Origin of the sequence: Methylophilus sp. Leaf414 (assembly GCF_001425425.1) — a bacterium.
GTDB lineage: Bacteria > Pseudomonadota > Gammaproteobacteria > Burkholderiales > Methylophilaceae > Methylophilus.
On record NZ_LMQQ01000003.1, the window covers coordinates 55556 to 112903 of the forward strand.

Here is a 57348-nt window from a genome sequence, read left to right on the forward strand (position 1 = left end):
TTTTTCTGGCTCAGCTTATAGCCTATATAGGCGGTGACAATGGCAGCAATCACCATCAATGTCGCCAATACACGCAAAAATGTACTGTTCATGCTGCCTTCCTTTTCTTAGTATTTTTCTAAAGTTCGATCACTGCCTTACCTGCCAGATCAGCAGGTACTTTCGGAATCTGTCCTATGATGGGTAAGGTCAGCAACGGGATCAGTGGGTCTGCGGCATAACCGCTATACACCACACTGACTGTCAGCTGGTTGCCATTCATGCTCAGTTGCACATTACTATTGCCGGCACCCAGTACCTTACTTTTCGGTTTTGTGGGTAACCAGTTCAACGAATTGCCAACCACGCTGCGTACTTTTGGGTCTATACCGTTGCTTAAATAAGCCACGTTACTGACGAACGCCAGGCGGTCGACCGCAATGGCCGCGCGTGCGCCTTCTTCAGCCGCATGTACAAATGCTGATTGCATCAGCATTACCATGGCGTAATTGACCATTGCATAAAACAGCGCAAAAAAAAGCATGAATAGCATCATGAACTCGATAGCTACTGCACCTTTTTGAGGTCTGTTTAAATAACCATTTTTTTTCATAGTTACTATCAATTGGTTATCCCTATAGCACACAGCAAACCCACTCCTAAAGCAGCGCCAAATGGCAGCCACCTATTGCCTGTGAAGGGTCGGGAACGCAGCCAGGCAATCAACAGGTAAGCCATCCCCAACAGAGCTGCAAGCAAGGCTGCTATCACAAAGGAAAACAAGGTTAAGTCGCTGCCAGCAACCAAGGCAATTGCCAGCAATAACTTGGCATCCGCAGCACCCAGCAGGCGCGCAGCATATGCCGGTAGTGTTAACAACAGGCTGATGGCGGCGCCAATCGCAGTGGATTGCAGGGTGGCATTGAGCATGGAATGGCCGGTCAACAGCAACCAGCAAAACGCAATCCCACACATGCCCAGAGTCAGCATGTTGGGGATGCGTCTTGCGTGCAGATCTGACATGGCAACAACCAGGCACCAGGCAACTACAATCATTTCAGCAACAGTCATGCTATGCATTCTGTGATTGATCGCCAGTTGGAACTGGCGAGTGCATGGGATGCGTTACTTAAGTCAGCGCAGTCTGGATGCTGGTAAAAATGGTAGTGATAGCCGTATTGATAGGCTGTACGAATGTGACAAGTGCAATAGCAACCATGGCTGCAAGTAATGCATACTCAATGGCACTGGCACCTTCTTCGTCAGAGATGAAATTTACAAACACTGTTTTGATCAAATTGAACATATTAATTCCCCGGAATATTGATAAGCTAGGTACTTCTACCCACGTTACACACATTTAAAAATCAGCACTCTTAAAGGTACTTCAATCTTTTAGCGAAAGCTTGAGGTTAAAAGCCTTTCCATCTTTTAAGCCAAACATATTGCTCTAAATGTAATTAGCAACTTATGTGCCATCCTTGTTAATATTCGTGAAACAGGTAATAACTATTTGATTTAAATATGGTTTGAGTAAATATTATTGCACATACATAACAACAATAACTATCTCAGCTTCACATATTTTGTCTAAATCATGACAAATAATGACAATAGATGCGATTTTGGAGAGTTAGGGGAGGGGGTATGGGTTATGAGACGTTCAAATTGTCCAATATCTGCCATTCCGCCCGGTTACGTCCGTTTTCCTTTGCGCGATAAAGGCATTTATCGGCTTCTACAATCAGCTTTTGCATGTCATCGTGAGGGCTGGGTAGAATTGTGGTAATGCCCATTGAAATGGTGACGGTTTCATGTGTAGATTGTTCGTGCCTGATATTCAACTTGCGCACGGCATTCAGCATGTTTTGACTAATGTTCTGTGCTTCATTTAACGAGGTATGGAATAGCACTACAGCAAATTCTTCGCCACCATAGCGGGTCACGGAATCGCCAGCGCGGCGCGCGCAACCATCTAATGCCAGTGCCACTTGGCGCAGGCATTCATCCCCAGCCTGGTGACCGTAGCTATCATTGAATTTTTTGAAAAAATCAACATCCACCATCATGAGTGATAGCGGTACTTTGGAGCGGCAAGCCTGCGCCCAATAGTTAGCAAAATTGACATCAAAACTACGCCGGTTGCCAATGCCGGTCAGTTTGTCTTCCCACGAAGCCTGTTCCGATAGTACTTGTTTCAGCAGCACATCAATCAATATCTTGCGCACCTCGCTGGCCGATGCCCACATCGTTGCACCAACCGCAATTAGCATGACCATTGCCATATGGAGGGTTTCAAAATCCAGAAACGGGGTTGCCAATAACAGCGGTACATACACCCCGGCAGCAAAGGCAAAGAATATGGGCAGGAAAACCACCAGGCGTGGCAGCGCCATGATGACGCCAATCAGCATAATGATCAGGATAGCCGCTTTGCTAGGCCTGCTTACGAACGGCAATGAGAATGAAAGCGCGCCCCAGCCCAAACCGGCAATGGCTGCTGCCGTTACATGGCGGTTTATGCGTGCCAGTTCAATGCTGACGTTTGCCGAGAGAAAATCCAGGCGACCCAGCCACCAATGCCAGGCATGCGCTACCAGCAACCAGGCATACCATGTGCCAGCATAAATAATACCTATGTCCCAGGCCAGCATACCTGCCGCAACCAACCCGCTGAATAATACGATTAATTTGCTACTGTTTTTATTTCGGTAAACATGACGTAACTCTTCACAAGCAAGGTCATGTGGATCGAACTCGAGAGTCTTGATGGCGGTTTCTCTAGTTTTTTTAATCAAAATCCGATCCTGTTCTTATTGGTTTTTGAGGGAGAGCAAGTCTGCAGGAAAGTTAAATACTCTTAATTTTTCTGTCATTGTTAAAAGTATGAGTACAAATATTATTCTTAAATATACTTTTGTGCATTCATATTTTTAGCTCGTCTATCAGCATCTATATAATTAATTTTAAAACATGTTTTGGAAACTGATTTCGACATATGTTAGACACAAAGTTAAAATCGGTATCAAGAACCATCATCAGCAATTTGTCGGTAAATTGACGCCTCAAAGCCGTTTGGTAATGATGCTATGTTCGAATAGAATGAAGCTGTAGGCTGGATCATAGATAAAAATACTTAGCCAATAATAAGGTTGGATTGATTTTAGGGTTGGATAGCATGGCCGGTACTTAATGGCCTTATTTAGGAGGTAATCAATGGCATCAATATATTCACCAGAGCACCGCGCACTGCAGGAAGAGTTTGAAACTACCAAGCTTGCAGAACTATTAGACAACGGCTGGATTCATGAAGCGATTTCTGATGAAGAGAAAGCGTTTATCACTAGCCGTGACATGTTTTTTCTTTCTACCGTTGACCGGGATGGCATGCCCACAGTGTCATACAAGGGCGGCGGCGTGGGGTTTGTAAAAGTGCTGGATGAAAGCACGCTGGTTTTCCCAGGTTTTGATGGTAATGGCATGTTTTACTCGGTTGGCAATATCGATGGCCAAGGTAAAGTTGGCTTGCTGTTTATCGACTTTGAAACACCACACAGAATCAGGGTGCAAGGCACTGCCAAACTGGTACGTGAGCATGCACTGATGGCGGAATATACCGAAGCGAAGTACCTGATCTTTGTGACTGTGACCAAGATATGGGTAAATTGCCCGCGGTATATCCACAAATATAAAAAGATTGATCAATCCAAATATGTGCCGGAGCCATGTAAAGTGACGCCAATTCCAACCTGGAAAAGACTCGATATGGTGCAGGACGCCATTACACCCGAAGAAAAAGCGATTGCAGAATCAGAAGGTTTGGTGAATCTGGAGGAGTATGTAGATAAGGTAAAACGTGGCGAAGGCTAGTAAACCCCCGTTTGCATAGGTGTTAAATGTGTGCCCTTGGTTTAGTAACCAAGGGCACACTGCTTTAGTAGCTAGCAAGTATTCATCAGAGGCATTTTTACTGAAAATTATAGGTAAAAAATACCTAAATAAATTTTCTTACACTACAATCAGAAATGGGCTTATAACTTTTTTATCTAAATTGTCTTAACTTAACGATGGGATGTTATTTATTGAACAATTGACTGAAATTTAACTTTGGAAAATGCAAAGGAGATAATGATGGCTTTGAACATAGAGTTTAAAAGCAAGGAAGTGAGAATATGGGACAAAAATCTGCTGGACCCGGATCGCTCTGAACTGGCTGATGACTCAGAAGAGTCTGAAATCCCCGAGCCGGATACTTCGAGTCCTACCCCCATTGACACTGAAATTACCGAACGCGTGGAGAGAGACTTGTACGAAGATTTTTATCCGGATGATAATCCAGATGCTCCAGATCCAGGACTCTATCGAATTATCCCTCAAGTTAAGAGAAAGGATATTAGTAAACGTGCCAGTATCTAGAGTTAAGACAATCTGCTTCACATAAAGCCCGCTAAATCCAGCCGGCTTTTTTTATTTCTATAAGGCCCATATTAAGTAACCGTCCAGCCATCCTGATCATTTATATTCCAAGCCTTGTCATCCCCACTAAATCTTAAGTGATTCGACATCAGTCAGTGACTTCCTACAGCGAAATGAGCGGCGAACTGATAGAGCTGCATAACAAAACATTATTTAATGGCTTACGCTTATAAATAACTTATTTCATCACCGGCGCTTAGTCTTTAGCGCTAAATTTAAAGGATATAACAATGAAAAAAATAATGATCGCGATTTTATTCTCAACAGTTTCAATGTCCAATTATGCGGCTGAGAGCAAAGATGATGGTGCCAAATTGGGTACCTCTAATAGTCCTCAAGTGGAAAGACAGCAACGCTACACGGACAAGGGCCCTACAGATGTAAACCAGAACGGTGTGCCTAATGATGCCAGCAATCTGGGCAACTCGGATACTCCGCAATTGAAAGAGCAAAACAAACGCACCGACAAAGGCTCTGCTGACCGTCCTTTCAAAAGACAGAAAAACAAAGTATTGAATAATAAAGACGAAAAAGCAGGCACTACTAAAGGTAATCCGGTACAGCCAACGGATTATGAATCAGCACCTCCTGCCACTACGAATTAAGATTGAGGCACTTATGGCTGGCTTTGTAAAAAGAGCCAGTCATGCTCCTCATTTTTTATTTTAAAAGCCGATTCGAGAGGATTACACCATGTCATATCCGCAAGTAATCAATGAGGTTGCAGGTGCCATCAATGCAGTAATCAGTGTCATAGCCAGTTCAGTATTTAAGGTAATGCCTGTGCTTTTGGTGATGCTGATGGTGATGGCTGCAATTGATGTGTTTGTAGGGACATTATTTGAAGGTGAAATGCACACAGAAACGCCTTTTGTGTCTGGTAATCCTCCCGCTGAGATTCATCTAAGCTCAAATGTCGTCACTCAAAAGCAATGAACTAAAATTTGGGTGAGCAAATAGCTAGGAAACTCCTGACTGACATAGAAGTCTATTAAAAATAAGAAGTGTTGATGCTTTCACAGCATATAGGGACATTAAAAAATTAGGGATAAATAATGAAGGACCTTTATCAGTTTTTTGATGATGACTCCAGTACCTATACCTATGTACTGACAGATGCTGAAACTAAACAGGCTGTGATTATTGACCCCGTAGACCAACATTTGCAGCAATATATATCATTGCTGAGTGATGAAAGTTTAAGGCTTAGATATGTGCTGGAAACACATGCGCATGCTGATCACATAACATCAGCGGGTGCGCTCTGCTCATTGACCGGCGCCAGAGCGGCTACTCCTTTGCACTGTAAAATTACCGCTGCAGAAATCCAGCTTGATGATGGCCAGGAGTTGTCATTTGGTAAGCATCAGGTGATCAAAGCGATTCATACCCCAGGCCACACATCCGGTGCCATGTCATATTTCTGGAGTGGCAAATTATTCACTGGCGATAGCCTGTTGATTAATGGCTGTGGACGTACCGATTTCCAGAACGGTGATGCCGGTAAGCTTTACGACAGCATTACGCAGCGCCTTTTTAGCTACCCTGATGAAACCCTGGTTTACCCATGCCACGACTATGAGGGCAAGACACATTCTTCAATAGGCGAAGAGCGGCGTTCAAACGAAAGAATAGCCGGTAAAAGCCGGGAAGAATTTATCCGCATGATGGATAACCTGAATCTGCCACCGCCAAAAATGATCGATAAGGCAGTTCCAGCAAATTTAAAGCTAGGTTTAAACATCAGGCACGTGGCCGGTATTTAATAGGTGTTATGAGTAGCGCTTATTGTTCGGCACGCACGATTAAGTGAACTACAGTTCGGTTGTCCTATTCGTATTTAAGTAATTAAACAGTAAGGTGAAGTTATGGATTTAAACTATGAGGTAAAGAATTCCAATCAGTTTGATCGCGTCAGGAACTCGACAGATGAAGACGTCAATGAGCAAATTGACCGTGTGACCAATACCAATATCCAATACTACGCAACCCGGCCGGCCTGGGAAGTGAAACAACGCATCATTGCGCTGGAAAAAGAATGGGATACTGAACGTGTCCTGGAAGTGAATGCCTCTACGCTGGCACTTACCGGCTTAGTATTGGGATTAACCGTCAACAAGAAATGGTTCGCGCTGCCTGCGGTGGTATTACCGTTTTTATTGCAGCATGGCCTGCAAGGCTGGTGTCCTCCGCTGCCTATCCTGCGTCGTATGGGAATCCGTACACGAGATGAAATTGATAGGGAAAAGTATGCTTTGTTAGAGAGTTTGAAATCACGCAACGATTAAATTGTAATTAAGTAATTTAAAGAAGACCCAAAGTTAGTAGCTTGGGTCTTTTTGTACGATGATTCCTACGTAAAATTCAGCTGAAACTGTATACAGTGTTTTAAGCAAGTTCTGCATGATGGAGCCTCCAGTGAATGAGCTGTTGTGTTTTAGCACAGCATTCATTTTGAGATTTTTGGCTTAGGTTTTAGGAGAGGTTCATGCTGCATACAATTCTAATAGTAGTATTAATACTTGCTCTGATTGGAGCCTTACCCACATGGCCTCACAGCGCCAAATGGGGTTACTACCCAAGCGGTGGACTAGGCTTGGTACTTTTAATCCTGATTATCCTGGCTCTAACTGGTGGCGTTTAATCCTGCCAATAACCGCTTACGCTTCAACATTATTAAAAATTTTTAGTAAGTGAGGTCCTCAAGATGAACAGCATTGATACTTCAAGTAATTCAGATAGCGGCATATCTTTAGCTACCATGACTGCAGGCATTATTGCCGCGGTCATGTTCCTCCTGATTTCTTCATTCGTATCTAATGATGCTAACTGGCCTATGACTAGTGATCGCGTCTGGGCAACCAGGACTTTAACCGGTGACGAAATTGCACGTACCAAAGTCATGATGCCATCAAAAGTGGAAGCGAATATCCCTTCAAATGCAGAGCATCAAGATAAAGAAGGGCATTTCCTGGATGCGCTGTACCGCTCCGAGTTTATGAGCATATTTACTGAGCCTACATAGCGGTATGGCTATAATAAAAATAAAATCTGAATGATTACTCAGGTTTATAATCAATTTTTATTAAGGCTATGAGTGAGAATTTTATAATTTAAATTAAGGGAAAAATCATGAACAACAATCTTTGGAAAATTGCTGCACTTGCATTATTACTGTCAGCTTGTAATAGCACACCGATGAAACCGGCTCAGGTTGATCCTAGCGTGACACGTCCAATCAATACCCAGCAAGAAAATACCAGCGCTGAGGCTCCTGCCGCCCCAAACAAAATTACGATTAAAACGGTAGATGTCGATTCCAGCAAAGATCAAATGAGTGCATCTGAGTTGGCTAAACGCCAAATCTTTTTTGATTATGACAGTGATGCTATACGCGATGAATACAAAGGATTGATAGAAAATCACGCCAAATATTTAGCCGCACATCCGCAAACCAAAGTAGTACTGCAAGGCAATACCGATGAGCGTGGTACACATGAATATAATCTTGCTTTAGGTCAGCGTCGCGCTGCGGCAGTTAAAAATGCGCTAAATATTCAAGGTGTAAACGATCAGCAAATTGAGACTGTAAGCTACGGCGAAGAGCGCTCAAAGCAAAATTGCGGTGATGAGGATTGTTTCCAGCATGACCGTCGCGTGGATGTTGTATATTCAGGTCAGTAAGTACTAGCTTTATTTGGTTTAAAACTTTGAAGCCTCTAATGCTTGGCAGGCATTAGAGGTTTTGCTCATTATGTCATAGTGAGATCAGTCCTTATCAATCCGAATGCGATCACAAGTAACGTCAGAAAACTCCTACTTGCAAATCAGCATTTGCCTATATGTTAATTTCATTGCAAGTGCGATTATTACTACTAACAGAGTGGCTGGCTTAGAGTCATTTTGTTTCCCTGAGACACCCTAATTTATCTCCCCACCTCGGTGGGGATTTTTTTTAAAGCCGGATAATTTTAACTTTAGAGTGAGCATTTTCGATGCATTATCGGGTCACTATTACAACAAACTCAGCTGACACTGCCTGCTAAATTCGGGCAGAACCGGCATGCTAGCTATTTAGCCAAATTCATTAGCATAGACATAAAGGCTTAAATGCAAAAAAGGGATTTCACAAAAGAAATGTTGAACATGATGACTTCCTTGATTATCTCGGCAGGCATTGTGGTGACGTCTTTAATGATGATGTTTATTATATTTATTACTACCATCATGCTGATTGGGATTGTGTTTAACAATCATTCGATTAGCGGTAATAATGTGACCTACACCTCAAAAAGTAAGCACTGATTCAAGCCAGGAATATATCCAGCATTCTATTTCAACCTGATTCACAAATTGTATTTAAAGCCCGAGATTGATGGATTCAATTTTTTCATAATCCAGGGGCTTGGTTAAATGCAAATCGAAACCTGCATCCAGTGCATTTTTCTTGTCCGACGCTGTACCATAGCCAGTAAGGGCAATGAGATAGCATTTACTGAGTTTTTCTATCTGGCGAATGGCTTTTGCAACTTCATAGCCGGTCATATCAGGCAGGCCGATATCCAGAAATATGATGTTTGGTAAAAACTCCTCAGCTACTTTGAGGGCTTCTTTGCCTGAGTTAGCGCTCCTCACGTTATTACCAGCCAGCTCCAATAAATCGGAAAGCGTGCTGGCAGCATCCTCATTGTCATCGACTACCAATACTCTGGTATTTTCTTTTGATAAATCCTGAGGGACCTGTGCTGCAGCAACAGGTTTGATTTCATGCTGTGGTGCGGCTACCAGCTTTAATTCCAAAGTAAATGTACTGCCATTACTGATGCCCGGGCTGGTCACGCTGATTTCGCCGTCATGCAAATGTGTGAGGTTTTTTACCAACGAAAGCCCGATGCCCAAGCCTTCCTGTGCACGCTCTTCGGTATGCGCATGCTGTACAAACAGGTCAAAAATATTATGCAGATGCTCTTCATCCAGACCGATGCCGTTATCAGTCACTTTAATCAGTACGCACTGTTGATCTTTCGTCACATCAACAGTAATCAAGCCTCCGGCAGGTGTGAATTTGGCGGCATTATTAATCAGGTTGCTGATGATCTGGATCAAGCGCACTCTATCACCGGAAACCCAGAGTGGCTCAGGCCAGATTGTGATGGTGATCTGATGGCCGCGATCGGCAATTAAATTGCTGCTGCTTTCTGCCGCTGCCTCGACAAAGTCACGCACATTCAAGGTCTCGATATCTAGCGAAATTTTCCCCTGTGAAATCCGCGAAACATCCAGCAGGTCATCCACCAGTTTTACCATCTGGTCGGTCTGGCGCGAGATAATATCCAATAGCTCAAACTCTTTGGCATTGAGCTTGGTATTCAAGGTTTTCAGCAACTTGATAGAGTTTCGTATAGGGCCTAACGGGTTACGTAATTCATGCGCAAGGGTGGCCAGGAATATATCTTTTCTTCTATCAATTTCGCGCACATCCTGCTCGGCCAAGCTAAGTCTCAGTAACGCTTTAATATTGACGACTAACTCTTCAGGCTCTATGGGTTCAAACAGGTAATTATCAGCGCCGCATTCAATACCATTGATTTTATCTATCAAGGTAATGAACGAAGCAGACGTTTGAAGGATGGCAATGGAAGCGGTGGCCGGGGAAGACTTTAATCTTCTGCATACCTCGAAGCCGTTGATATCCGGTAATCTGGTATCCAGTAAAATAAGATTGGGATGCTCGCTGTTTGCCATTGAGATGGCATCGCCACCATTGGAAGCCTCTATGATGCTGAACCCGGCTTTGGTCAGAATCCTGGATTTTGCGTACCTGGCGGCATCAGTATCATCCACATTCAATATCAAAAAATCATGCAATGGATGATTTCTTATCATTTCAACCGCCTTTGGTTGAGTGTCTTTCATTACGGGTTATCCGATGGAATAGTTGTCGCATCTGACGTCGAATGTTTAGCGCTGGCTAGCGCTTCTAAAGAGTTTTCTCGCCCCACATTTAATAATTCTCTTAAGCTGGAAAGCAAATCGGCTTTAAGCAACGGTTTTTGGAAATAGGCATCTGCCCCCAAGGCAAGGCCTTTTCTTTCATCCTCTACGCTTGAAGCAATAATCACAGGTACATTGCGCTGTTCATCCTGTTTCAAATCCGCTAACCAGCGCCAGGAATCTTCGCCCTTGAGCAAAATATCCAGTAAGACAGCCACAGGTTTAACCTGGCTCCACATGGCATTTGCTTCACGCAGGGAACGAGCAGGAATTACCCTGAATTCACTATCATCCAGATAGCGTCTATATAGCAACTGTTCAAACTCCTCATCTTCGATAATCATCACAGGTAAGCGATTATCCTGGACGGTGATGGCCGGAATCGGATCTTCAATAGCACTGACCAGTTTGATTTTGGCGGGCAGCGATACCGCAAAAGTCGAACCCTGGCCGACTGTACTTTCAACTGAAACTTTCCCCTGCAGTAATGAGGCCAGATTTTTGCATAATGGCAAGCCTAAACCAGTCCCTTTGACGGCTTTTTGTAAGTGATTTTCTACCTGGGAAAACTCCTCAAAAATCAAATCAAGATGCTCTTTCGGAATGCCAAGGCCGGTATCTTTAACCGCGAAAGTCACACAATCGCGTTCGTCAACTGATACGCTGACTTCAATGCTGCCGACTTCGGTAAATTTCAGCGCATTTGAGATGAAGTTACGAAGAATCTGCGAAATTTTTGCTTCATCCTGAAACAGTTCTATATCTGCTTCAGGGAAGGTAAAGTTAAGTGCTAATTTATTGGATACCAGCAGCGGTTTCAGCATACCCCTTAAGGCGCTGAACATTTCACTGACATAAAAACTGGTCGGTTTTACTTCAGTTTTACCCGCCTCTATTTTTGCAATATCCAGCAGATCATTCACAAGGTCGCTTAAAGAAACTGCACCTTTCATAATGTATTGCACTTGCACCTCCTGCTCGGTGGTGAGGTCGCCATCCATTTTGTCTAGCAACAGTTTCGCCAATGCCCTGATTGAGTTGAGCGGCGTCCTGAACTCGTGACTCATATTGGAAAGAAAACGCGACTTCAATTCATCCGCCCGGCGTAAATGACTGGCTTTTTCGTCCAGCTCGGCATATAAGGCCAGTACACCGCGATTGGTATCTTCCAGTTCCTCGGTCAGGGAAATTAGCTCTTTTTGTCTGGCATTCAATTCATCCAGGATGCGTAGCAATTCACGGTTCTGGTGCTGGACTTCAGATAGAGAAATATTAGGGGCCAGTTCTGATAGTTGCGAGATAGAACTACCGACTTTGGCCGGCGTGAGCAAGGGTGCGCTTTTAGGTAAAAACTTGCGCAGGATAATCGACGTGCCACTACTATCCGTATTGATTTCAAACCGATCCATCAACCTTTTTGCCCCAATCACGCCCAGACCCATGCCGGTAGGTGATTGATAACTGCCAGACAACACTTCCTTGATATGCGGAATGCCCGGGCCTTTGTCTTCGATATGAATCGTCAATAATTGCGGAACCGTCGTTCCCTCAATTGAATATTCAATACGGCCTTTACCGGCGTAGTTGTACACATTTCTGGCAAGCTCTGAAACCGCCGTGGAAATGCGTGCCTGATCTTGCAAGGCAAAGCCACAGATGGCAGCGATATCCCTCGCACGCTGTCTGGCAGCGACGACATCCAGTTCGGTTTCGATACTTAGCGCGAGAAATCTAATCGACATTTGTGCCTAATGATTAATTTAAGATACGCTTGAAAACAACGATAGTAGCGTCATCCCTGCCACGTGTGAAATCGCGATGAATCACTGCCGCAATCACTGACGAATGGCATTTTTCAAGAGCTGGATAATTTTCCAGCGCCCATTTAGTACTGATGCCGTCGGAGTGCATGATGATCAGGGCATCTTCTTTCCAAGCATGCGTAAATTCCTGTGTTTTAAGCATATTGGTACCGACAATGCCATTGTGGCTAATCAGGTGCTGGCGTCCTTCAGCTGAAAATATGCAACCGGCGATATTACCGACGCCGCAATACCTGATCTCTTGTGCATTGACATCAATTCTGGCGATGGCGACTGCTGCGCCCCGACTGCCGCGCATCAGCGCATGACTGTTTTGCATGGCCCGTAACGGGAAAAAATCCGGATCAGTTTCCATCGCTTTCACGGCCAATAAAGAGGCATCTGCCGCGCCTTGCCCATGGCCGAGTCCATCAGCAACCAATACACTCAGTACAGTTCCCGAGCCAACCGCCGTCCAGGAATCACCACACACCTCTTCTGATGGAATCGGCACACATATAGTGCCAATTTCCCATGAGTCTTCGGAGACCATTACCGGGTCCGCCCACAGAATCATCCGCAGCACCGTACCTTTGCCATGCTCGGAGTAAATGTCCACATGGTGGGCCAGTCGTTTGATTGCGCCCAAGCCTGTGCCATAAGTGCCGGTGGAAGAATTACCGTCTTCAAAATTGAGCTCAATATTACCCATACCAGGGCCTGAATCGACGGCAAGCACTTCTACACCATGTTTTTCACCTGCTGAGATCGCCCGGATGTAAATTGTTCCCGAGCTGGCATGTTTATCAATATTGGTCCCCGCCTCGGTAATGATAATGGCCAACTCCCCGGCGCGCACTTCATCAAACCCTAACTTTCGGCTCAGCTCTACGCCAGCCCTGCGTGCAGATGAAACTTCGCCTATTTCACCTATATTATGGCTACTTTGTGTTCCTAAACGCATCATGCGAATTTCCACTTTCTGATGGTGACAGTCGTGCCTTCACCAAGCCGTGTTTCAAGATGAAACTCATCAGAAAGTTTTTTGGCACCGCTCAGGCCCAACCCTAAACCACCACCGCTGGTATAACCGTCAGTGAGTGCCAGAGCCGTATCTTCTATCCCGGGACCATCATCGGTAAATACTAATTCGACACCAATTTTGGGCGATTCATTCAATTTGCCTAAATGGCATTCGCCGCCTTTGCCATATTTCAAAGTGTTTCTGGCGAGCTCACTCGCCGCTGTAATCATTTTGGTCTGGTCAACAATCCCAAACCCCAAAGCAGCCAGTTCCTCGCGAACCAGTTTTCTTAAGCGAACCACATCCTCGTCACTATACAAGGGCATGACTACCGCACCTGACTCTGCTGTTTTCATTTAAGCACCATGTGTGGTTTTTTATACTCTGAAAAGCCGCTCATTCGCGTTGAGCTAACATGGCGATGCCACGTTCAACATTCAGCGCTGTACTCACACCTTCAAGTGCCAGGCCCAGTTCAACCAGCGTAATCGCCACAGCCGGCTGCATGCCAACCACTACAGTCTTGGCATCAAGTATCTTTGCCATGGCAGCGGTATTGCTGATCATGCGGCCAATAAATGAATCCACAATATCCAGCGCAGAGATATCAATCAGGACTCCTTTAGCGCGGTCTTTCACAATGCGGTCTGTCAAATCCTCCTGTAAAGTCATCGCCAGGCGGTCATGCATATCGACCTGGATAGTCACCAGCAATAATGAGCCCATCCTGAGGATTGGAATGCGTTCCATAATGCCCCCCTTACGCCGCTGAGTTAGTGATAGAAGCACCGGTTTTTTTCAATGCAATCACGAAAGCATCTGCCAGTGTTGCTTTGGTAATCACGTCTTCCAGGTTTACACCCAGATGGACAATGGTTTGCGCAATTTGTGGCCTGATGCCGCTGATAATGCAATCCGCACCCATTAAGCGCGCCGCAGCGATTGTTTTCAGCAAATGCTGGGCGACCAGGGTATCGACTGTCGGTACGCCAGTAATATCAATAATCGCAATCAGCGCGCCTGTTTCTACAATCTTTTGCAGCAGGTTTTCCATCACCACTTGCGTTCTGGCGCTGTCCAGCGTTCCGATCAGTGGCAACGCGAGAACGTTTTGCCATAATTGCACCACCGGGGTGGATAATTCGAGCAGTTCCTGTTGTTGACGTGAAATCACCAGCTCCCTGGCCTTTTGGAAAACATCAATGGTGTACAGTCCCAGATTGTCGAACAAGGCGGTAGTGGTTGCCAGCTCTTCTACCAGTTGTTGTGGTTGATCTGTCAGCGCGGCCCGCAAAAGTTTAAAAATCGGTTCTTTTAAAGAAAAAATGATGCTAGCAGTTTCAGCAGGGGTATATCCTTGTTTTACCCTGGCATGGGAAAACTCGGTCAGCAATTGTTTTGTTTCAGCCCAGATGGAATCATTCAGGTTGTGGATCGTTGTTTTCGGGATATTCAGTTCCAACAGCTTGAGCAACTGTGCTGTCTGTTGCCTAATCTCTGACTCTGATACCTTGTCAAAACGCATGAGTTTATTTCTCATCGCCGTGATTAATTCGTCGACCAAAGCTGCTTCATTCCCTTTGATAAGCCCTGCAAGTTGCAATGTTGAATCCTGACTCATTGTTATCTCCGCTGTTCGGTTATAGGTAATTTTGATTACCAGCTGTTCTAAAGAACGAAATCAATTGTTCTTTAATATCTAAAATCGTTGCCAAAACAACCAGTCTATATGGTTTTGAGGGTTTAGGGGAGCGCTTTAAAAGCAAGATTTATTGTGGCTTTTAATTTGGCAGAAGATAAATATAAAAATGCCTTAATTCTGTAAAGTTATTCCTACAAATCCCTATAAAAACGCTCTATTGGTGGTTTTTTCCATTGGTGATTCTTACACGAAGCTTAGTGTTTAATCGATTGTGTTTTGTAAATCGCCGCGCATCTTTCCTAATTCAATATCAAAAATCAAAATTCATGTTCAGGCGTATTCATCTCCGGATTGTGGCTTGCTGGGGACTAGTAGAATTGATGGCAATATCGTGGCTTTATTTATTGTATTGCCGATCTAACCATTTTCTAAGGCAGCTGCGTTGGGTGGGAATTATTCCCGAATATGATTGAAAGTCTAAAGAAATACTGATTATTAATCCCGAGGCGAGTATGCTAAAACTTGTCATTAAAGACATGATTATTTGCTAAATGGTAGCCTTTTCGCACCCGCTATTTCCGAATCTTGAATCAAGGGATGTAACACTCTCCGATCAGTTTACGGAAGGATACATATGATGAGCTTTGAAAATAAGACTACGGATGAATTACTGCGGATTGCTAAAGCCGGCTTGGGGTTCACGCTTATTGCTACTGGCAAAACCGCTGAAGATATTGACCAGCTAGCTAATGCGGGTGCAGAAAGCGGTGCTAAAATCACTTTTGTTTACAAGCCGATATCAAAGCAAACTCGCGACCAACAACCTAATTTAATTGTAAGGTCTGTTTAATAGCCGCTGATCAATCAGACGCTTCTGACAATACCTAAAGACTCAAGCTACGCTACCTTGAGTCTTTATTGTTTTGACTAGAATGTTGCGTCATTATTGCTGGCAAATGCGCTTACCTGAATGAAATTCTGACGCTGCAATCAGTCATCTGCGGATGAAAAAACAGATACATCCCCCCTATGATAACTACACATTGCTTCGCCTCATTCTAGTCTTCCAGATACCTGAGGCAGTGGGTTAATCATCTGGATGATAAATAGGAGAAAGTATCATGGCAGCAAATCAAGGTAACAAACAAGGTTCATCAAATACGCGTGGCAGTTCTAGTGACAAGGAATCCAAAGCGGCTAGTCCGAGTGAAAAAAATCAAAAGAGTGATCAAGACTCCTCAACTGGTCGTAGTTCTTCTGGAAGCAATGACAAGTCTGGCAAGCAGGGTGCAAAGAAAAGCTAATTCATGATGATGTCCGACGAGGTGTTTGTCGGGTCATTTTAGGATGTGTGCGAACACATCCTTTTTTTCGTGGTTAATAAACAATATGACTATATTTTGCCAGGATGCGCTCATGTCGGCGTGGTGCGATAATTCTTACATTGATATCAGCCCTTCATGACTAGAGGATTTTTATCCGTTATTCAATGATTACACAATTACTTGGATGATAATTACTTTCAAAAACAACACAGCTCCATTAATACTTATGGTTTTGACGCACTTAACGTATTTGGCTAAGGATTAACCTATATACTGTAAGTGAGTATTTGCATAATTAAGATCAAAAGCAATAAAAATGATCTTTCGAAAGAATATATGGCTGCTTTAACATGACTTTTTTATATCAACTTGCCGTGCTGGGTGCGCCAACAGAAGCGCAAATTCGCGATCTCAGCCAATGCATAGCCACTGCTTTGGAAAAGTTTAACTTACGACTTGGACATGAAGTGGCCTGGGATGTATTACCTGCCAGTTTCAAGCCACATCAGCTTCAACCCTCAGCCGCGGTATTCTTTGGCGGAGACACCCTAGATATTGCAAACCTCGAAGAACTTTTAGAGCGTGGCGTACCAGTATTGCCAGTAGTATCCGATTTGAATAAACAGCAGGCTGAATTACCTGAAATATTGCAGCCGCTGAACTGCCTGAATTACGCAGAAGGCGGCGCTCAGCACATCGCGAACGCTTTGCTCGAGTGTGTAGGGTTACTGCCATACCAACGTCGCGTATTTATCAGTCACCATCATAGTGAGGCTTCAGCCGCTGCTTTACAGCTTTATGAAGCATTGTCAGCGCGCCAATTTGACGTGTTTCTTGACACGCATGGCAATGAAATGGATGAAGATGTAAAGGCCCTGTCATGGCACAAGCTATATGACACGGATGTATTGTTAATGCTGGACACCCCCAGCTATTTTGATGATCGCTGGACTAACGCGGAATTTGGCCGGGTCTTGGCTAAAGGCATTAGCATTTTGCGGGTGAGCTGGCCTGAAGTTACTCCCTCCCGACGCTCTGCAACTGCCTGGCTGACCGATCTTAAAACTCAAGATATTCATGTGGACACAGGGCTACTTGAAGAAGGTGCATTGGAAGGTGTCTGCTTGAAACTGGAAGAAATCCGGAGCCAGAATCACGCCATACGTTCGGTCAATATCATCAGCAACCTCCGTATCGCTATTCAGGCGATCGGTGGAAAAATGCTGGGTGTCAGCACTAACAGGGCGATGCATATGCAGTTACCTGCGGGACAGTTTCTGACAGTGTATCCAACGTTTGGTGTACCAACTCCTGTCCTTTTGGATGAAGCGCTTAACCATACATCGTCACCCGAACAATCCGTAGCCGTAATATATGATCCAATAGGTATGTGTCAAAAAGGCCTGCATTACCTTGACTGGCTAAACACACATGCTCAACCTGACAGTTGGATTAAAGTCACCGAAGCCAGTCAGCAATTTGAGCATTGGGGAAATCATTAATATGGGAGCAATATTTCTTTCAGCCAGTGTGCCGGTTATAAACCGTGGTACCTATCACGAGACGGCTAACCCGTTCCTTATCCAGTGTGCGGTGCGTGAGATGGTGGTTGCTGTGATCAGGCAGCACAAAATTATTTGGGGGGGGCACCCGGCGATTACACCCATGTTATGGAGCATCTGCGAGGACTTGGGCGTAGATTACGCCGATGCAGTCATCCTCTATCAGAGCAAGTTTTTTGAAGATGAGTTTGCTGAAGAAAACAAAAAGTTTGGCAATGTCATTTATACCAACGCTGTCTCCAATAACAGGGAAGCTAGCATCCTGCATATGCGCAAGGAAATGCTTTCACGCACGGATCTCATTGGCGCCGTCTTTATAGGCGGCATGGAAGGGGTGGAAACCGAACATGCGATATTCAAATACTATCATCCGCACGCCAGCATTTTACCAGTACCTTCGCCCGGTGGTGCCGCTTTAAATTTAGTGTTAGATCATGGCTATGGGACCCAAACTGATCTTGCAGATATTGATTTTGCGCGACTTTTTCATGCCCATTTTGCTTATGCCACTACCAACCTGATGCAATAGCATTCCAAATAAAATATCAGACACTAGCTTATTGACCATCAGATAATTAACCAGCAACTGCTTAGTTTTGATGATCACCAGGAAAATCAAAAAAATCTGATTTGTCCTACAAGCTTCCTGGCATTTAAAGTACCATAATGGTTTGGATTTCACAGGGCTTGTATGGCGCGCAAGGTTTTCTACAGTTTTGATTATGAGCATGATAGCTGGCGTGCTTCTATGGTGCGGAATATCGGCGTAGTGGCAGGTAATCAGGCTGCAATTGATAACTCCTGGGAGTCAGTGTTGAAAACCAAGGATTCAGCTATTAGACGCTGGATTAACGAGCAACTACATGGGCGTAGTTGCACTGTTGTACTCATAGGCGCGCAAACTGCAAATAGCAAATGGGTACATTATGAAATAGAACAATCTCTGGCTAAAGGCAAGGGTTTATTGGGTATCAGGATACACAGATTGCTGGATCAAAATCAGCAGGAAAGTGCTCCCGGGCCTAATCCTTTTGAGGGGTTGAGTATGCCGGACGGCCGACAGGCGATGGACACTATTCACACTTATGATCCGCCAGGCGAAACCAGTAAAGAAGTGTATGCACATATCAGTGAAAACATTGAAAGCTGGATCGAAACTGCGGTTGCCCAGCGTTAAATCCACCGACGTGTATTAGAACAGCAAAAAGCCTAACCGGAATACCAGGTTAGGCTTTTTTGTTATAGGGCAAGCAACTAATTAGTCATCTTTGTTCACTTTAGCATCGATCCGTTTTGCCTCTTCCAGATGTTTTTTCAACACTGGTAACGTATCCGCTGCGAATTTTTTAATTTCCGGATCCGTTGCATCTTCAGCCGCATCTTCAAATAACTTTATCGTTTGCTCGTGAGCAGCAACCCCTACACCCGCTGCATAACTTTTATCAAATTTTGTACCCTCTTTTGTTTCCAGATATTTAAGCTTGGCTTGTTGTATCAGGCTAGGTTCCTTGGACAACTCCACATTGCGTTTTGCCGCTAAATCTTTAACTTTAGCAGCAGCCTGTGTATGGTCTTCAGTCATCATTTTTGCAAATTTCAAGATGTCTGCATCCTTCGATTTTTTCAGTGCCAGCTGACTGCCTTCGACCTCGTAATTACCAGATTCTGCAGCGTTCTTTAAAAAGCGTTTGTCGGAAGAAGTCACATCTCTGGCATTGACATTCAAGCTCATACAAAGCAGGCCCAACACGGCTGAACCCAGCACTAAACGTTTAATTGAATACATGGCGATTTCCTTTTTTATCATTGAATAGAAACTAGTTTAGGGCGTAATGCGTGGGGATACTGTCAGTAAATATCTGATTCTATTGTCAGACGCAGCTTTTTCATTTGCTATCGCATCAGTCAAATGAAAAATCCCTGGATTTTATGACTAGCAATACCTACAAAATAATCAGAGATAGCACGCTTATCTTGGTTTTGCCCAATCTTTAAAGTTTGAAGTCGAAGCCAACAAACTGAGTCAATTTCACCAGTTCTCTTCTTTAACAAAGGATTCCCTATGCGCGCACTAACCTATCACGGCAGTAATGATGTTCGAGTCGAGACTGTTCCTGATCCCATCTTGAAACACGAGGAGGACGTCATTTTGCGGGTCACAGCAACTGCTATCTGCGGCTCTGACCTTCACCTCTATCGCGGCAAAATACCGGAAGTAAGGGATGGCGATATTCTTGGCCATGAATTCATGGGTGTCATAGAAGATGTGGGCCCCAACGTTACCAATGTCAAAATAGGTGACCGGGTAATTATTCCATTTGTAATTGCTTGCGGGCACTGTTTTTTCTGTGAGAAAAGCCAGTACGCTGCCTGTGAAACTTCCAATCCGGATCGTGGCGCATCGCTGAATAAAAAAGATACAAGACCTCCGGCTGCTTTGTTCGGCTATAGCCACATGTATGGCGGTGTCCCGGGCGGGCAGGCAGAGCTTGTGCGAGTGCCGCATGGTAATGTCGGTCCCTTTAAAGTGCCCGGGTCATTAGCAGATGAGCAGGTATTATTTCTAACTGATATCCTACCAACCGGTTATCAGGCAATACTCAATGCAGATGTCGGGCCCGGTTCAAAAATCGCGATTTTCGGGGCAGGGCCAGTGGGCCTGATGGCTGCCGCTTGTGCCCGCATGCTGGGTGTGGAAACCATTTTCATGGTCGACCATCACCAGTATCGCCTCGATTTTGCCAAAGAAGCCTATGACACCATCAGTATTAATTTTGATGAAAATAATGATCCTGCCGAACTGATTATCCAGTTAACCGGTAACCGAGGTGTAGACGCCAGTATTGATGCAGTTGGTTTTGAAGCAAAAGGCAGCATGCTTGAAACTGCCCTGACAACGTTAAAGGTAGAAACAAGCAGCGGTAAAGTATTACGTCAATGTATTGCGGCTACCCGTCGCGGCGGCATTATCAGCATTCCAGGTTTATATGCAGGTTTTATTCATGGCTTTTTAATGGGGGATGCGTTTGATAAAGGCTTGAGCTTTAAGATGGGACAAACCCATGTGCATGGTTTCCTGCCCGAATTGCTCAATAGCATTGAAGAAGGCAAATTACATCCGGCTGATATCATCACCCACCGCATGTCGCTGGAAGACGCCGCCAGAGGGTATGAAATTTTCAACAAGAAGGAAGAAGCTTGCCGTAAAGTCGTGCTGAGTCCAGGCGGATCCTCTTTAGCAAAACAGGCATTGCCCGCTTAAGCATGGCTGGCTTGTCAGAGAAGTCTGTATACAACTGACTCAAAGTCTGACGCTGCAATCAGCCTGCCACGGATGATTTTGTGGCGTTCAGATCGTTAGAATCATGCCTAACGGTGCTTCAACTTTGCTCTCGCAAGCTGGCACATAGATTTATGCAAAGGAAACAACATGCTGATTAGCCAGATAATGACACCAGAGGTAATTGTCGCCTCGCCTAACGATACCTTACGCTCAGCCGCCAGAACCATGTTGGAGCACGATTTGGGGATATTGCCCATTTGCGAGAATGATGAACTGATAGGCATGCTTTCGGATCGTGATATCACGATACGGGCGGTAGCAAGAGGCTTGTCATTGGATGACACCAGAATCAGCCAATTACTTGGCACTGAAGCGAGATATGTATTTGATGACCAGACAGTAGAAGAGGCAGCACAGGAAATGAAACAGTTTCAAATTCGCAGATTGCCAGTGCTAGACCGGGAAAATCAGCTGGTTGGCATTATCTCGCTAGCAGATATTGTCATGACTGATGAAACAGCTGCCACTGAGGCGCTGGCAGGTATTTCACAACCGGCTTAAACCGCAGCTTGTGTATTGAATTCACTGACGGCTACACTAGTAAGCACCAAGGCTGTCGCTATTGTAATCCCGGTAAATTGTTTCGCTAGAGGTAGGAGCACTTGTCACTCGTGGATTCGCATATTCCAACATTGCAGTGTCTACTGCATGAATGATTTTCTCAGCGAGCAAACGATCGTCACTGGTCAGAACCCGCTGTTCACCTGCCGAAGAGTGTATCACTAACGCATATTTAGTGCCGCCAGATACCCAGAACACGACACCGAGAAGCACTGAAAAGCCACCCAGGGCGAATAATTGGCCTTCATCAATTAGCAAAAATAACCCTGCCAAAAATAAAATAGTCGCCACAATGCGTTTAGGTTCTATCAGTTTCAGCTCTATGTGGTTGATGTCTGCGATAGCATAAGTTTGCCCGTGAATATTCAAGTGCTGATGACTGACTTTTATGTCGGTATTGCTGAATAAGATAGTTTCTTCCATGTTCTTGACCTTTTTTAATAGTTAAAAGCGAGGGTAAGAATGGATGGAGAGATGCAGCTACCAGTGTGCCCAGGCGTAATGCGTGTTATGCGAAATGCAAACGCATGCTACGGAAGTAAACAAACTACTAGGGAAGCACGAGAAGGAAAGTTTTATAACGACTGCTTAAACAGGTACTTGGTGAAAGAGTCTCAAGTGGGCTACACGAGTGAAAAATTCACAACTGTTTTCCGAAGTCAGATTTCAATATACGCTGATATAGAGATAAAGGTATATATTTTCATATGTTAATTTTCTGGCGGTAGCCTTTTAGTAAGACTTGGAAACCTTTTGCTGTGGCAGCTATTAAATTTAGTACTTTTCCTACAGGATTTTCAGCTGAATCCTGATACTTGGGGTAATGGATTAAGGTTGATTATATTTCTTCCTGATTCTTGAAAGATTCACCGCATGTCACGTCCTATTTGGAAAGGTGCCATCAGCTTTGGCCTGGTACATATCCCGGTTGAACTGCATTCTGCCAGTAGCAGTTCAGGTATTGACTTGGATTTGCTGGATAAACGTGATTTTGCACCTGTCGGTTATAAACGCTATAACAAAGTGACGGGTAAAGAAGTAAAGCAGCCGGATATCGTCAAGGGCTATGCCTATGAAAAGGATGAATATGTGGTGCTGACCGATGAAGACTTGCGCAGGGCCAATCCTGAAAGTACCCAGACCATCGATATCCTGTCCTTTATCGATACCAGTGAGATCCCGGTATTCTTTTTTGAACAACCTTATTATTTAGTGCCCGGCAAAGGCGGCGAAAAAGTGTATGCCTTATTGCGGCAGACATTGGAGAAATCCGGCAAACTGGCCTTGGGGCAAGTGGTCATCCGGACCAAGCAACACCTGGCTGCGTTAATGCCATTCCAGAAGGTCATCGTCCTCAATCTTCTGCGTTACCAGGAAGAAATCAGGGAGCTACCTGAAGTAGCCGAACCTAAAACCGGCAAGCAATCACTGGTATCCGCCAAAGAGGTTGAGATGGCGTTATCGCTGGTAAAAGATATGTCTGAGCCTTGGAACCCTGAGCAATATCAAGACACTTACCGTCAGGATGTGCTGGCGCTGGTCAAGAAAAAAGTCAAAGCCAAGCAAACGCATACATTGACAGAACCCGAGGCTGAGGGAAACGTTCCGCGTGCATATTCATCCAGCAATGTGGTTGACCTAATGCAATTGCTCAAAGCCAGTATCGGGGATAAAACGGCTAAGTTGGGAGTGACTAAATCCAGGTCAAAATCCGAAGCGGAAAAACTGATAGCCAAGTCCAAAACGACAAGTAAAAAAATAGCCGAGTCTAAAGCAGACACGCCGCAGCGCAAACGTTCTGCCTAGCGCATTCATTAGACAGTTGATAAACCGGTAAACACATGGGCTTACAAAAATACTGGAAAAAGCGTGATTTCGATATCACCAGTGAACCACGTGGTGAGGTGGAAACGGCTGGGAAGCATTTGCGTTTCTACATTCAAAAACACCATGCGCGCCGGTTGCATTATGACTTCAGGCTGGAACTGGACGGCACGCTGAAAAGCTGGGCAATACCAAAAGGCCCCAGCCTGGATCCTGCCGACAAACGGCTGGCGGTAGAGGTAGAAGATCATCCTTTAGCTTATGGGACTTTTGAAGGCGAGATTCCCACTGGCCAGTATGGGGCAGGGCATGTGCTGTTATGGGATAAAGGTACCTGGGAACCGATAGGCAATGCGGCGGAAGGTTACAAAAACGGCTCATTGAAATTTCAGCTGCAGGGCCACAAGTTGCAGGGTAAATGGGCGCTGGTGCGTATGAAAAGCAGGCCCGCAGATAAAGACGATAAAACCAACTGGCTGTTGATTAAAGAACAAGATGATGAATCCCGCACAGGTACCAAGGCACAGATTACCGAAACTGCGGCTGAGTCTGTCAGTGCTTTGCCTGACATTCATGATTTATCGGCAGATTTCAATACTGATAAACCAGCTCGAAAAACTACTGCAAAAAATATTTCATCCAGACAGGCACGCCAGCCCATGCCGGAAACTTTCAAACCGCAACTGGCGACGCTGGCAACCCATGCCCCGGAAGGTGATCAATGGCTGGCTGAGTTGAAATATGACGGTTACCGGGCGCTGACGCGCATTGAAAAAGGCAAGGTCAGCATGCTCACGCGCAACGGCCATAACTGGTCAGCCAAATGGCCGGGCCTGGTCAAAGCGATGGCTGATTTACCGGTAGATTCTGCGTGGCTGGATGGCGAAGTGGTGGCAATTGGGCCGGATGGCCATATCAGTTTCCAATTGCTTCAAAATGCCATGCGGCTGGATAAGGAAGCTACACTGGTCTATTTTGTTTTCGACCTGATGTATCTGGATGGTTATGACCTGACGGCATTGCCACTGATAGACCGCAAAGAATTATTGCGAGAGTTACTAGCCAAAAAAGATGAGGCTGATGAAGAGGCACAGGGTCCCATCCATTTCAGTGATCACGTAGAAGGTCATGCGGGTGAAGTATTCCGGCAAGCGTGCTTGTTGGGTCAGGAAGGCGTGGTGGTAAAAGATGCACAAGCGCCTTATGTGCAATACCGGTCCGCAGATTGGTTAAAGGTAAAGTGTGGCATGCGGCAAGAGTTTGTGGTGGCAGGCTATACTGATCCCGCCGGGAGTCGCGAACACTTTGGCGCATTGCTACTTGGCACTTATGATGCAAATGATAAAGATAATAAAGGAAAAAGCCAGTTACGTTATGCCGGTCGCGTAGGCACCGGTTTTGATGCCGAGACGCTGAAGATGATTGCCGGACAATTTCCTAAATTGCTCACTGCAAAGACTCCGTTCGTAAATCCCCCCAAAGGTAAGGAAGCCATTGGTGTGCACTGGCTAAAGCCTACGCTGGTGGCAGAAGTCAAGTTCGCGCAATGGACTAATGAGGGTTCAGTGCGGCATGCCAGTTTTGTAGGGTTAAGGAATGATAAACCTGCCAGACAAGTCACGCATGAAACTATGCTGGCGCCGGAGCACATTGATAGAAAAACACCCGTAGAAACACGTCAGAAAGAAACGACGCGGGATAAAAAAGCTGTACCTGAAAAAACCGCTAGTAAAACATCGAGTTTAACACTCGCAACGTCTGCTAACGGAGCACGGATTGCCGGTATCAAACTTAGTAATCCTGCCAAAATACTCTATGCCGAAGATGGCTACACCAAAGCCGATATTGCCAGTTATTACGCAGATATCGAGCAGTGGATAATGCCGTATTTACAAGACCGGCCACTGTCTATTGTGCGTTGTCCGGATGGTTACCATAAGGCCTGCTTTTTCCAGAAACATGTGGCTGATGACCGGGATAGCCACCTGCAGTCAATACAGCTTGATCCTGCCGGAAAAGACGCGAAATACTTTATTGCCAATAACCTGCCCGCCATCATCGAACTGGTGCAGTTAGGGGTACTGGAGTTACATAGCTGGGGCTCACGTTATCCGGTAACGTCACTGGCAGACCGTTTGATTTTCGATCTGGATCCGGGCCCTGATCTTGCATGGCAAAAAGTCACTGAAGCCGCCAATTTACTAAGAGGGCTGTTACAAGAGGTCGATTTGCAATGTTTTGTGAAAACCACCGGCGGCAAAGGTTTGCACATAGAAGTGCCGATTAAAGCGGATTACCCATGGGATATTGTGAAAGCTTTTACGCGCGGTATTGCCCAGTATCTTGAAGACCAGATTCCTGAACGATTCACTTCCAGTATTTCTAAAAAGAAACGCGAAGGGCGCATCTTTATTGATTACCTGCGCAATGGTTCAGGTGCCACCGCTATCGTTCCGTACTCCACGCGAGCCCGCACAGGTGCACCGGTGGCTACACCATTGACATGGGATGAAGTTGGCAGAGATATTCAGGGAGATAGTTTCAATATCATGAATATTGGGAAACGATTGTCGCAGCTGAAGTCTGACCCCTGGAAAGAGTATCTAAAAACCAAACAAAAACTTAGTCCAAAACTAATCAAATTATTTACCAAAGCAGATTAAGCAAATTTTTCGCGTCTGTGACTTCAATCAGTACCAATACTTCATTAATTTCCCTGTACTAACTGTCTTCGCTGTAAAAGCGTCCGAGAATTCCTACAAAAATTTCAGATTAAATTGTATGGAGCTGTGTATGACAAATACGCATGATGGAGCCTTACTCTAAGAGGCTTTTTACTCGAAGCCTCTTTAGCGAAACTTCCAGTGTTTAGCAGCTTAATGCTAGGTACGGAAGTGATCGTGAACAGTTCAATCCTTTATTCAGTATTTGGTTTTGGAGGGAATCATGTTGGGTAATGTTGTGATCGGGTTTTTAATTTTTGCATTGTTATTTGTATTGCCAACATGGCCATACAGCACCAAATGGGGTTATTACCCGACGGGTATTTTAGGTTCAGCGCTTGTTCTATTGCTGATTTTGTCACTGGCCGGATTAATTTAAAAATAATTAAACAACCAAGTGAGAGACGACCTGATTAACCAGAAAAGTGATTTCCCCGGTTAGCAAGGCACAGATGTGGACCGGTGTTAGCAGTTTAAAAATATTTTAATTATAAATTTTGGAGTTACATCATGGCACAAGCTAATTTATCAAATGATCCGCTAGTGGGTCGAAACACCACTCTCACCTCTGTCGATACGACTAACAGGAGCGCAATCTCATGGGCTGCGATCCTGCTTGGCGCGGTTGCTGCTGCAGCACTTTCACTGATTTTATTCATACTGGGTACAGGCCTGGGTCTTTCCTCTATTTCACCATGGTCACATGATGGTGTAACGGCTGCCACTTTTGGTATTGCTGCGATTATCTGGATCACTGTGACTCAGGCACTAGCCTCAGGTTTGGGTGGCTATTTGACAGGTCGCTTGCGCGTTAGATGGCAAGATACAGACCCTGATGAGGTCTATTTCCGCGACACCGCGCATGGCTTTATTGCCTGGGGTGTTGCTACATTGCTAACGGCTGCGCTGTTGACATCGGTGATTGGCTCTATTGTTAGCACAGGTGTGCAAGCCACTGCCAGCGTTGCCGGCGGTGCAGCAACTGCAGGTGTGGTTGCTGCTGCTCACTCGGGGATTAGTAAAGATGCTGGCGATCAGGCAAGTGGTGCTTCGGCATATTTTGTAGATGCTTTGTTCAGGCCAGCGCCTGCAAATACTGCAACAGATTCTGCGGATCATGATCCATCTTCAAATGCTGCGCACCACCATGCCGCCATGACTGTTCCACAGCAAGACGCTGTACCTAGTGCAGAGGTAAGCCGCATCATTGCAACTTCAATTGCCAATGGTGCATTGTCTGCTGAAGACTCAACTTACCTTGCGCAACTGGTTTCGCAACATACCGGTTTAACCCAGCAGGAAGCTGAAGCACGCGTTAACCAGATTTACACAACCGTGCAGGACAAAGCCAAAGAAGTAGAAGTGAAAACTAAAGAAGCCGCTGATGCAGCTCGCAAAGCTTCAGTTGGCATCAGCTTGTGGTTATTTGTTTCCCTGTTGATCGGCGCTTTTTCAGCTAGCCTGGCCGCGACATGGGGCGGTCGTTGCCGTGATGCGTAATTAGCTTGTGAAACCCTGGCTGACAAAGCCGGGGTTTAATGAAGTGAAGTGAATCATTAAGGCCCAGCTTTTTAAATTATCAGGAGAATTAACATGCGTTCATTACTACTTTTCTTTTTAGGCGTGCCTATTCCATTGATTATCTTGATTGCTTTGTTCGTGCGTTAATTTGCAAAGTGATTATTAACTATTAGTTCAGGAGGTTGTTATGCGTTCATTATTACTTTGGTTTATTGGGGTTCCAATTCCAATTATTATCCTGATTGCGTTATTCGTACGCTAAATCAGAAAAGGCGAAGCTGGCTTCGCCTTTTTGCTTTTTATAACTTTCCATTTTTATAACTTGTGCTCCTTTAAAGCCTGCGTTCAATAAACAAACTATTGCCCGGCATTTTTTTAGCCTGCTTTTTTGCCAGGCTGACGGCGGATGACAACTCATGCTGTGAGCGGAATTTTCCTGGTTTCACTTTAACTGCACCAATAGACAGGCTGACGAAGGGATATTCAACCACTTTGCCTTGCCTGTCTTCAGCCACAATGCCGCCTACATCTTTGTGCGCTTCATCATAGAAGTTTGCGATATCTGCTTCCATACTCGCCAGGATTTTCTTGCAGCGTTCCTGCCAGTCTTCACTCTGGAAAATCACAATAAAATCATCGCCGCCGATATGGCCGACAAAGTCAAAATTCTGGTCTACATTGCTCAGCAACAATTTTGCGGTATAGCTGATGATTTCATCACCACGCCTGAAACCATAGATGTCGTTATACGGCTTGAACGTATCCAGGTCAAAATAGCAGACGCTGAATTTGCATTCTGAAGCGAGTAATCTTTCCAGTTGCTCATTGATGGGGACGTTACCCGGTAATAGTGTGATCGGGTTCGCATAGCGGGCGGCATTGATCTGCATTTGTGTCACTTCACGCAGTAAATCCTGTCCGCGGCCAATGCCCAGGTAGCGGCCGTTGTCGGTAATAATAAAGCCGTTGCTGAAGTGCTGTGCCTCTTCAGCGATAATGTCACTCAAAGCTTTCAGGCTCATGGATTTTTCGACTATCAGCGGATGCGGATCCATAAACGTCTCTGCGCAGCGACGGTTACCATATAACTCCCGGCGGTAAGGCCGCGCCAGATTATCTATCATGGTGTAGCGGGTAATCAGGCCGATGGGTGTTTCACCGTTCACAACTGGTAGCATGTGAATATTGCTGTCCGCATCAATCACGCGCATCACCTCGTTATTGGTCATGTCCGCTTGTATCGGCGGAATGTATTTCAGCAGTTTGCTGACGTTGGAGCGGTGGTCGAGTGCGATATAGCTGTTCTGGTAAAGGTGTAGTGTGTTGCGCACCAGCTGTTTTTTTATATCTGCATCAATCGACTGTATCAGGTCAGCTTCTGGCCGGCCAAGGTATTACCCCTGGCCAAAATCAATTTTCAGGTCTTTGATGATACTCAGTTCTTCAAAGGCTTCAATGCCTTCGGCGATGACTTTGGCACCGGAGTTCTGGGCTATCTGCTGTATCGAGCGGACGAATTCAAATTTGACCTGGTCCAAGTGAATGTTGCGGATGAAGTGCTTGTCGATTTTCACATAGTCAGGCTTCAGTTCTGACCACAGGCGCAAGCTGGAAAAGCCCTCACCCAGATCATCCATTGCAATCTCAAAGCCTATATTGCGGTATAACTGTACCGCTTCTCGCAACTGGCCGTAATCCATATTACGGGTCTGCTCGGTCACTTCAATAATAATCTGTTTCGGTTCCAGCCCAAGGCTGGCAAGGTAGGCCAGAGTTTCGCCTTTGTTGGGCGCCGACATCAACAGCATCTCCGGCGTGCTGTTGAGAAAAAGCTTGCGCGTCTTGCAGGTGGCCGCGTAATTTTCGAGCACGATTTGGCGACTGAGATGCTCCATTTCCGGAAGGTAGTCACGCTCCTTTGCTGCTTCAAACAGATGCAGAGGCGCGTGTAGGCTAGTCCCTGCCGGGCCGCGGATCAGGCCTTCGAATCCATAAATATCCGCACTGTTCAACGACACAATAGGTTGGTAAACCGAGGTCAGACTGCGGCTTTTTAAAATATCCACGATGGTTTTTGACTGAAGATCCAGGCCTGCAGAAAAACGTGTTAGCTGGTCTTCTCCCCATTTGGCCCCCCAACTATAGGCCAGGTTTGCGAGGGCCATATTCGCGAGAGATGGTGGTGTGGAGTTCATGGGTAGGTAATGGGTATATGCGAGCATCGCTATTTATTATTTGATTTCAATTTAATAGCAATAACGTTAATTAATTTCGCTAACTTAAACCCTAAACCCCGAATTTGGTCGATTTCACAAAAAATTCAAAATTAGGTGGAAGATGTTAACCAGATAAACACGGGTATCTTTGATTGCTTGCGAACATACAAAAAGCCTCAAAATTGAGGTCTAACATACAAAAACAGCTAGTCTTCCAGCAAATCCTGCCTAAACAAGTCTTCGTGGATACGTGACGCATAGGTGCCTTGCGTGAACAGATTTGGCTTCTGCGCCTTCATAGTGTAGCCCAACATGTTAATAGCAAGGTTAGGCATGGTTTTAGTTACCTTGCCTATCTGCCATGTGCTACTACTCCTGCACAGAGAGTGGTGGGGGAAGAGCATATGAAATTGCTAACGCTCACTTTCATCAGGAGATATGGAGTAATTCCATGCCGGCAACCACCATCACCAATCGGATTCAAATTTACAGAGTCAGTTTGTATCAGACTATTCCTACAAATAATTCAGCCATACTTGCATGGCGTGTTTGCTGACAGGGCGCCATGATTGAGCCTCGATTAGTAAATAACTCAAATTAAAATTGCCTGATTGGCAATACTATCTGTCTAGGAGACCGCGCGATGCTGAGAACTGTGCTGCTTGTGATTCTAATTCTTGCTTTAATCGGGGCTCTGCCAGCCTGGCCCTACAGTAGCGGCTGGGGTTACTACCCAAGTGGCGGGCTCGGTTTAGTGGTACTCATCATTTTGATACTGGCACTTACCGGAAGGTTATAAATTCGATTGGCTTAGAATTCATTTTCTAAGCCAATTCTTTGTAATCTGTTAAAGCAATCATTTTTTCAAACTATTTTAATTAATTCAAATGAGGAAACATATCATGATCATGGCTAAACGTTTTTTAAGTGCCTTTGTGGCACTTTCAATTTTCTTCACAGGCTCCATTCAAACAGTGCAGGCGGCCATGGTCAGTACCGATCAGGTGGCGGAATCGGCTATCACAGTTAAAGGTGAGCAAGACCGCGCGAAGATTGTTGCTATGCTTTCCCGTGACGATATGCAATCAGCATTGGAAGCACGCGGTATTGACCCGGCTGAAGCCAAATCACGCGTTGCAGCGCTGACAGATGAAGAAGCCAATTCACTGGCAACTCAATTGGATAAAGCGCCAGCAGGCGGCGGCATTATCGGTGCGGTCGTGTTGGTGTTCCTCGTATTATTGCTGACTGATATCCTCGGTTTCACCAAAATCTTCCCGTTTACACGTTCAGTGCGCTAATACATTATCATCTCGCTAATAATTGCGAGATGAGTAGTTAAAATGGGTAACATCAAAGCCAGACTGTATTATTTAAGCATGCTGGCTTTTTTGTGCCTGCTAACAGCGTGTGCTGCCCCTGGCGTACGTGAAGCGACCAAGCATTCACAACTGCCGCGCCGGGCTGAGCTCACCCAAACCCCTTTCTTTCCGCAGGAGCAATACCAGTGTGGTCCCGCCGCATTGGCAACTGCTTTAACCGCAGTCAATATTTCAGTCACCCCCGAACAGTTGACCCCGGAAGTCTATGTGCCCAGCCGGCAAGGCAGTCTGCAAATTGAAATGCTGGCTGCAGCCAGACGCCATGGTGCAGTCTCGGTACAAATACCTCCAAAACTCGAAGCAATCATGCAGGAAATCGCAGCAGGTCATGTAGTGGTCGTGATGCAGAACCTGGGATTTTCCTGGATACCCTCCTGGCACTATGCAGTAGTGGTTGGCTATGATGCAGATAAAGAACTGGTATGGCTTCGTTCAGGTCCCTATAAACGCCAGGAAATGTCGCTCAGTGCTTTTCAGCGCACCTGGGCCCGTAGCGAACATTGGGCTTTTGTGGCTTTACCGCCAGGGCAGTTGCCAGTGAGTGTGGAAGCAGATGAAATCGCCAAAGCGCTGGTTGCTTACGAAAAGAATGCGCCAGCTCCAGCGAGAAAAACAGCTTACTATGCCGCCGTGCAACGATGGCCTGATCACTTGGTGTTATTGATAGGTTTGGGAAATGCAGCCTATGCCACAGGGGATTTGCCTTTAGCGGCTTCCAGTTTTAAACATGCTACTGAAGTCCGTCCAGAATCCGCTGCTGCCTATAATAATTTGGCTAATGTGTTACTGGCGCAGAAACAAATCATACAAGCCGAATCCGCTGCCACCAAAGGCCTGACGCTCGCGGGGGAGAATGAAAAGTTGAAATCGCAAATTACCCAGACTTTGCTTGAAATCCGTCAGCAGAAGAAATAAATCAATCAGAAAGCAGCGTTTTTGCAAATGCTGTAAAAAGTCCTTAATCAAGTATGCTTATCAAGGTAAGCATAAAAATCTTTTCTTTTTAATGATTTTGAGAATAGCCAGCCTTGCACATATTGAACCCCGCGCTCTTGTAATATCTTCGCCTGTTCCTCTGTTTCCACGCCTTCAGCGACCATACCCAGTTGTAAGGTTTTTGCCATTTCAATAATGTGGAAAGCAACGTGGCTAGTAACGGCATCAGTGCCAACAGAGTCGACAAACGTCTTGTCGATTTTAAGGTAGTCCAACTGGAATTTGGTCAGGTACGACAAGCTGGAATAGCCGGTCCCAAAATCATCAATCGCTACCATTACGCCACATTCACGGATATTTTTGATAGTAGTCAATGCTGCTTCATCATCAAGAAAACCACGTTCTGTGACTTCAATCAATATCTGATTGCCTTTGGCACCGGTCGATTTTTTAAGGGTTTCTATCATCGGCATCAATGCGCCAGAACGAATATCATGCGATGAAATATTAATGCCTACGTGAAAGTGTTTGTGCATGTTTAATGCTGTGTGCATGTCTTTTGCCACTAGCTCAAACACCCGCTGCGTAATTTGGCATATGACCCCCGAGGCTTCTGCGGCAGGGATAAATGTATCCGGACTGATAAAGGTATTGTCCGGCGTTCTCCATCTAATCAATGCCTCTGCCCCGACGCAGCGTTTATTTTCCAGATTTATAATTGGCTGGTATTCCAGGTAAAACTCGTTTTTGGCCAGTCCTTTCAAAATGGCAGATTTGGTTGAGTACCTGGTTCTTTGCATGTAAATGAAAATGCCACCAAGCGACACCCCCACCAACATTGCCAGCGGGATCAGTATCTGGATAAAGGAGACCAGATCATCATGAATATCCTTCAATGGTATAGCTGCAACCACGCCGGTTAAATTCAGCTTGTTAGGCGCCATATACACCAGCATGTGGCGTTCTTTATCAATAAAAGTAAGTGCTTGCTTACCTCGGTAAGTTTGTAACCACTCGGGGGCGATCTCGCCTCTAGAGGTATACAGTTTATGTTCCTGTATACCAAAAATGGCCACTGAAACATCGGTACTACCCAATGCCTCAATCGCGTGACTAGGCACAAGGACAATGGCCCATCCGGCTTTTTCCATCACTACCAGGTGATGGTTTTGCCAATCGGACACTTTCAGATTGGCATATAACCTGGTGCCATCCGGCTCAATTCTTGAAGGATTACCGAGGGAAACACCATCAAAAACTTCTGCAATCGAGGAGCATACGATACGGTTATCTTTGACGTGAGCCACTGCCTGCAGGAAAAAACCGGCGATATTGAATTCCTGCATTTTCTTGATATGGCGGGGTGCACAGGCCTCTTGTTCCGGGACGGATTCAAAGTGGTGAACGACATTGGCGAACTGCGTGCGGGTACTATTCATCCGCATCAAAACCCCATTGGTGACTTCACGCAGACGCTTGGTTTCTTTTGAGATGGCTTGATTTTGCGCAATCATTAACGATAAAAAAATCGAAACAAAGGCTGTAACCAAAATCAGCAAAACAGTAATGCCGGTCAGGACTTTATTGTTCCTCCAGCCTATATTTAATAGTTTGTTCAATTTTGCACCCTTCCAAAAGTCAGTCTTATCGCTGCATGGTTTATACACATCGGCCTAAAGCTGGCCAATGGTAATCAAGGGGTAAACGTGGGCGAACTCGAAATGATTGAATGCACGCGATGCACAAGAGTGATAAACATAATTATTTTTTTTCTTTAGTGTTGATGGATATCGTTCTTGAAACTAATAGAGACAATTATATTTATGCAAATTATCACTATAGTCTAGTTATCGGCACATGTTGACGAGTCTGAAGTGCAGAAAGATGAAATTGTTAATTTTTTTTATTTTATAGGGTTTAGTAGTAAAACCTGGCTGTATGCAAGCGTACTGAAATCAATTTTCTTCATAGCGGACAACGCTGATTTCTCCATCCATCTCGATTTGCATTTGTTTAACCTCTGAAACTTGGCCTATACCTTCTTCTCTTAATTTGGCCATAATTTCATCTTTGGTGACAAATTCCTTTCTCATTTCGCGCAGTTGCAACACGCCATTTTTTATCAGTACCAGTGGCGGCGCTTCTACCATTCTCCTTACCCATTTGTATTTGAAGCTGAGCCAGTCAATCAACATGTTCCAGAATACTAAAACTGCAATGAGTACCAGACCATCGGAAATAGATTTGGAATCGCCACTCATGGCGTTTTGTGAAGCATCCGCAATAATCACCACAAACAGAAAATCACTGACGCCGACGCTCCCCATGCTGCGACGCAAGATAGACCTGAAGATCAGGAATAAAAACCAGTAAACAACCGAGCCTCTGAGGATGATCTCCCATAGCGGAACGGTTAAATGAAATACAGACAAATCCATCTTTTTAAACCCCTGTTTTGTATTGAGGACTTGCCTCTCCTGCATGCTACAAAACTGCAAGCAATTGCATTGTCAGATTGGGCGCAAAGTACTGTAGGAAAGTACTGAAAATAAATCCTGGTTTAAGCAAAGACAGAAAATATCAATCTTAGAATTTGAAACCTACTGTTGTACTAATGACATGGTTTTCGAGATTGTGGGTAGTTTTATTCACTATCTGGTTAAGATAGCCGGTCTCCAGTGTGCAGCGCTTATTTACTTTCCAGTTAACCCCTACAAAGAGACGGTTCTGGTCTAAGCCACGATGTGCGCCCCAATCAGTTTGGTCCACGTTGACAAACAATTCATCGGACATCACATAAGAGAGCGCAGGATAATTCGTCACTGCCTTGGAGGCCTTAAACATTTGCCGCAACCTATGCCCTGTGTCATGAAAACCTTCGCGGGTTCGCTCTTCCAGTCGGCTGCGATTGGTAAAAGTGATTGATTGGACAGGATCGAATTGATACTGGAACTGCTGCCACCAGCGATTTTCCTGGTAAGAAGATTTTCCATCTGGATGACTGGCTATCGTATCGTGACCCAACCAAAGGCTGGTTTTTGAATCCGGTTTGTAAAACACGGCCGGGCGCAAATAAAGATTATCCAAGTGCTTTCCCTCATTCCGCCATCGCGGGTTGATATCCATATCCCAATAAAAATTCTGAACCGGTAATTCACCCTGCATGCGCAGATTAAACCAGTAGCCACTATCTTCTTTGAGACCAGCATCAGCCTTGATTGAGATAAGAGAGACAGAGGTCAAAATAAGTACTCTCAATGCAAGAGCAATTGTTGAACTACGTTTTGTCATGGCGATATTTTTCCTCTTTCTATTTAAGAAAAAGTGTATGCCATGCAGCTGAATTAAATCTTAATTTGCTTTATCCAGGGTCAGTATTTTGTCTGAACATTCCTACAGGCAATTCAGCAAGATGGGCATAGCGACTTCTTAATCAGCAGGGCAAGATAGTTTCATAACCAACCACAAATCTGAGGAGAGTGAATATGTGCGGAGAATCACAAATTGATAAAACTGAACCTAATAACGCTGTTGAAACAGATAAGCTAAATACGCCAGAACAGAATGCACAGTTACTAATAAGTATTTTTGTGAACCATTTCAAATTACTTACGGGTGAAGCATTGCTGACGAACAAGTTAAGTGGAGTCTGGTATGACAAGCAAAAAAGCGAAGAAGATATGGTGAGTGGGATTGAATATGCAAAAAAACAGGAATGGATCACTCCGCTGGATGATGCATTCAGACTAACTGAAGCTGGTTACGCTTCAGCCAAACAGCAAACAAACTAAGAGCAGAATTCATAGATATTTATCAATGCTAGTTGGTAGCTATACAAACCTATTGAGCATTGAACATGCATACATTATGGTGGCATTCAAAGTGAATGCCATTCATGTGGATGATTTAAATATCATTGTGTATTGTCGCCAATGATGTCTGGCTGGATATCAGGTTCGGCAGGTTCAACTGGTTGATATGGGGTGTCAGGATCAGGTTTTATCGGCTTATGGGTTTCTTCAGGAAATATCGGATGATGAGTGTCGTCCTGTTGCCCGAAAAAATGCTGTTCTATGAGTGAATAAGACATTTTTTAATACCTGTGTTTATAGGAAAGTGGTTCCACAATACTGCGCTGGGCACAGTGTTTTTATAGGTAAATCCCTGAATGTGATGTAAGAATTTTTTGATAAGAATAAGCTTTATATACGATAAGAATTCCTACGCCTGTTTCATAAACTGACTGACAGTTAGGCACATGCAAATCACGTAAAATTGAATCTAATTATTTGCAGTATTCCAAAACCTTCCCTGCACTAACAATCCACCATTCATGTGTTGGCAATTCTTGATAAGGAGATTGATATGCTAGACAGATTACATCCAGATTATTTTGATTCCGACAGAGTAGATGAGGCTTATGCAAGCTCATCGGATACTAACCATTCCCAAACACGTGAAAAATTACGTGAAGATCATCTTCAGAGGCGGGAAGGAAAATCCGCTACGCGAACAGTTAAACAGGCGATGGCGATTAAGCATTCAAAAGCGCTGAAAAATGCACATGAGTAGCGTTGTCTGAACTTTCCTACAAAAAGTTCAGCATTAGTTGTATGGCAGGATTTCTTGATTTTGGCGATGATTGAATCACCCAATTAATTAAGATAAATTCAACACTACATGCAGTAACAATGATGTAGGATTGATTTGCAGGAGAACGCTATGATGAGTGCCTTGCTTATTGTATTTGTCGTTTTAGCTGCCATCAGTGCAGCGCGTACTTTGCCTTACAACATTCACTGGGCTGAATATCATGCCAGCAAAGGCGTAATGGGTGTAGTGGTCGCAGCATTGATTATTCTGTCATTTACGGCAGGCTTCATTGATGTTTAGTGCTGGAGATAGGCTGCCTGGCGAACATATTATTGCCTATCTCTTTTGAAGAGCACTATTGTTCAAGTTGTATTGCCATTACTCGTTATATGGATACGCTATCATAGTCACTTAAGTATCCGAGTTCGGCGAAGCTGATGTTCGCCCCATTATTTTTGGGTGCTTCCGCGATTCGAATTAGCATTCACCGCATGTGTATCAATCTTAACCAGGTTTCTTGACTATTAAACTGGTAATTGCTAAATTGAAAACGCATGCATCCATTGTTTAAAAAATTTCTGGCTTTGATCGCGCTGCTTTCTATCATAAGCTCGTCAGCGTGGGCAGTGTCGCCACTTGTGATAACTGACGATATCTTCATGCCTGAAGATACCCAATTACTGGACGTTCATTTACAGAAAAAAACGCAGGAAAATTCTCAGCAACATCAAGAGTCAACCTGCAATCATGCCTGCCATTTTTCAGCGCATATTGTTGGATTGGTTTCCAATGGAATAGCGCATGTTATGCCTGCACTGGATGCAGGTGTCTATACTTTCCCTATTCCCTCTCAGGTTAATCACCCTTTTCTCCAAGGCCTGTACCGCCCTCCTATCCTCTGCTAAATCATGAGTCAGTCAGATGCTTTCGGCATCTGTAAATATGATTGATTTCGAGAGGTATTCACTGTGTTTATCCCTATGTTTGAGACAGGGTTGCAGCGGCTTGCAACGGCTGTCAGTGTTGGTTTATGGCTATCACTCAGCTTCGCCAATGGGTCATTACATGCAGCACCATTAACGCTGGAACAAGCCTGGCAATTTGCTGCCAGAGGTAATCCTGAATTACAGCGCCAGATTGCGAACCAGAATATTCCTGACGGTGACTATCAGGATGCCAAAGGGTTGCTTTACTATAATCCGGTAGTCAGTATGGATATGCGGCAACGCAGCATTGCCCAATCACCTGGCGCCAACAGCAGGCGCGGGGAGTGGGGCGCTGGCATTGCGCAGACGTTTGAAATTGCCGGCCAGCAAGGCTGGCGTAGAAATGCCGCGCAACAAAGCCAGCAGGCCATTGCATTGGATATTGCTGAAGAATACCGCACGCTGCATGCGCAAATGGAAGAGCAGTTTGTGACTGTGCTGGCTATCCAGAAACGCATAGAAGTGGAACAGCGGATCCTGAAACTGATAGAGCAGAATACCGCTTTATCACGCAAGCGGGTTCAGGCGGGTGAAGACAGCCTGCTCGATGGAAATCTGGCGGTAGTGGATTTCGAGCGTGCGCGCAATCAACTGAGTGCGTTGAATGAGCAATTGGTGCGTGCCCGCGCGCAACTGGCAGCTACCTTGCAATTAGGTGAAACAGAATTACCTGCGGTGTCAGGGGAATTGATGCCGGTGACCCATGCTTATACTCTCAGCGACCTGCTGGAAAAGTTAACTGACCGTCCTGCCATTCAATCACTGGGTGTCAAGGAATCTGCCGCCCGGTCCAGATTAGAATTACAGAAAAACCTGACTTATCCTGACCTCACTGTCAGCGTCAACAATAGCCGCGAAGCGACGGTTGCCGGGGATGACAATATCACCTCACTTGGCGTATCGCTGCCGCTACCCATCTTCCGCCGTAATGGTGCTGGCATTGGCCGTGCCAGTGCCGAGTTAACACAATCTGAAATCAATCGTGCTGCATTGACGCGTAATGCGAAAGCGGCGATCCAGGCGGCCTGGGTACGCCGCGAAAATATCCGCGAGCGTATTAGCCGTTTAAATAAAGAAGTCTATCCACGACTGGAAGAAAATCTCACACTGGCAAAGCTCGCCTTTGAAAATGGCGAAATCGGCCTGCCGCAATTATTGATTCTCCAGCGCCAGGCGGTGGATGCGCAACGCGATATTATCGACGCCCAAAAAGATATGCGGCTGGTGCAGATCGAACTTGAGTATATCTCTGGGTGGGCGATGCCTGTTTTACCAGCGCCGACTTTTTCAGCACCATAAAGCAGGATAAAAGAATGCATAAAACACTCATAAAATTACAGCGAAGCAATGCAGTTTGGCTGGTGTTATTAACAATATTGCTCAGCGCATGTAACCCTGATAGAGATTCGGAATCTGCACATACAGACAAGCCAACATCGCAAACTCAACACCAGGAAAATAGCGGACATCAGGAAACTAAAGCAACACTCACTTTCAGCGAGGCTGAGTTGCAGCAGTTCGGTATTTCTGTGGCGCCGGTTGTTAAGCAGCCATTGCAGGATCAACTCACTTTCACAGCCAATATTGTTGCCAACCAGAATAAACTGGCCCATGTCACGCCACGTATTGAGGGCAAGCTGGCCAAAGTGATTGCTAATCTCGGGGACCAGGTGAAAGCAGGGCAGGCACTGGCCGAAATCGATAGTATCCAAATGGGTGAAGCGCGGGCGCAATACCGCAGCTCAAAAAGTGAGTTGTCCCTGGCACAAGCAAACTATGAACGCATCTCACGTTTGTATGCCGATAAAGTGGTGCCGCAGAGGCAGATGATTGAGTCGCAAGCTGCGCTGGAGAGAGCAAAGTCAGCTTTTTATGCAGACTCTGAGCGCTTGAGAATGTATGGTGGCCTGAATAAACAAAACAGCTTAAATGGCGGCTCTACGTATGTGCTGACCGCGCCATTTGTGGGCACTGTGCTTGAAAAAAATGCGGTGATTGGCGAACTGGCGAAAACCACTGACAGTATTTTCACCATTGCCGATATGTCTACCGTCTGGATTGAGGCAGATATTCCGGAAAGTGATTTAAAAGATATATCGATAGGCAAAACCGCTACCGTTAGCGTCAGCGCTTATCCTGAAGAAACCTTTTCCGGCAAAGTAGGTTACCTGGCGAGCATAGTCGATAAAACCACGCGCACCGTGAAAGCGCGTATTGAATTACCCAACCCCGAGCGCAAATTACGCATCGATATGTTTGCTACCGCAGTCCTCAGTCATACGGCCGCCAGGGAAGCGCTGGTGGTTCCGAATGATGCGGTGGTGGTGATTCAGGGTGTTCCTCATGTCTATATTGTGCAAAATAAAGCCGGGCATCAGTATACGTTTGAAGCCAGGCCGGTCGAGCCAGGTCAGCGCGTGAATGCCAATGTGGAAATTAAAAGCGGCCTGCGCGAGGGTGAAAATATCGCGCAAGCGGGTGTTTATGCCCTGAAAGCACGCCAGCTTAAATCACAAATCAGCGATGAACACTAAGGGGCGCGTATGCTGCATTGGATATTAGAAACGTCGCTGCGTTACCGGCTGCTGGTGATTCTGGCTTCACTATTGCTGGTCTTTTTCGGGGTGAGAGCCTGGCAGAATGTGCCACTGGACGCTTTTCCGGATGTTACCCCGGCGCAGGTGAATATATATACGGAATCGCCAGGCCTGGCTTCGGAAGACGTTGAAAAGCTAGTCACCTTCCCGGTGGAAAGTGCATTGGCCGGCCTCAAGGGTATTGAGCACATCCGTTCGGTTTCTTTGTTCGGCTTGTCGTATGTCAGCGTGTATTTCAAAGATCATACGGATATCCAGCAGGCACGCTTTCTGGTGAGCGAAAAACTGGCAGAGGTAAAGTCGCGCATTACGATGGGTGATGGTGGCGCGGGCTATGGCGAGCCAACCCTGGGACCTAACACTTCAGGCCTGGGGCAAGTGCTTTGGTATACCTTAAAGTCGGACACCATGAATGCCATGGAGCTACGTACTTTGCAGGATTGGACAGTGCGTATGATGGTGCGCACTGCGCCGGGAGTGGATGACATTACCTCATGGGGTGGTCAGGAAAAACAATTCCAGGTGCAGATAGATCCGCAAAAACTGTTTAAATATGGCTTAACTTTTGCGCTGGTGGTTGAGCGGCTCACCGCCAATAACCGGCAAGTGGGCGGCCAGTTTATCAATGTCGGTCAGGAACAGTTTCTGGTACGCGGATTGGGCCTGGTCAAAAATACGCACGATATACAGAAAATTGTCGTGGCTGAAAATCAGGGCGTTCCAGTCTATGTGGAAAACATTGCTACTGTCGTCGAAGGCCCCGGCTTACGCGTTGGGGCGGTAACGCAAGATGGCAAGGAAGTCGTCATGGGGATGGTGCTGGCCCGCCTGGGTGAAAATGCCCAGCAGGTAGTGAATGCAGCCAAGCAAAAGCTGGCACTGGTAAAAAAGGCACTACCTAAAAATGTGACGCTGGAAACGGTATATGACCGCACGGCGATAATTGACAAGGCGATTCATATGGCAGACCGCGCCATGCTAGAGGGCGCGCTGCTGGTCATCGCAGTGCTTTTCCTGTTATTGGGTGAAGTGCGCGCTGCACTGGTCGTTGTGGTTGCTATTCCTTTGGGACGATTAATTGCGTTTATCCTGATGGAACAATATGGTGTCTCGGCCAACCTGATGTCACTGGGTGGGCTGATTATTGGTCTTGGCATGACCATCGATGGGCCTCTGGTACTGGTGGAAAATTGTTTCCGGCGATTGGCGCAGCATGCCGGAAACTCTGTGAATAAAACCCAGGTGATATTGCAAGCTAGCCAGGAAGTCATCCATCCGATTGCGTTTGGGGTATTGATTATTATCGTGGTGTTCCTGCCGATATTTTCGCTGACAGGTCTTGAAGGCAAGCTGTTCAAACCCCTGGCGATCAATATGACATTTTCCATGATAGGGTCAATGCTGCTGACACTGACGCTGATTCCTGTGCTTTCATCACTAGTGCTTAAGCTACAGAAAGTGCATATTGAAAAAGACCCTTGGTTGATTCGTTACTGTAAACCCGTTTATCTAAGAACGCTGCAATGGAGCCTGGGCCATAGCAAAGTGATTGTCGCTGTGACCACGCTCGCATTTTTGGCCGCAATTGTCATGTTCCAGTTTTTGGGTAAGTCGTTTATGCCCAATTTGCAGGAACAGGATATTTTGTTCAGGGTCACCAGTATTCCTTCCGCCTCACTGGATCAGTCGATTTCGATATCAGACCGAGTTTATCAAAGCCTGAAAAATATGCCGGAAGTGAAAGGCAGTGTCGCCATGATAGGGCGGGCTGAAAAAGGCGAAATCGCGGATGTAAACTACATGGAAATCCTGGTCCATTTACACCCGGTATCCGCCTGGCCGCAGAAAATCAGCTACCAGCAACTTGCCCAGAAACTGCAGTCACAGTTGGAAAAGCAAGTGCCCGAGGCGGTGATAGCCGCTACCCAACCGATACAAATGCGGGTTGAAGAATTAATTTCCGGGGTCAGGGCAACCTTGTCTGCCAAAGTGTATGGCGATGACCTGGCAACCATAGACCGCATTGCTAACCAGGTGAAAAGCACGATAGAAAAAGTGGATGGCGTGACAGACCTGGCGTTAGAAGCTAACTTGGGCAAACCGCAATTAACTATTGAAGTAAACCGCGAAGCGATCGCCCGTTATGGAATCAACGCAGATGATGTATTACAGATAGTGCAATCCGGCATTGGTGGCAAGCCGGTGTCCACCGTGCTTGATGGCGTTAAGCGCTTTGCAATCCAGGTATGGTTTCCGCCCGCCTATCGGGATAATCTCAAAGCCATCGGCGACATCCCCATACCGACGGCACAAGGCGCATTGATTCCACTCTCGCAGGTGGCGACATTGAGCACAGAAGAAGGTTATGCCTTTATCCGTCGTGAGCAATTGCAACGTTATGCAGTCATTCAAATGGATGTACAAGGGCGTGACATTGATGGTTTCGTGAAGGAGGCACAAGCCGGTATCAATCAAAATGTGATGTTGCCAGCAGGCTACTGGATAGAGTGGGGCGGCGCGTTCGAAAACCAGCAACGCGCACTTACTAAACTGGCAATCATTGTGCCACTGACAATAGGCCTGATTTTTGTGCTGTTATATACCGCGTTTAATTCTATTCGTTATGCCGGGTTGATACTCGCCAATGTACCTTTTGCCGCCATGGGCGGCATATTTTCGCTGGCCATTTCCGGACAGTATCTTTCAGTGCCGGCTGCGATCGGCTTTATTGCTGTATTTGGCGTGGCGATGTTGAACGGGATTGTGCTGGTTTCATTCATCAACAGTTTGCGCGCTGAGGGGAAAAACATTCGGGAAGCGGTACTTGAAGGTACGGCCTTGCGTTTGCGGCCAGTGATGATGACAGCGCTGGTGGAGATATTCGGGCTAATTCCGTTTGTGCTAGCTACGGGCGTGGGTTCAGAAATCCTGCGGCCATTAGCGATTGTGGTGATTGGTGGGCTATTCACAGCTACCCTCTTAACGTTGATATGCCTGCCGGTAGTCTATGACTGGATGGAAACCCGGAATGCTAAAAGCCAAAGCAATTAACCAGGAGTGAACACTGACTTTTAAACACCAGCGCTCACATCTGGCCAGGCTTTTGCAAGTAGCCGCTAATCAATAATGACTGTGCCGTTTTTGCCATTCTTTTTGGCCGTGTACATGGCTTTATCAGCCCGTCTGATCAACTCCAGTGGCTCTATTTGTTGCGGTTGCATGCCGCCATAGTAGGCTATGCCTATACTTAGGGTGATATTGAGTTGCTGGTCACCTATCTGTACCGGCTCGGCAATCATTTTCTGGATATTGGCGGAAATCCTGTTGGTATCCTCTTTATTTTTAAGGTTTTCCAGCACAATCACAAACTCATCCCCCGCGTATCTGACCACAGTGTCAGAAGTCCTGGTGCATCGGTTGATGCGGTTAGCGACCTCCCGCAGGAGCTGGTCTCCAGCCTGATGGCCATGCGTGTCATTGATTAATTTAAAGCCATCCAGGTCGATAAATACCAGTGCCAGGTAAGTCTGGTGACTTTTAGCGTTTTGGAAAGCCACTGGCAACAACTCCTCCAGTATCCTGCGGTTAGCCAGCCCAGTGAGCGGATCGTTCCTGGCTTCACTTTTGAGCAGGTTTTCCAGCTGTTTGCGTTCTGTGATATCTCGTAAAAAAGAGGTGAACAACACCTGCCCATTAATTTCCAGCGCATTGACCTGCAGCTCAACCGGGATGCGTATACCATCTTTACGCAACGCTTCCAGCTCAATGCGGCTGCCGACTACTCTGGAGTTTTTTTCTTGCAGGTAGCGACTCATGCCAGACTGGTGGGCGTGCCTCAATTCGAGTGGAATAATCAGTTTCTCCAGTTTTTGTCCTATCGCTTCTTGTTCCAGCCAACCAAAGGTATGTTCTGCCTGTTTATTCCAGGCGGTGATGTATCCCTCTGCATCCATGCAGATATATGCCTCATTGGCATTGGTCAGAATGGTCCTGAGTTCAAGTTCTTTATTCTGTAGTTCCTGTTCAGATTTTGATTTTTCCTGATAGGCACGGGACAGTGATTGATTGACTTGCTTGAGTTCATCCGTACGTTGGCTGACTTTTTCTTCCAGTGTTTTCCTTAAGGCATCTAGCGCAAATTCGGTTTCTTTGGCCTCGTTGATATCATTGATGATGGCAATCAGGTAATCGATTTCATTGCGTTCTGTCATCTGTTTCGTGACTGTAAGCTCTACCCAGACGAGCGAACCATCTTTTCTGATATATCTTTTTTCCAGCTGGTAGCGGTCTATCTTATTTTCTAGCAACTGCTCCTGCAACTGCAACTCTTTGTGCAGATCTCCCGGGTACGTGATGTCCTGGAAAGTCAGGCCAAGCAGTTCATCCCTGGTGTAATCGACGATTTTGCAGAGCTCGTCATTCACCTGCAGCCATGGTCCTGAGGGTTTGACCAGGGCAATACCTGCGCCGGCATTTTCAAAGACACTCTGGAATTTACCCTGTGCATGATCAATCGTATCTTGTGCACTCAGCATGCGCTCGCGAAACTGGATCTCTTTGGTTGCCAGCTGGGCAAGATCACTTAATGCCTTCAATTCACTTGCGTTTGGGCGTTTAGGTTTACAGCCGATCACGCATAAGGTGCCAAGTGAATAACCTTGTATGCTCTTGATCGGGATCCCGGCATAAAAACGGATGTTGGGTGCATTGACTACTAAGGGGTTACTGAGGAATCTGGCATCGTTAGCCGCATCTTCAACGATCAATTCTGTGCCGCTGCTCACAGCATGGGTGCAAAAGGAAATGTCCCTGGGAGTTTCGGACAGTTCGATACCATGCTTGGATTTGAACCACTGCCGGTCTTCATCAATCAGCGAGATTACCGATATCTCGGTGCCAAGAATGGTGGACGCCACCCGCGTAATACAATCAAAAAATTCATCCGGGTCTGAATCGAGTAAACCTAATGACCTTAGTTTTTCCAGCCTCAGTTTTTCAATGCCTGTTTTTTCCGATGCAGTTTTTTCTTGTATGGACACAGTTTACTCCTGACGGGTGTCATGCAAACTATATAAAAATACGCCAAAAAAACATAGCCATAAATACTATAGTTTAATAGCGCTTTTCTTTGGTTTGTAATTTGGACTGATGATAGTCGGATTGGTTTTAATATTGCGAGAGATGATTGTCTTGGTTAAGCAAGTGTGATGAATGCATAAATGAAACTTGGTTTAAACACATATTTAAGTTTATACAGGGACATTAGGAATGGAGTAACTACAGATATTCATTAAAAACTGGCGAATTTATGTTTATCGTAGTAGCTAATTTAAAAATAAGCCTGTGATTACCGCGCTTTTGCGTAATAATAAAGATCCATTTTTTAGAATAAAATGGTTTCAGATCATTTTATTCGTGAAATAGAACAGTGTTTCGCAAACCTAATCAAACAGAGAAAAGCATTTGTGTCGGCTTGTTGGCAACGCTGCTGGCTTTTATGTTCTGGTATTTCTTGTTTGATTACCAGCGGCAAAAAGACGAAAGTGAAGCCTATCTTGAAGCAGCGGCTTACGGCAATGTGCTACGTTCCGAGATGGACCGTGAACTGAATTCTCTGCTGTTCATCTCGAATGGTTTATCCAGTTTTATCAAAGTCTACCGCAATCATCTTGAGACCGAAAAAGTACAAGCCATCCTGGCAGATCTATGGGCGCAAGCCCAGCATGTCAGGAATCTGGCAGTAGCAGTAGATTACAAGCTTACCTATGTCTATCCAGAAAAATCCAATGAGAAAATTTTAGGTATCGACTACCGTGATGTCGCTACGCAATGGCCTAAAGTCAAACTGGCGATAGACTCAAGGCAAGGTGTGCTTGATGGTCCGTTGGCGCTTATCCAGGGCGGCAGCGGCATGATTTACCGGTTTCCGATTTTTGTTGATGGCAAGTATTGGGGCATTATTTCTACGGTCATCGATACCAATGGATTTCTGGATGCAGCTTTCAAAAACAACCGCAGCAGCGAGTTTGAGTTTGCGATCAGAACCGCGGAAGACAAACATGTGTTTTATGGCGACCCCAGGCTGTTCAACCAAAAACATGCCTACATTCAGGAAAGCCGGGTACCTAACGGTAAATGGGAATGGGTAATTGAAAACAAGAAAATCCATAACTTGCATGACCGCAAGTTTGGGGTGTGGCTAAGTTTATTTTTCAGCGTGCTAGTAGGCCTGTTTGCTTACTTTTTTGCCAAGGAGCGCTATTACCTCTCTGAAGGTGCGCTGATGGATAGCCTCACCGGCCTGCCGAACCGTCGGTCGCTGGAAAACCGGCTTAATTATGTGCATTCGGAAGCCAAGCGCTTTAATAAAAGGTTTGGCCTGATAGCACTCGATGTCGATCACTTCAAAAGTATCAATGATAATTTTGGCCATGATGTCGGCGATGAAGTGATCAAAACAGTTGCTAACTTACTGAAAAGTAATATCCGCGATGTCGATACTGTCAGCCGGATTGGTGGCGATGAATTCGTGATTGTGGCCAGGGATCAGCACTCGGAAGATAGTCTGGTTAAAGTGGCAACCAAACTTTTAAGCGTGTTTAAAAAGCCTATGCATATTCACGGGCATGAGATTCCAGTGCATCTAAGTATTGGCTTGACCCTGTTTGAACCTACTTCAGAAGTGGCATTGAAACAGTTATTCAAGCAAGCAGATATTGCGCTTTACCAGGCCAAACAAAAAGGCCGCAACACTTACAGCTTCTGGCAAAAATAGCGATTGGCGCCAATTCTTATTGATCATGTAAATGAGTTCGACCATAAGCAATCGCTTTAAAACACAGAGGGCATGTTAGCATTCTATTTTTATTGATATAAATGCAATTATGAAATTAAGGCAAATTATTTTTTTGCTGGTTAATGGTTTTTTATTCTTTTCACTGCCGATTCAAGCCTCCGAAGAAACGCTTTTCCACGAAACTGATGCTGCCCACAGTGACAGGTTGCTGAAGATTCCGGAACCTATGGTCTATGACCTGGTTCGCCCTCTTGGCGTAAAGAAGGGCGATATGGAAATCAATGCGCTGGTAGATATCAATCAGCAAACGAATGATGCCAGTTGGGCGCCCGAAATTGAGTACGGCCTCGCAGATGACCTGGCAATCGAGCTTGAGTTACCGTTTGAGAATGCCAGTCATGAACGATATAAAGTAGCTATCCAGAAAACGCTGGGGATAGACCACTATTCAGGCACGGCAAATGGCTGGCAGGCATTTATTGACCTGGACAAACACACCAAAACCCTTTCCGGCGATGCGACCTATATTCATGCCATCAAATGGGCAGATCGCTGGTCTTCATTGAGCATGCTGGGGCTGCGAGTGAATGGTATCAACCGTAGCGCAAATATCGAATACCTGCTGAATAATACGGTTTTCTATGATGTTTCACCCCGGCTCACATTTGGTCTCGAGTTGAATCAGGAAGTAAGCACAGGCGGTTCTTGGCGATACCGGCTGACGCCACAATTACACTATGATATGAATCAGGAATATACCTTGCAGGCGGGTGTTGCGCACTCAACGATTAATGCTACCGGCAAAGCAGACAAGCTATGGAGCTTCAGGTTAATCAGAGTATTTTAGTGGCGTGACTGAAAAGAAATTTAGAGTACTGCACGAAATGCCGCTTTTTCAATAGCAATATTTGAAAAGTCGGATAGGGGATATGGAATATGTTCTTTATTCGTCGTCAGATGTATGATTTATGCCAACAGGAATATATTATAGATTGTCACCATTATTATTAATTTAATTGTATGGAAGATGGTATTAATTTTTCTTATCATTCATAATCGTTAAAAATCTTAATAACAGTTTCTTCATGTGACGAAAGATGAATTGATGTAAGTGGTCACTCCTATTCGCCATGTGGAAATTCATTCAATATTCAATCATCCTTGTCATAAGCCTGGCGGCCACTAGCCAGGCAATAGCCGCGCCTCCTAACGCCATCACTGTCATCAGTGATGACAATTACCCCCCTTATTTATTCAAAGACGACCGTGGAAATACGGTCGGCATACTCGCCGATTACTGGAAACTGTGGGAGAAAAAAACCGGCATCAGTGTCACGTTAATTTCAACCCGCTGGGAAATGGCTCAACAGCAATTGCTGAGTGGTCATGCCGATGTCATCGAGATGATTTATCGCAACCCCGAGCGTGAGGTGACTTATGCATTTTCAGCGCCTTATGCCACCTTGCCGATAGGCATTTATGCCCATGAAAGTATGACCGGTTTAATCTCTGCGGACTCATTGGCCGGTTTTACGGTTGGCGTGCAAAAAGGCGATGCCTGTATTTATAAATTGAAAGAGGCCGGGGTTAAATCTTTCCGGTTATATAACTCTTATGACGAGATTATCCAGGCGACCCTAAAGCAACAAGTCATGATCACTTGCATGGATGATTATCCTGCCCGCTATTATTTATACAAGCTCGGTGCGGAGACCAGTATTCTGCGTGCATTTACCATTTATCAGGGCCAGTTTCACCGCGCGGTAAAAAAAGAAAATGCACCGATACTGGCGCTGGTAGAACAGGGTGCTGCAAGCATCTCTGCGGATGAGATGGCGGCCATCGAATCCAAATGGAAAGGCCGTCATATACCGCGCAACGCTTATTCCAAACAGGCAATTGTGGCAGTGGCGCTTGTATTGGTGATCGCTGTCGTGTTGCTGCTGCTGATTTATACATTGCGCGTGGCAGTAAGACGCAAGACCGCAGAGATTCAAAGTAAAAGTGAAGAGATTGAAAACCAGCGCTTGCGGCTGACCCAGATTATTGATGCCACCAGGGCAGCTACCTGGGAGTGGAACTTGCAAACCAACGAGTGTCACTTTAATGCACGCTGGGCGGAAATTGTTGGCTATACCCTTGAAGAGTTGCAGCCACTCACGCTTGAAGTGGCTACGTCATTGATGCATCCGGATGATTTGCAAAACGCCATGCAATTGATTGATCGGCATCTAAATAATGAGATCGATTTTTATGAGTGCGATATCAGGATGCGCCATAAAGATGGCCACTGGATATGGGTTTCTGACCGCGGTAGCCTGATCTCACGCACACCAGCCGGTGAGCCGCTGGTGATGCACGGCACCCATTTTGATATTACTGAAAAGAAAGCGGCAGAAGAGGTTATCTGGCGTCAGGCAAATTATGACAGCCTGACACAATTACCTAACCGGCACTATTTCCAGCAGCGATTGGTAGAAGCGATTCAGGAAGCCACTGTAAAGCAACGCCGCTTAACTCTTTTGTTTCTTGATCTCGATCAATTTAAGGATATTAACGATACGCTGGGTCACCATACTGGCGATGAATTACTGATTGAAGTTGGCCGCCGCATTCAACACAACCTGCCCGATTCTGCAACCGTCGCCCGTTTGGGCGGCGATGAGTTTGCTGTGATTGTGCCGGAGGAAACCGGCGATTTGCAAACACTGTGTACCCAGCTGCTGCAGGATATTTCACATTCTTATATTCTGAGTGGCGAGCGCATATTCGTTACCGCAAGCATAGGCATCAGCCAGTTTCCGGACGATGCAGTGAATGCTGAGGAAATGATCAAGCATTCTGACCAGGCCATGTATGAAGCCAAAAGCCGCGGCCGGAACAATGTACGCTATTTCTCACTGGCAATCCGCGACGCACTAGCCCAGCGCACCTCGCTGGCCAGGGATTTACGAACTGCGGTTGAAAATAATGAGTTGCGTGATTATTACCAGCCAATTATTTGCATGCGCACCGGCAAAATCGTCAAAGCCGAGACATTGATGCGCTGGCAGCACCCTACACGCGGACTGATCAGCCCGACACTGTTTATTCCGGTCGCCGAAGAAACCGGCGAGATTAGCAGGATGGGTGACTGGATATTCAGGCAGGCTGCGCAAAATGCACTGAGATGGCAGTCACTGGCAGGCGACGAATTCGCCATTAGTGTCAACAAATCACCGATGCAGTTTATCGACCCCTCAACAATCAGTGACGATTGGATACAGCTTCTGCAAACCCTGGGTGTGGATGGCAAACGCATTGTTGTCGAAATCACTGAAGGGCTATTATTGGATCCTGATCCTATTGTAGAACAGCGCTTGCTGCATTTCCGGGACAAGGGCATCCAGGTCGCGATTGACGATTTTGGTACCGGTTATTCATCGCTGTCTTACCTGAGCAAGTTTGATATTGATTACCTTAAAATCGATCAGTCGTTCACCTCTAACCTGAACGAAGGCAATGAAAGTTATGTGCTCTGCGAAGCGATTATAGTCATGGCTCATAAGCTTGGGCTGAAAGTGATTGCTGAAGGGGTGGAGACAGCCATGCAGCGTGACTTGCTGCATGATATCCATTGTGATTTCGCCCAGGGATTTTTCTATTCACCGCCGATTCCGGCAGAGGCTTTCGAGCAGTTGCTAAAAGCAGAAGCCGTTAATTCCAATTAAGCTTATTAAACCCACCTAAGTTCAAAAAGGCGACTCAGGACAATTGTTATTGGGCGCTTGCGACAGCCTGCGGTAATGATCGCTACGTAAAATAAGTTAAAAACCCATGCTTAATGATTCATGATTCTTTAGTATGCCGGATTGCTTGCAATCACTTGAAGAAATCCACTGAAAAAGAATATGAAATTAATCGTAAAAAGCTTCATCATTACCGCAATGTCAATACAGGCATTGAGCGCATCTGCCAGTATTCTTGACCTGGGTGTCGCTGGAAAATTTAACCTGTTTGTGTTTGAAAATTTTAGCAGCAGTAATAGCGATGTTGAAGGTGCAGTAGCCGTTGGTGGCAACTTTAATGTTTCCAATTACGCGGTAAATGAGCTCAATAAGGCGGTTGCTGGCAATGCGTTGGTCGTCGCTAAAAATGTGACATTCAACAGTGGCAGCGTCAAGAACGGTAATATTGATACGGCCGGCGCTTCAAGCACTTCGAGCTTTGGCTTTACCGGGGCTTATACTAATAACAACCCTATCAATTTTGCCAATGAGCGCACCTACCTGCAAAATCTGTCAGTCAGTCTCAATGGCCTGGCCAATACCGGGTCTGCTACCTACGACTACTCTGGCATGCAATTAACCGCCAGCAATAGTACCGATGCACAGATTTTTGATATTGATGGCAGCTTTTTTAACTCCAGAAACAATACGACTTTTAGCGGTTTTTCCAACGGCCAAACCATCATCCTGAATATTTCCGGCACTAGCCTGAAATTTGATGGTGGCACGGGCACCGATTTTGGCAAATATGGTTTCAATGTCATTTATAACTTCTACCAGGCAACTGAATTAAATACCGGCTCTGGCGCGACAGGCAGCATACTTGCGCCGCTGGCAGATATTACCGGTGGCTACACTGCAATCAACGGTAACGTGATTGGCAAAAGCTGGAACACCAATACACAAGTCAATGTGAACGGCATGTTTAAAGCGACTGAAGTTGCAGGGCTGACGGTTATGCCCGTACCTGAGCCAGAGTCCTATGTGATGTTATTGGCAGGATTGGCTGTGGTTGGTATGTTCACGCGCAAGCGTGCTTCTAATAAATCCTGATAGCCATCACCTGACGGACATAAAAAAGACTCAAGCTTTGCTTGAGTCTTTTTGTTTCTGGCGCCGTTTTAAAACTTGAGGCGCAGACCTGCACCTACGCTGTTGACATCACGGTAGGTGGTGGCGCTCGGGTATTTGTCACCTGAGAAGTGGTTGGTGGTGTAAGCCACATACGTATCAAAGCGTTTGTTGAACCGGTAGTCAGCCATCGCAGTCCAGGTGTCGATTTTGCCCTGCGAGTTAGTTGAAATCGTCGGTCCGTCAATGGCATCTGCTTTGGTTTCATAGAAACCGATAGAGGTTGTCAGGCCGGCCAGTGCAGGCATACGTTGCGCAAAGTCAAAATTGGCACCCAGGTAATACACATGGTTATCCTGTTTAAAACCTGGACGTAATGAGGAGGTGGCAACGCCGCCAAATACGGTTTGATCATACAGGTTGTGATAACTGATGCTAGGCGTTGATGATGGTTTTAACTGATACCACTCCATACCGCCGATGATTTTCAGGTCTTTGGTGGGTGACCATCTGCCGGTCAGCAATGCGGCTTCAGTGTTAAGCAGGGCTACGGCAATGGTGTCATTCGCTAAAGGATTACCAGGCGCTGCTGTGCCGGACCTTACCGAGTCGAAAAACTTATCATAGGCAAACTGGACGCCGAACGCACTGCTTTCGTAGCCTAGTTGCGTGGTAAAGCCGTTGCCGTGCGAGGTGCCTGCCGAGTTTCCGAACTGGTTGATCACTGCATAATTGATTTTGTCATGATCTTCCAACTCATACACGTTGGCGTATTTGATAGAGTTTTTCATACGCGAGTTTTCTGAGACACCACCGCCACCGCCAACGGTACCACTTTCACCCAATGGTGAAAAACTGTCTGCTTTGCCGTTTGGGTCATAAGTGACTGTAATTTCAAAGAACGGGTTGTACTGGGTACCATAGGTCAGTTTACCCAATGAACCACCGTCTATCCCTGCCCAGGCTTGGCGGGTGAACAGTTCACCGTTCATGGATGAGTTGGTGCTGACGCTGGAGTTGGCATTAGTACCAGAGTTGTCTGCCAATGTTTGTGCAGCATCGTGCAGTTTCATATCCAGCGTATTAAAACCGGCTTCAAATTGATAGATGAATTTAAAGTCATGATCCCATGCTTGCAGTTTGGCGACTTCACCCTTAAAGCCAAGGCGTGAGCCTTGCCAGCCACCATTCACCCAGTTGGTTCTTGAAGTGGTTCTGGGCGTCTTTTTTGCACCCGCATAAGGATAAAAGTTATTCGCTAATTCGTAGCTTTCAGGTAAAGAATGGTTGATATGGGTCAGGCCAATATCAACCAGGCCATATACCTGGAAATAAGAGGGGTGGTCACCGAGGTCAAAATTAATCCTGAACGGATTATCGTCATTCATAAAACGTGTCAGGAATGAAGGTGATTCTTGTGAAACTGTCGTAGGCTGGTCTGCGGGGCTTAGTGCCTCGGCGGCAAATGCCTGGTGTATGGCAAGTGGCAGTAATGCGAATGTGAAAAAATGCTTGATGGTCATCCATTATCCTTGAGAGCGATGTTGCGGGTTATTGCAAAGCAGCAATTCTCGGTTTTGTGCGTGAATGTTAGATGACAGCAGGCTTACATCAACCTGACAAGTTGAAGTGGGCGCTGCAAGGGAAAGAAAAAGCCGTGCTTTTCAAAAGCACAGCTTGTGTAAACAGCAGTGGGTAAGCTAGAAATTATAGGCGAATTGCAGGCTTAAGATATCAGCGCTGCCGTCATATTTACCTGCGATCAACCCTCTTGTGGGACGCTGATCATCGTTAATTCGCGCATCTTTGATAAACAGATGTGTGTAGCCTATATCCAGTTTGGTCTGGGGACTATATTGCCAGCTTGCGCCTAGAGAAAGCCAGATACGGTCATTGCCCGGAATGCGTGCGGTGCGGTGCTCATTATCAATCGCTTCATCATCATAAGCCAGGCCGGTGCGCAGTTTAACCGTGTCTGAGTAGAGGTAATTCAAGCCAACTGAGTAGCGCAATACGTTGTTCCAATGTTCGGTGATGGCGGGGCCTACTGTGGTATTGCTCCCATTTTCACGCACGATTTTCAGTTCTTTAAACTGGCTCCAGCGCGTCCAGGTGATATCAGTCAGCAATTCCCATTTATCGTTCAAATGGCTAAACGCACTAAAAGAAAATGTTTCAGGCAATGTGAGGTCTGCGGAGATATCGGTATTAAGCGTCAGCGTCGGACTGGCGCTGGTGGCAGTAGATGGTGAACGTACATCGCCTTTCAAATGCTGCTCAACTTTTGAACGGTAAGCTACCCCGAAACGGGTGTCAGGTGTGGCCTGGTAAATCGCGCCCAGATTATAGCCAAAGCCCCAGTCGTCGCCTTTGTTTTTAACCGTCGTGACGCCTGCCGGACCAAGATTGGCTGCGCTAGTCAGTTCAGCCTCTGCCCACATGGCTGAAATACCGAAGCCAAGCGACCATTGGTCATTTACTTTCCAGGCCAGTGACGGGTTTATATTGATGGTTTTGAGCTCGGACTTCACTGCCTGGAAACGTCCAAGCCAGTTTCTGTCATATTCAGTTTTTAAGCCAAACGGTGTGCCCACCCCAATGCCGAATTTAAGTTGTTCGGTCAGGTCTTGTTTGTAGTAGATGTTGGGTAAAAAAGCCCAGCTACCGAAATCCCCGCCTTCATTGACAGCGACTGAACTTCCTTGATTGTGAAAGTCACCCGAGGTTTTAATCGTATGCAAGGCACCGACCAGCTGACTGCCCTGAATATAGGTCATACCGGCCGGATTGAAATAGATAGTGCTGGCATCTTCAGCAACAGCTGCGGCGCCTGCGTAAGCATTACCCATGCCGCTACCACTTTGTTCGGATAGGGCAAAGCCAGCTGCATGGCTTGTAAGTTGATGAGCCGATAATAAAATGCCAACCATCAATGGCGATGAAAAGCGTGACATGAAACCCCCTAAAGCTAGTATGTATTTTTAATTCTCAACAACGATATTATGTTTCTTGCTGAACGGCTTTGCGGAAACTGGCCGGAATACTTTCTGGAAACTCAGCCATGAACGCTGTGGTTTGGCTGGCAGAGAGTGCGGCACTAAATAAATAGCCTTGTACGTGATGGCAGAGCTTGTATTGCAGGTATTCAAACTGGATGGCGCTTTCTACGCCTTCGGCCACCACTTTCAGATTCAGGCTGACAGCCAGTGCCACCAGAGCATCTACAATCGCAATATCCACTTTGTCATGCGGGATGCCGCTGGTAAATTGTTTGTCAATTTTGAGAATATCTACTGGCAGCTGTTTCAGGTAATTCATTGAGGAGTGGCCGATACCAAAGTCATCAATGGCAATGCCTATGCCTAATTGCTTGAGTGCATAGAGGATATGTTTGGCCGCTTCAATGTTACGCATCACCATTGATTCGGTGATTTCCAGATTAAGGGTGCGTGGCGCGATATGATAATGCTCCAGTGCGTGGCGGATAGTCCCTGACAAACTGTCATCATCCAATTGGCGGGATGAAATATTGACGTTCATGAACAGCTCTTTATCGAACATTTGTTGCCACATTGCCAGCTGCCTTAATGACTGGTGAATGACCCAGGCGCCAATGCTCATGATCAGTCCTGAGCCTTCAGCCAAATGGATGAACTGGTCTGGTGCCAGCAAGCCCCTGGTCGGGTGACGCCATCTGAGCAGTGCTTCAAAGCCTATGGTTTTCAGGTGCTGGGTATGAATGATGGGTTGGTAGAACAGCTCCAGTTCCTGGTTTTGCAGGGAAAAATGCAGTTCCTCACGGAGTGTGCGCAGCTCGGAAGTATTGGTTTCATCTTCATCGCTGTAAAAACGGTAAGTATTGCGGCCAGCGTCTTTGGCCTGGTAGAGCGCTATGTCAGCATTTTTCATCACTTCAGTTTTAGAGTCAAAACCAGGCCTTAAGGTGGCAACGCCTATACTTACGCCTATGTGAATTTCGTGGTCATCGACAATGAAGGGCGTCGAAATATTCTGGATTACCCGTTTACAGACTTGTTCTATGGTGGTGCGTTTAGGTGCATCAAGAATGACCGCGAACTCGTCACCACCCAGCCTGAAAATGGCATCCTCCTGTGACATATTGCCACGCAGCCTGTGAGCAACCTGTTGCAATAGTTTGTCGCCTGTATTATGGCCAAAAGTATCATTGACGATTTTGAAACGGTCCAGATCCAGCAGCAGCAGGTAAATGTGTTTGCGCTCATCAATCGGGCTGGTGATTTTTTTGGTGATGATTTCTTCAAACGCATGGCGATTAAGCAGCAGGGTGCCTTTATCGTAGTGCGCCAAAAACTGCAGTTTTTCTTCGATCTCCTTGCGGTGATCCAACTCTTTCTGCAATTGCGCATCGCGCTGGCTAATACTTTCGAGCATATTGTTAATATCTTTGCCCAACAGGCCAATTTCATCATTGCTGTTGGTGTAGATGCGCTGCTCGTAATGATGATTTTGAGTAATGTTACTAACGAAGGTTTGCAGATTGTGAATCGGGCCGACGATGTAGCGATTTAAACGCCACATGACGAAATAACCGAATAGCGCAGCAGCAATCGCGGCAATGGTATTCGACCAGGCGAAGCCAATCAGCATATCGACAATCTGCTCTTGCTTGATAATGGCGCGTAACGTACCGACGGCTTTCTCATTGACGATAATAGGTGCAGTGAGCTCCATGTCGCCAAAAAAAGGATATAACCATTGCCAGGCGGAAGTGATAGGGGCATGCAGCGGATGCAGGCTTTCCAGCGTTTGCTGCTGCTGGTTCAGGACCACGATGGTGCGGATATTCTCGTTGTCTGACAGCGGTTCAAGCGTTTTTGCTGCCGAACTCAATTCATCAAACATGACTGCCGGGCCAATCGAGGTGGCAACCACATTCATTTGCACCAGAATGTTTTGAATCAAATGCGTGCGGAGGTCGTGGTAATGATTGCCCAGGGCGAATATGCTAAAAACCAACAGCATGCTCAACGTCATTGCCAGTTCGGTCAGCAGTAATTTCTCGGCAATTTTCAGGTTACGGAACAGTCTTAACATACACAATTAATCGTTAATAATATTAGTGGCCAGTTTCAACAGCCGTGCATCGAACATAATTCCCGCCTGTTTTGCCGGTTGTATCCGCAAATCAAACTGGTAACGCTTATCCTGGGCACTAATTACCACATGGCTATAATCGGCAAACTTAT

The 57348-nt window shown here is 45.8% G+C and carries 60 protein-coding genes (2 of these 60 only partly in view); 35 read left to right on the plus strand and 25 right to left on the minus strand.

The annotated features are described in order from the left end of the window. The 5 genes from cpaB to ASG24_RS07195 form a co-directional block, all read right to left on the minus strand. On the minus strand, positions 1–92 hold the 5' end (the start) of the coding sequence (gene cpaB / locus ASG24_RS07175) for a Flp pilus assembly protein CpaB (RefSeq protein ID WP_055869602.1). Its footprint begins 838 nt before the window's first position; only the first 92 of its 930 coding nucleotides appear in the window; the start codon lies at positions 90–92; the stop codon falls past the left edge of the window. 26 nt (positions 93–118) lie between these two features. After that, positions 119–592: a TadE/TadG family type IV pilus assembly protein gene (locus ASG24_RS07180; protein WP_055869605.1), complete on the minus strand. Its 474-nt coding sequence runs from the start codon at positions 590–592 to the stop codon at positions 119–121. An 8-nt stretch (positions 593–600) separates the two neighbouring features. Then, positions 601–1050 (minus strand): prepilin peptidase, encoded by a 450-nt coding sequence (locus ASG24_RS07185; protein WP_235562343.1) that lies wholly within the window; start codon positions 1048–1050, stop codon positions 601–603. A gap of 58 nt (positions 1051–1108) precedes the next feature. Then, complete coding sequence (locus ASG24_RS07190; RefSeq protein WP_055869611.1) at positions 1109–1285, minus strand: Flp family type IVb pilin; 177 nt, start codon at positions 1283–1285, stop codon at positions 1109–1111. Positions 1286–1631: 346 nt separating this feature from the next. Continuing rightward, the gene (locus ASG24_RS07195; RefSeq protein WP_055869615.1) at positions 1632–2777 is read right to left on the minus strand and encodes a diguanylate cyclase; all 1146 of its coding nucleotides are present in this window, start codon (positions 2775–2777) and stop codon (positions 1632–1634) included. 418 nt (positions 2778–3195) lie between these two features. On the opposite strand from ASG24_RS07195, the gene ASG24_RS07200 reads away from it, so the two are divergent. The 10 genes from ASG24_RS07200 to ASG24_RS07240 all read left to right on the plus strand — a co-directional run bounded on the left by ASG24_RS07200 (position 3196) and on the right by ASG24_RS07240 (position 8760). Beyond that, positions 3196–3849 (plus strand): pyridoxamine 5'-phosphate oxidase family protein, encoded by a 654-nt coding sequence (locus tag ASG24_RS07200; RefSeq protein ID WP_055869618.1) that lies wholly within the window; start codon positions 3196–3198, stop codon positions 3847–3849. Between the two features lie 258 nt (positions 3850–4107). Continuing rightward, on the plus strand, positions 4108–4395 hold the full coding sequence (locus tag ASG24_RS07205; protein ID WP_162241160.1) for a hypothetical protein: 288 nt from the start codon (positions 4108–4110) through the stop codon (positions 4393–4395). Positions 4396–4685: 290 nt separating this feature from the next. Next, complete coding sequence (locus ASG24_RS07210) at positions 4686–5060, plus strand: hypothetical protein (RefSeq protein WP_055828426.1); 375 nt, start codon at positions 4686–4688, stop codon at positions 5058–5060. Positions 5061–5148: 88 nt separating this feature from the next. Continuing rightward, positions 5149–5391 (plus strand): hypothetical protein, encoded by a 243-nt coding sequence (locus tag ASG24_RS07215; RefSeq protein ID WP_055869624.1) that lies wholly within the window; start codon positions 5149–5151, stop codon positions 5389–5391. Between the two features lie 119 nt (positions 5392–5510). Further along, positions 5511–6221, plus strand: coding sequence for an MBL fold metallo-hydrolase (locus ASG24_RS07220; protein ID WP_055869627.1), 711 nt, complete (start codon positions 5511–5513; stop codon positions 6219–6221). A gap of 102 nt (positions 6222–6323) precedes the next feature. Beyond that, positions 6324–6743, plus strand: coding sequence for a hypothetical protein (locus ASG24_RS07225; protein ID WP_055828419.1), 420 nt, complete (start codon positions 6324–6326; stop codon positions 6741–6743). Positions 6744–6943: 200 nt separating this feature from the next. Continuing rightward, positions 6944–7099, plus strand: a complete 156-nt coding sequence (locus tag ASG24_RS14380) for a DUF3309 family protein (RefSeq protein ID WP_082488022.1) — start codon at positions 6944–6946, stop codon at positions 7097–7099. A 63-nt stretch (positions 7100–7162) separates the two neighbouring features. Continuing rightward, positions 7163–7480, plus strand: coding sequence for a hypothetical protein (locus ASG24_RS07230; protein ID WP_055869630.1), 318 nt, complete (start codon positions 7163–7165; stop codon positions 7478–7480). Positions 7481–7587: 107 nt separating this feature from the next. After that, positions 7588–8139: a peptidoglycan-associated lipoprotein Pal gene (gene pal / locus ASG24_RS07235; protein WP_055869632.1), complete on the plus strand. Its 552-nt coding sequence runs from the start codon at positions 7588–7590 to the stop codon at positions 8137–8139. A 462-nt stretch (positions 8140–8601) separates the two neighbouring features. Beyond that, positions 8602–8760, plus strand: a complete 159-nt coding sequence (locus ASG24_RS07240; RefSeq protein ID WP_156376460.1) for a hypothetical protein — start codon at positions 8602–8604, stop codon at positions 8758–8760. A 54-nt stretch (positions 8761–8814) separates the two neighbouring features. Here ASG24_RS07240 and ASG24_RS07245 read toward each other — a convergent pair whose 3' ends face one another. Genes ASG24_RS07245 through ASG24_RS07270 form a run of 6 tightly spaced genes read right to left on the minus strand, consistent with a single transcriptional unit; the run spans position 8815 to position 14896 of the window. Further along, complete coding sequence (locus tag ASG24_RS07245; protein WP_055869635.1) at positions 8815–10341, minus strand: response regulator; 1527 nt, start codon at positions 10339–10341, stop codon at positions 8815–8817. 29 nt (positions 10342–10370) lie between these two features. Beyond that, a complete protein-coding gene (locus ASG24_RS07250) occupies positions 10371–12191 on the minus strand; it encodes an ATP-binding protein (protein ID WP_055828407.1) in 1821 nt (606 codons plus the stop codon). Between the two features lie 13 nt (positions 12192–12204). Further along, positions 12205–13218 carry an ATP-binding SpoIIE family protein phosphatase gene (locus ASG24_RS07255; RefSeq protein ID WP_055869638.1) on the minus strand — a complete coding sequence of 338 codons (1014 nt, stop codon included), beginning with the start codon at positions 13216–13218 and terminating at the stop codon, positions 12205–12207. After that, a complete protein-coding gene (locus ASG24_RS07260) occupies positions 13215–13631 on the minus strand; it encodes an ATP-binding protein (protein WP_055869639.1) in 417 nt (138 codons plus the stop codon). Before ASG24_RS07260 ends, ASG24_RS07255 begins: the two co-directional genes overlap by 4 nt. A 40-nt stretch (positions 13632–13671) precedes the next feature. Continuing rightward, positions 13672–14025, minus strand: coding sequence for an STAS domain-containing protein (locus ASG24_RS07265; protein WP_055828397.1), 354 nt, complete (start codon positions 14023–14025; stop codon positions 13672–13674). A gap of 10 nt (positions 14026–14035) precedes the next feature. Continuing rightward, positions 14036–14896 carry an STAS domain-containing protein gene (locus ASG24_RS07270; RefSeq protein WP_055869642.1) on the minus strand — a complete coding sequence of 287 codons (861 nt, stop codon included), beginning with the start codon at positions 14894–14896 and terminating at the stop codon, positions 14036–14038. Positions 14897–15551: 655 nt separating this feature from the next. Between ASG24_RS07270 and ASG24_RS07275 the strand changes: the two genes are divergently transcribed. The 5 genes from ASG24_RS07275 to ASG24_RS07295 all read left to right on the plus strand — a co-directional run bounded on the left by ASG24_RS07275 (position 15552) and on the right by ASG24_RS07295 (position 18981). Then, a complete protein-coding gene (locus ASG24_RS07275; RefSeq protein ID WP_162241161.1) occupies positions 15552–15767 on the plus strand; it encodes a hypothetical protein in 216 nt (71 codons plus the stop codon). 271 nt (positions 15768–16038) lie between these two features. After that, positions 16039–16221, plus strand: coding sequence for a hypothetical protein (locus ASG24_RS07280; RefSeq protein ID WP_055869647.1), 183 nt, complete (start codon positions 16039–16041; stop codon positions 16219–16221). Between the two features lie 371 nt (positions 16222–16592). Further along, positions 16593–17744 (plus strand): toll/interleukin-1 receptor domain-containing protein, encoded by a 1152-nt coding sequence (locus ASG24_RS07285; protein WP_055869649.1) that lies wholly within the window; start codon positions 16593–16595, stop codon positions 17742–17744. A 1-nt stretch (position 17745) separates the two neighbouring features. After that, positions 17746–18333 carry a hypothetical protein gene (locus tag ASG24_RS07290; protein WP_055869652.1) on the plus strand — a complete coding sequence of 196 codons (588 nt, stop codon included), beginning with the start codon at positions 17746–17748 and terminating at the stop codon, positions 18331–18333. Between the two features lie 162 nt (positions 18334–18495). Then, on the plus strand, positions 18496–18981 hold the full coding sequence (locus ASG24_RS07295) for a TIR domain-containing protein (RefSeq protein ID WP_055869655.1): 486 nt from the start codon (positions 18496–18498) through the stop codon (positions 18979–18981). Positions 18982–19062: 81 nt separating this feature from the next. Here ASG24_RS07295 and ASG24_RS07300 read toward each other — a convergent pair whose 3' ends face one another. Continuing rightward, positions 19063–19611 (minus strand): DUF4142 domain-containing protein, encoded by a 549-nt coding sequence (locus ASG24_RS07300; RefSeq protein ID WP_235562344.1) that lies wholly within the window; start codon positions 19609–19611, stop codon positions 19063–19065. A gap of 255 nt (positions 19612–19866) precedes the next feature. On the opposite strand from ASG24_RS07300, the gene ASG24_RS07305 reads away from it, so the two are divergent. After that, positions 19867–21066: a zinc-dependent alcohol dehydrogenase gene (locus tag ASG24_RS07305; protein ID WP_055869660.1), complete on the plus strand. Its 1200-nt coding sequence runs from the start codon at positions 19867–19869 to the stop codon at positions 21064–21066. A 168-nt stretch (positions 21067–21234) separates the two neighbouring features. After that, positions 21235–21648, plus strand: a complete 414-nt coding sequence (locus tag ASG24_RS07310) for a CBS domain-containing protein (protein WP_055869663.1) — start codon at positions 21235–21237, stop codon at positions 21646–21648. Between the two features lie 36 nt (positions 21649–21684). Here ASG24_RS07310 and ASG24_RS07315 read toward each other — a convergent pair whose 3' ends face one another. Continuing rightward, complete coding sequence (locus ASG24_RS07315; protein ID WP_055869666.1) at positions 21685–22131, minus strand: DUF6232 family protein; 447 nt, start codon at positions 22129–22131, stop codon at positions 21685–21687. 450 nt (positions 22132–22581) lie between these two features. On the opposite strand from ASG24_RS07315, the gene ASG24_RS07325 reads away from it, so the two are divergent. The 4 genes from ASG24_RS07325 to ASG24_RS07335 all read left to right on the plus strand — a co-directional run bounded on the left by ASG24_RS07325 (position 22582) and on the right by ASG24_RS07335 (position 27755). Beyond that, complete coding sequence (locus ASG24_RS07325; RefSeq protein WP_055869672.1) at positions 22582–23514, plus strand: Ku protein; 933 nt, start codon at positions 22582–22584, stop codon at positions 23512–23514. 35 nt (positions 23515–23549) lie between these two features. Further along, positions 23550–26195, plus strand: a complete 2646-nt coding sequence (gene ligD / locus ASG24_RS07330; RefSeq protein ID WP_055869675.1) for a DNA ligase D — start codon at positions 23550–23552, stop codon at positions 26193–26195. 283 nt (positions 26196–26478) lie between these two features. Then, entirely contained in the window at positions 26479–26634 is a 156-nt protein-coding gene (locus tag ASG24_RS14385) for a DUF3309 family protein (protein WP_082488023.1), read from the plus strand. Between the two features lie 131 nt (positions 26635–26765). Next, the gene (locus ASG24_RS07335; protein WP_200936989.1) at positions 26766–27755 is read left to right on the plus strand and encodes a hypothetical protein; all 990 of its coding nucleotides are present in this window, start codon (positions 26766–26768) and stop codon (positions 27753–27755) included. A gap of 353 nt (positions 27756–28108) precedes the next feature. Here ASG24_RS07335 and ASG24_RS14800 read toward each other — a convergent pair whose 3' ends face one another. The 3 genes from ASG24_RS14800 to ASG24_RS14880 all read right to left on the minus strand — a co-directional run bounded on the left by ASG24_RS14800 (position 28109) and on the right by ASG24_RS14880 (position 30327). Further along, a complete protein-coding gene (locus tag ASG24_RS14800; RefSeq protein WP_235562345.1) occupies positions 28109–29107 on the minus strand; it encodes a GGDEF domain-containing protein in 999 nt (332 codons plus the stop codon). Positions 29108–29170: 63 nt separating this feature from the next. Then, positions 29171–29941 (minus strand): EAL domain-containing protein, encoded by a 771-nt coding sequence (locus tag ASG24_RS14805; protein WP_235562346.1) that lies wholly within the window; start codon positions 29939–29941, stop codon positions 29171–29173. A gap of 257 nt (positions 29942–30198) precedes the next feature. Beyond that, positions 30199–30327 carry a hypothetical protein gene (locus ASG24_RS14880; RefSeq protein WP_255352557.1) on the minus strand — a complete coding sequence of 43 codons (129 nt, stop codon included), beginning with the start codon at positions 30325–30327 and terminating at the stop codon, positions 30199–30201. 308 nt (positions 30328–30635) lie between these two features. Between ASG24_RS14880 and ASG24_RS14390 the strand changes: the two genes are divergently transcribed. From ASG24_RS14390 to ASG24_RS07355, 3 genes are all read left to right on the plus strand, one after another. Next, entirely contained in the window at positions 30636–30791 is a 156-nt protein-coding gene (locus ASG24_RS14390) for a DUF3309 domain-containing protein (protein WP_082488024.1), read from the plus strand. 103 nt (positions 30792–30894) lie between these two features. Continuing rightward, complete coding sequence (locus ASG24_RS07350; RefSeq protein ID WP_055869680.1) at positions 30895–31293, plus strand: PA2779 family protein; 399 nt, start codon at positions 30895–30897, stop codon at positions 31291–31293. A 42-nt stretch (positions 31294–31335) separates the two neighbouring features. Then, positions 31336–32289 (plus strand): PA2778 family cysteine peptidase, encoded by a 954-nt coding sequence (locus tag ASG24_RS07355; RefSeq protein WP_055869683.1) that lies wholly within the window; start codon positions 31336–31338, stop codon positions 32287–32289. A 47-nt stretch (positions 32290–32336) separates the two neighbouring features. Here ASG24_RS07355 and ASG24_RS07360 read toward each other — a convergent pair whose 3' ends face one another. From ASG24_RS07360 to ASG24_RS07370, 3 genes are all read right to left on the minus strand, one after another. Next, positions 32337–33929: an EAL domain-containing protein gene (locus tag ASG24_RS07360; RefSeq protein WP_055869686.1), complete on the minus strand. Its 1593-nt coding sequence runs from the start codon at positions 33927–33929 to the stop codon at positions 32337–32339. A gap of 336 nt (positions 33930–34265) precedes the next feature. After that, on the minus strand, positions 34266–34748 hold the full coding sequence (locus ASG24_RS07365) for a DUF421 domain-containing protein (RefSeq protein WP_200936990.1): 483 nt from the start codon (positions 34746–34748) through the stop codon (positions 34266–34268). A gap of 148 nt (positions 34749–34896) precedes the next feature. Then, positions 34897–35601 (minus strand): DUF2490 domain-containing protein, encoded by a 705-nt coding sequence (locus ASG24_RS07370; protein ID WP_055869690.1) that lies wholly within the window; start codon positions 35599–35601, stop codon positions 34897–34899. Positions 35602–35795: 194 nt separating this feature from the next. Between ASG24_RS07370 and ASG24_RS07375 the strand changes: the two genes are divergently transcribed. Continuing rightward, positions 35796–36101 carry a hypothetical protein gene (locus ASG24_RS07375; RefSeq protein WP_055869693.1) on the plus strand — a complete coding sequence of 102 codons (306 nt, stop codon included), beginning with the start codon at positions 35796–35798 and terminating at the stop codon, positions 36099–36101. A gap of 122 nt (positions 36102–36223) precedes the next feature. Here the strand turns inward: ASG24_RS07375 and ASG24_RS14655 are convergent, their stop codons facing one another. Next, positions 36224–36400 carry a hypothetical protein gene (locus ASG24_RS14655; protein WP_156376538.1) on the minus strand — a complete coding sequence of 59 codons (177 nt, stop codon included), beginning with the start codon at positions 36398–36400 and terminating at the stop codon, positions 36224–36226. Positions 36401–36675: 275 nt separating this feature from the next. Here ASG24_RS14655 and ASG24_RS07380 point away from each other — a divergent pair, with 275 nt between their 5' ends. From ASG24_RS07380 to ASG24_RS07400, 6 genes are all read left to right on the plus strand, one after another. Then, positions 36676–36882, plus strand: coding sequence for a hypothetical protein (locus tag ASG24_RS07380; RefSeq protein ID WP_055869696.1), 207 nt, complete (start codon positions 36676–36678; stop codon positions 36880–36882). A 150-nt stretch (positions 36883–37032) separates the two neighbouring features. Continuing rightward, positions 37033–37203 (plus strand): DUF3309 family protein, encoded by a 171-nt coding sequence (locus tag ASG24_RS14395; protein WP_082488025.1) that lies wholly within the window; start codon positions 37033–37035, stop codon positions 37201–37203. Between the two features lie 254 nt (positions 37204–37457). Beyond that, positions 37458–37808, plus strand: coding sequence for a hypothetical protein (locus ASG24_RS07385; RefSeq protein ID WP_055869700.1), 351 nt, complete (start codon positions 37458–37460; stop codon positions 37806–37808). Positions 37809–37883: 75 nt separating this feature from the next. Then, a complete protein-coding gene (locus tag ASG24_RS07390) occupies positions 37884–39188 on the plus strand; it encodes a TolC family protein (protein ID WP_235562347.1) in 1305 nt (434 codons plus the stop codon). 14 nt (positions 39189–39202) lie between these two features. Then, positions 39203–40423, plus strand: a complete 1221-nt coding sequence (locus tag ASG24_RS07395; protein WP_055869703.1) for an efflux RND transporter periplasmic adaptor subunit — start codon at positions 39203–39205, stop codon at positions 40421–40423. A 9-nt stretch (positions 40424–40432) separates the two neighbouring features. Continuing rightward, entirely contained in the window at positions 40433–43537 is a 3105-nt protein-coding gene (locus ASG24_RS07400) for an efflux RND transporter permease subunit (RefSeq protein ID WP_055869705.1), read from the plus strand. A gap of 65 nt (positions 43538–43602) precedes the next feature. On the opposite strand, the gene ASG24_RS14400 is transcribed toward ASG24_RS07400, so the two are convergent. Further along, positions 43603–45525: a PAS domain S-box protein gene (locus tag ASG24_RS14400; RefSeq protein ID WP_082488026.1), complete on the minus strand. Its 1923-nt coding sequence runs from the start codon at positions 45523–45525 to the stop codon at positions 43603–43605. Between the two features lie 389 nt (positions 45526–45914). Here ASG24_RS14400 and ASG24_RS07410 point away from each other — a divergent pair, with 389 nt between their 5' ends. The 4 genes from ASG24_RS07410 to ASG24_RS07425 all read left to right on the plus strand — a co-directional run bounded on the left by ASG24_RS07410 (position 45915) and on the right by ASG24_RS07425 (position 52102). Then, positions 45915–47261, plus strand: coding sequence for a diguanylate cyclase domain-containing protein (locus ASG24_RS07410; protein ID WP_055869708.1), 1347 nt, complete (start codon positions 45915–45917; stop codon positions 47259–47261). Between the two features lie 109 nt (positions 47262–47370). Further along, positions 47371–48129 (plus strand): hypothetical protein, encoded by a 759-nt coding sequence (locus tag ASG24_RS07415; RefSeq protein ID WP_235562348.1) that lies wholly within the window; start codon positions 47371–47373, stop codon positions 48127–48129. Between the two features lie 283 nt (positions 48130–48412). After that, positions 48413–50992 carry an EAL domain-containing protein gene (locus tag ASG24_RS07420; RefSeq protein ID WP_082488027.1) on the plus strand — a complete coding sequence of 860 codons (2580 nt, stop codon included), beginning with the start codon at positions 48413–48415 and terminating at the stop codon, positions 50990–50992. 180 nt (positions 50993–51172) lie between these two features. Further along, positions 51173–52102, plus strand: coding sequence for a choice-of-anchor A family protein (locus ASG24_RS07425; protein WP_235562349.1), 930 nt, complete (start codon positions 51173–51175; stop codon positions 52100–52102). A gap of 68 nt (positions 52103–52170) precedes the next feature. Here the strand turns inward: ASG24_RS07425 and ASG24_RS07430 are convergent, their stop codons facing one another. The 4 genes from ASG24_RS07430 to ASG24_RS07445 form a co-directional block, all read right to left on the minus strand. Further along, positions 52171–53643 (minus strand): porin, encoded by a 1473-nt coding sequence (locus ASG24_RS07430; RefSeq protein WP_055869711.1) that lies wholly within the window; start codon positions 53641–53643, stop codon positions 52171–52173. A 177-nt stretch (positions 53644–53820) separates the two neighbouring features. Beyond that, positions 53821–55074, minus strand: coding sequence for an OmpP1/FadL family transporter (locus ASG24_RS07435; RefSeq protein WP_055869714.1), 1254 nt, complete (start codon positions 55072–55074; stop codon positions 53821–53823). Positions 55075–55120: 46 nt separating this feature from the next. After that, the gene (locus ASG24_RS07440) at positions 55121–57196 is read right to left on the minus strand and encodes a bifunctional diguanylate cyclase/phosphodiesterase (protein ID WP_055869716.1); all 2076 of its coding nucleotides are present in this window, start codon (positions 57194–57196) and stop codon (positions 55121–55123) included. A 6-nt stretch (positions 57197–57202) separates the two neighbouring features. Further along, positions 57203–57348, minus strand: the end of a protein-coding gene (locus ASG24_RS07445; protein ID WP_082488028.1) for a YfiR family protein. Its footprint extends 523 nt past the window's final position; the window shows 146 of its 669 coding nt (coding positions 524–669); its start codon lies off the right edge, out of view; it ends in the stop codon at positions 57203–57205.

Excerpts from the sequence above, each read along its gene's own strand:
- ASG24_RS07180 (WP_055869605.1), bottom strand. The coding sequence starts at position 592 with ATGAAAAAAAATGGTTATTTAAACAGACCTCAAAAAGGTGCAGTAGCT.
- ASG24_RS07185 (WP_235562343.1), bottom strand. The coding sequence starts at position 1,050 with ATGACTGTTGCTGAAATGATTGTAGTTGCCTGGTGCCTGGTTGTTGCC.
- ASG24_RS07190 (WP_055869611.1), bottom strand. The coding sequence starts at position 1,285 with ATGTTCAATTTGATCAAAACAGTGTTTGTAAATTTCATCTCTGACGAA.
- ASG24_RS07200 (WP_055869618.1), top strand. The coding sequence starts at position 3,196 with ATGGCATCAATATATTCACCAGAGCACCGCGCACTGCAGGAAGAGTTT.
- ASG24_RS07205 (WP_162241160.1), top strand. The coding sequence starts at position 4,108 with ATGATGGCTTTGAACATAGAGTTTAAAAGCAAGGAAGTGAGAATATGG.
- ASG24_RS07210 (WP_055828426.1), top strand. The coding sequence starts at position 4,686 with ATGAAAAAAATAATGATCGCGATTTTATTCTCAACAGTTTCAATGTCC.
- ASG24_RS07215 (WP_055869624.1), top strand. The coding sequence starts at position 5,149 with ATGTCATATCCGCAAGTAATCAATGAGGTTGCAGGTGCCATCAATGCA.
- ASG24_RS07220 (WP_055869627.1), top strand. The coding sequence starts at position 5,511 with ATGAAGGACCTTTATCAGTTTTTTGATGATGACTCCAGTACCTATACC.
- ASG24_RS07225 (WP_055828419.1), top strand. The coding sequence starts at position 6,324 with ATGGATTTAAACTATGAGGTAAAGAATTCCAATCAGTTTGATCGCGTC.
- ASG24_RS14380 (WP_082488022.1), top strand. The coding sequence starts at position 6,944 with ATGCTGCATACAATTCTAATAGTAGTATTAATACTTGCTCTGATTGGA.
- ASG24_RS07230 (WP_055869630.1), top strand. The coding sequence starts at position 7,163 with ATGAACAGCATTGATACTTCAAGTAATTCAGATAGCGGCATATCTTTA.
- pal (WP_055869632.1), top strand. The coding sequence starts at position 7,588 with ATGAACAACAATCTTTGGAAAATTGCTGCACTTGCATTATTACTGTCA.
- ASG24_RS07240 (WP_156376460.1), top strand. The coding sequence starts at position 8,602 with ATGATGACTTCCTTGATTATCTCGGCAGGCATTGTGGTGACGTCTTTA.
- ASG24_RS07245 (WP_055869635.1), bottom strand. The coding sequence starts at position 10,341 with ATGATAAGAAATCATCCATTGCATGATTTTTTGATATTGAATGTGGAT.
- ASG24_RS07250 (WP_055828407.1), bottom strand. The coding sequence starts at position 12,191 with ATGTCGATTAGATTTCTCGCGCTAAGTATCGAAACCGAACTGGATGTC.
- ASG24_RS07255 (WP_055869638.1), bottom strand. The coding sequence starts at position 13,218 with ATGATGCGTTTAGGAACACAAAGTAGCCATAATATAGGTGAAATAGGC.
- ASG24_RS07260 (WP_055869639.1), bottom strand. The coding sequence starts at position 13,631 with ATGAAAACAGCAGAGTCAGGTGCGGTAGTCATGCCCTTGTATAGTGAC.
- ASG24_RS07265 (WP_055828397.1), bottom strand. The coding sequence starts at position 14,025 with ATGGAACGCATTCCAATCCTCAGGATGGGCTCATTATTGCTGGTGACT.
- ASG24_RS07270 (WP_055869642.1), bottom strand. The coding sequence starts at position 14,896 with ATGAGTCAGGATTCAACATTGCAACTTGCAGGGCTTATCAAAGGGAAT.
- ASG24_RS07275 (WP_162241161.1), top strand. The coding sequence starts at position 15,552 with ATGATGAGCTTTGAAAATAAGACTACGGATGAATTACTGCGGATTGCT.
- ASG24_RS07280 (WP_055869647.1), top strand. The coding sequence starts at position 16,039 with ATGGCAGCAAATCAAGGTAACAAACAAGGTTCATCAAATACGCGTGGC.
- ASG24_RS07285 (WP_055869649.1), top strand. The coding sequence starts at position 16,593 with ATGACTTTTTTATATCAACTTGCCGTGCTGGGTGCGCCAACAGAAGCG.
- ASG24_RS07290 (WP_055869652.1), top strand. The coding sequence starts at position 17,746 with ATGGGAGCAATATTTCTTTCAGCCAGTGTGCCGGTTATAAACCGTGGT.
- ASG24_RS07295 (WP_055869655.1), top strand. The coding sequence starts at position 18,496 with ATGGCGCGCAAGGTTTTCTACAGTTTTGATTATGAGCATGATAGCTGG.
- ASG24_RS07300 (WP_235562344.1), bottom strand. The coding sequence starts at position 19,611 with ATGATAAAAAAGGAAATCGCCATGTATTCAATTAAACGTTTAGTGCTG.
- ASG24_RS07305 (WP_055869660.1), top strand. The coding sequence starts at position 19,867 with ATGCGCGCACTAACCTATCACGGCAGTAATGATGTTCGAGTCGAGACT.
- ASG24_RS07310 (WP_055869663.1), top strand. The coding sequence starts at position 21,235 with ATGCTGATTAGCCAGATAATGACACCAGAGGTAATTGTCGCCTCGCCT.
- ASG24_RS07315 (WP_055869666.1), bottom strand. The coding sequence starts at position 22,131 with ATGGAAGAAACTATCTTATTCAGCAATACCGACATAAAAGTCAGTCAT.
- ASG24_RS07325 (WP_055869672.1), top strand. The coding sequence starts at position 22,582 with ATGTCACGTCCTATTTGGAAAGGTGCCATCAGCTTTGGCCTGGTACAT.
- ligD (WP_055869675.1), top strand. The coding sequence starts at position 23,550 with ATGGGCTTACAAAAATACTGGAAAAAGCGTGATTTCGATATCACCAGT.
- ASG24_RS14385 (WP_082488023.1), top strand. The coding sequence starts at position 26,479 with ATGTTGGGTAATGTTGTGATCGGGTTTTTAATTTTTGCATTGTTATTT.
- ASG24_RS07335 (WP_200936989.1), top strand. The coding sequence starts at position 26,766 with ATGGCACAAGCTAATTTATCAAATGATCCGCTAGTGGGTCGAAACACC.
- ASG24_RS14805 (WP_235562346.1), bottom strand. The coding sequence starts at position 29,941 with ATGGCCCTCGCAAACCTGGCCTATAGTTGGGGGGCCAAATGGGGAGAA.
- ASG24_RS14880 (WP_255352557.1), bottom strand. The coding sequence starts at position 30,327 with ATGCCTAACCTTGCTATTAACATGTTGGGCTACACTATGAAGGCGCAG.
- ASG24_RS14390 (WP_082488024.1), top strand. The coding sequence starts at position 30,636 with ATGCTGAGAACTGTGCTGCTTGTGATTCTAATTCTTGCTTTAATCGGG.
- ASG24_RS07350 (WP_055869680.1), top strand. The coding sequence starts at position 30,895 with ATGATCATGGCTAAACGTTTTTTAAGTGCCTTTGTGGCACTTTCAATT.
- ASG24_RS07355 (WP_055869683.1), top strand. The coding sequence starts at position 31,336 with ATGGGTAACATCAAAGCCAGACTGTATTATTTAAGCATGCTGGCTTTT.
- ASG24_RS07365 (WP_200936990.1), bottom strand. The coding sequence starts at position 34,748 with ATGGATTTGTCTGTATTTCATTTAACCGTTCCGCTATGGGAGATCATC.
- ASG24_RS07370 (WP_055869690.1), bottom strand. The coding sequence starts at position 35,601 with ATGACAAAACGTAGTTCAACAATTGCTCTTGCATTGAGAGTACTTATT.
- ASG24_RS07375 (WP_055869693.1), top strand. The coding sequence starts at position 35,796 with ATGTGCGGAGAATCACAAATTGATAAAACTGAACCTAATAACGCTGTT.
- ASG24_RS14655 (WP_156376538.1), bottom strand. The coding sequence starts at position 36,400 with ATGTCTTATTCACTCATAGAACAGCATTTTTTCGGGCAACAGGACGAC.
- ASG24_RS07380 (WP_055869696.1), top strand. The coding sequence starts at position 36,676 with ATGCTAGACAGATTACATCCAGATTATTTTGATTCCGACAGAGTAGAT.
- ASG24_RS14395 (WP_082488025.1), top strand. The coding sequence starts at position 37,033 with ATGATGAGTGCCTTGCTTATTGTATTTGTCGTTTTAGCTGCCATCAGT.
- ASG24_RS07385 (WP_055869700.1), top strand. The coding sequence starts at position 37,458 with ATGCATCCATTGTTTAAAAAATTTCTGGCTTTGATCGCGCTGCTTTCT.
- ASG24_RS07390 (WP_235562347.1), top strand. The coding sequence starts at position 37,884 with ATGTTTGAGACAGGGTTGCAGCGGCTTGCAACGGCTGTCAGTGTTGGT.
- ASG24_RS07395 (WP_055869703.1), top strand. The coding sequence starts at position 39,203 with ATGCATAAAACACTCATAAAATTACAGCGAAGCAATGCAGTTTGGCTG.
- ASG24_RS07400 (WP_055869705.1), top strand. The coding sequence starts at position 40,433 with ATGCTGCATTGGATATTAGAAACGTCGCTGCGTTACCGGCTGCTGGTG.
- ASG24_RS07415 (WP_235562348.1), top strand. The coding sequence starts at position 47,371 with ATGAAATTAAGGCAAATTATTTTTTTGCTGGTTAATGGTTTTTTATTC.
- ASG24_RS07420 (WP_082488027.1), top strand. The coding sequence starts at position 48,413 with ATGTGGAAATTCATTCAATATTCAATCATCCTTGTCATAAGCCTGGCG.
- ASG24_RS07425 (WP_235562349.1), top strand. The coding sequence starts at position 51,173 with ATGAAATTAATCGTAAAAAGCTTCATCATTACCGCAATGTCAATACAG.
- ASG24_RS07430 (WP_055869711.1), bottom strand. The coding sequence starts at position 53,643 with ATGACCATCAAGCATTTTTTCACATTCGCATTACTGCCACTTGCCATA.
- ASG24_RS07435 (WP_055869714.1), bottom strand. The coding sequence starts at position 55,074 with ATGTCACGCTTTTCATCGCCATTGATGGTTGGCATTTTATTATCGGCT.
- ASG24_RS07440 (WP_055869716.1), bottom strand. The coding sequence starts at position 57,196 with ATGTTAAGACTGTTCCGTAACCTGAAAATTGCCGAGAAATTACTGCTG.